Genomic DNA, 41,686 nt, shown 5'->3' on the forward strand with positions numbered 1-41,686 from the left:
CGACATTGCACATCCAATTAATTCAAGCACTCGGGGTAAAATCCAAGATGCTGTTTTAAATGAGTATCATCGCTTAGGCGAAGAGGAAGAGACAATTGAATATGAAGAAGCTGGAGCTTCTTAAAGATATGTGAACCTAAAAAGACAGCTTTAAGAGAAAATGAATGTTTTCTTTTAAATGCTGTCTTTTTTGCGTTTTTCCTCATGATTCTTCTAGGTTTCAACCATTAGAAAATTAATGTACTTCCTCTTGTATCCTTGAAATCAGTCCTTATTTAGGATATATTTTTCTATGGATAATAGGGATATTGGAGGCCAATCAATGGATAAGCGGTTCGCAGTGATTTTAGCAGCGGGAAAAGGAACAAGAATGAAGTCAAAGTTATACAAAGTACTTCATCCAGTTTGCGGAAAGCCAATGGTCGAGCATGTGGCAGATCAAGCGTTAAAGCTATCTTTAGCCAAGCTTGTGACGATTGTCGGTCATGGAGCAGAGGACGTCAAGAAGCAGCTTGGGGAAAGAAGTGAATATGCACTTCAAGAAGAACAGCTGGGAACAGCACATGCCGTCAAACAAGCTAAATCGTTCCTCGCGCAGGAAAAGGGAACAACCATTGTCATTTGTGGAGATACACCATTATTGACAGCGGAAACAATGGAAGCCATGTTAAGTGAGCATCAAAAACAACAAGCAAAAGTGACGATTTTGACAGCACACGCGGATGATCCAACAGGTTATGGACGTATTCTTCGTGATGAAACAGGTGCTGTAGTAAAAATCGTCGAGCATAAAGATGCAAATGATGCTGAACGTCAAGTGAATGAAATTAACACTGGAACCTATTGCTTTTCAAATGAAGATCTCTTCCGTGTGATTGAGCAAGTGTCAAATGAAAATGCACAAGGTGAATACTATTTGCCAGATGTCATTGAAATTCTAAAGAATGAAGGACAGACGGTTGCAGCGTATCAAACACCGCATTTTGAAGAAACACTTGGAGTCAATGATCGTATCGCTCTATCACAAGCAGAGCAATTCATGAAGCGAAGTATTAATCATCAGCATATGAAGAATGGTGTAACCTTGATTGATCCTGAGAACACGTATATCTCGCCAGATGCAGTCATCGGTGAAGATACAATGATTTATCCTGGGACGGTCATCAAAGGGAATGTAAAGATTGGTGCAGATGCCACAATCGGTCCGAACACTGAAATTGTTGATAGCGTAATTGGAGATCGGACAGTCATTAAGCAATCTGTTGTCTGCGATAGTGAAGTTGGGGTAGATGTGACAATTGGACCGTTTGCTCATATTCGCCCATTGTCGAAAATTGGCGATGAAGTGAAGATCGGAAATTTTGTCGAAATCAAGAAAACAGTTTTCGGTGACCGAAGCAAAGCGTCTCATCTCAGCTATATTGGAGATGCAGAGGTCGGAACGGATGTAAACCTTGGTTGTGGATCTATTACAGTTAATTATGATGGGAAGAACAAATTCTTAACGAAGATTGAAGATGGCGCATTTATTGGCTGTAATTCAAATCTCGTTGCACCAGTCACTGTCGGAAAAGGGGCATATGTTGCAGCCGGTTCAACGGTTACAGAAGATGTACCGCAGGATGCATTGTCTATTGCTAGAGCAAGACAAGTCAATAAAGAAGATTATGTGAAAAATATTCATAAAAAATAATCCAAATACCCGGAGGTTTACCATGTCTAATCGTTATGCTGATGCGAATTTAAAGATATTCTCTTTGAATTCAAACCCTGAACTTGCCAAAGAAATTGCCGATCGTATCGGAGTTGATGTAGGAAAGAGCTCTGTTAAACGTTTTAGTGACGGTGAAGTCCAAATCAATATTGAAGAAAGTATCCGCGGCTGTGATTGTTATGTTATTCAATCTACTAGTGCGCCAGTCAATGAGCACATTATGGAGCTACTCATTATGGTAGATGCACTAAAACGCGCTTCTGCGAAAACGGTCAATATTGTCATCCCTTATTACGGATATGCACGTCAAGATCGTAAGGCGAAACCTCGTGAGCCAATCACGGCGAAGCTTTTTGCGAACTTACTTGAAACAGCAGGTGCTACACGTGTCATTGCACTTGACCTTCATGCGCCGCAAATCCAAGGTTTCTTTGATATTCCAATCGATAACTTAATGGCTGTGCCAATCTTAACAAACTATTTTGAACAGAAAAATTTGAATGATATCGTTGTTGTGTCTCCTGACCACGGTGGTGTTACGCGTGCGCGCAAAATGGCGGACCGCCTGAAAGCACCAATCGCAATTATCGACAAACGTCGTCCGAAGCCGAACGTGGCTGAAGTGATGAACATCATTGGGAACATTGAAGGCAAAACGGCGATTCTCATCGATGATATCATTGATACAGCTGGTACGATTACACTTGCTGCAAATGCACTTGTGGAAAATGGAGCGGCTGAAGTCTATGCTTGTTGTACTCACCCAGTATTGTCTGGACCAGCAGTAGAACGTATTACAAACTCTAAAATTAAAGAATTAGTTGTGACAAACAGTATTCATTTAACAGATGACAAGAAAGTTGGAAAATTCATTCCGCTTTCAGTTGGGCCTTTGCTTGCAGAAGCCATCATCCGTGTACATGAAGAAGAATCTGTGAGCTACCTTTTCAGCTAATTTTCTGATTGGAAAAGGCCCTAGGCATCAGCTTGGGGTCTTTTTGCTGTGATAAATGAAAGGCAAACATGTTTAAAATGATTCAGTTATGGGTATTTATGAAAGTAGTGACAAAAAAGAAATAGGATGGTGCTGAATATGGCAACTTTAAAAGCAAATAAAAGAACTGATTTCAAACGTTCCACACTGCAAAAAATCCGTCATTCAGGACACGTTCCTGGTGTCATATACGGAAAAAATACAGACAACCTTGCTGTTTCATTAGACAGTATTGATTTATTAAAGACATTACGTGATGAAGGAAAAAACACAATCATCACATTAGACGTTGGCGGTGAAACAAAATCTGTGATGGTAACAGAACTGCAAACAGATCCGTTGAAAAATGAGCTTGTCCACGCTGATTTCCAAGTGGTCGACTTACAGCGAGAAATTGACGCAGATGTACCTGTACAACTCATTGGCGAATCCAAAGGTGTAAAGGATGGCGGTGTGCTTCAGCAGCCACTATTTGAGCTATCCATTACAGCAAAACCAAAGGATATCCCGCAAAATATTGAAGCTGATATTACGAACTTAGAAGTAAATGACGTACTAACAGTTGGTGATCTGTCTGTTCAGTCTACGTATCAGATTAATAATGATCCAGAAGAAGTTGTTGCTTCGATCTTACCGCCTCAGCAATCAGAGGTTCCAGAGCCAGATAGTGAAGAGGAAACGCAAGAGCCTGAGGCCATTAAAGAAAAAGATGACAGCGAAGAATAACTGGTCAATTAGAGACGTAACCCTCCCGCGGTTACGTCTTTTGTGCTAGAATGAAAAGAATTCATACGTTTTGCATGAGGCAATCACATTGGCTCATTTTTTAGGCGTGTGCATGTGCGACAAAGGAGGTTATTGGTTTCATGATTGCGTTCGTTGGATTGGGTAATCCAGGAAAAGAATATGAAAAAACAAGACATAACGTCGGGTTTATGACAATAGATGAACTATCAAAAAAATGGGACATCCCATTAAATCAATCAAAATTCCATGGACAATATGGAACTGGGTTTGTTTCGGGGCAAAAGGTTCTACTTGTGAAGCCTCTTACATATATGAACTTATCAGGGGAATGTGTGCGTCCGCTGATGGATTACTATGATATTCCCCTTGAACATTTGAAGGTCATCTATGATGATCTTGATTTGCCAACGGGCCGGATTCGTTTGCGTACTAAAGGAAGTGCAGGCGGACATAACGGAATCAAATCGTTGATTCAGCATTTAGGTTCACCAGAATTTGACCGATTCCGTATCGGCATCGGCCGTCCACAAAACGGCATGAAGGTCGTCGATTACGTACTAGGACGCTTCTCGGAGGAAGAACAGCCTGATATCTCATCTGCTATTCAAGCATCTGTTGAAGCTTGTGAAGCGGCTTTAACAAAGCCATTTTTAGAAGTGATGAATGATTTTAACAAGAAGGTATAAGAATGATAAGCAAAGCACATACTGATCATAAAATCTCAGCATGGGAGGATCACGTATGGCTTTGCACTATTACTGCCGGCACTGTGGTGTAAAGGTTGGCAGTCTAGATGAATCCGCTGTCCAAAGTGAAGCACTTGGATTTCATCACTTAACAAATGAGGAAAGAAACGATATGATTTCTTATAGGGAAAATGGTGATTTACATGTACAAACCATTTGTGAGGATTGCCAAGAGGCGCTCGAAAGAAATCCTGATTACCATCAGTATCATACCTTTATTCAATAAAAAGCTTTGGTGTAGATAATAGACCAAAGCGTTTTTCTGTTTTAAACAAGCAGGGAGGAGGAGCCAAATGAAAAATATACAATCATTTATCAAACAAAGTGATGATTTTCAGTCCATTTTTAATGGGCTAAAGGAAGGTTTAAAAGAACAACTGCTCGCCGGACTATCAGGCTCCGTCAGATCTTTATTTACAGCCGCCATATCAGACGAATTAAAGCGGCCGATGTTTATTGTGACACACAACTTATATCAAGCGCAGAAGGTCACAGATGATCTAGCAAGTGTGATGCCAGATCGCTCGGTTCTTCTTTATCCTGTCAATGAACTCATTGCATCTGAAATTGCTGTGGCAAGCCCGGAGCTTAGAGCGCAGCGTCTTGATGTATTGAATCGTCTCGCGAATGGAGAAAATCCGATTGTCGTGACCCCAGCAGCTGCAGTGCGTAGAATGCTTCCTCCTGTTGAGCTCTGGAAGGAGAGTCAGATCCATTTAAAGGTTGGTGAAGAAATTGATTTGGAGGCGTTTTCAAAACAACTCGTGCAAATCGGTTATGACCGGACGTCCATGGTCGCTGCGCCCGGAGACTTTAGTGTGCGCGGAGGAATCATTGACATTTATGCATTAACGGAAGACCACCCGATCCGTATTGAGCTGTTTGATACAGAAGTGGATTCTATTCGGTCCTTCCACTCTGACACGCAGCGTTCATTGGAAACACTTCAAGAAATCAAGATTGGCCCGGCGAAAGAGCTGATTGTAAGAGGGCCTGAACGAGTGAGAGCGATTGAACAGCTTGACGAAGGTCTTGCCAGTAGCTTAAAGAAATTCAACTCGGATAAACAAAAAGAACTGCTCCATCAGAATATTTCTGCTGATCGTGAGAAGCTGCTAGAAGGTATTGTGACACAAGAAATGACGAAGTATCTGTCCTATTTCTATGAAAAGCCTGCTAGTTTGCTAGATTATACATCGCAGGATACGATTATCATTCTAGATGAAATCAGCAGAATTCAGGAGATGGAAGAACAGCTTGAACAGGAAGAAGCAGATTGGACAATTAGTCTGCTGGAAGAAGGGAATATCCTGCATGATCTAGCCCTTTCCTTCCCATTTCAAGAGCTGTTCAATCAGCAATCGAGATCGATTCTGTACTATTCCTTATTTTTGAGACATGTTCAGCAGACCAATCCGCAAAATATCGTTAATGTATCTAGTAAGCAAATGCAGAATTTCCACGGGCAGATGAATGTGCTTGCAAGTGAAATTGAACGCTACAAAAAGCAGAATTATACGGTAGTCTTTTTAGGTGCGGATGAAGAGCGGACAGAGAAGCTGTCATCTGTCTTGCATGATTATGACATTGAAGCAGCTCTTGCTAAACCTGATGCTGAGCTTGTCAGCGGGCAAGTATATATTTTACAAGGTGAGCTGCAAACCGGTTTTGAACTGCCTTTATCCAAAATTGCTGTCATTACAGAGGGTGAACTTTTCAAGAAACGTGTGAAGAAGCAGGCACGTAAGCAAAAGCTGACGAACGCAGAGCGAATCAAAAGCTATTCAGAGCTGCAAGTGGGCGATTATGTGGTGCACATTAACCACGGGATCGGTAAGTATTTAGGAATTGAAACGCTTGAAATTGGCGGCATTCATAAAGATTATTTAAATATTCATTATCAAGGAAGCGACAAGCTTTATGTCCCTGTTGAACAAATTGATCAGGTGCAGAAGTATGTAGGGTCAGAAGGGAAAGAACCAAAGCTATACAAACTAGGCGGTAGCGACTGGAAGCGCGTGAAGAAAAAAGTAGAATCATCTGTGCAGGACATTGCAGATGATCTAATTAAGCTGTACGCAGAACGTGAAGCAAGCAAAGGGTATGCCTTCTCGCCTGACCATGAGATGCAGCGCCAGTTTGAATCTGCATTCCCTTACCAAGAAACAGACGATCAAATTCGCTCGATTCATGAAATCAAGCAAGACATGGAGCGGGAGCGCCCGATGGATCGTCTGCTTTGTGGAGATGTGGGCTATGGAAAAACAGAGGTGGCGATTCGAGCGGCCTTCAAAGCCATTGCTGACGGGAAGCAGGTGGCACTGCTTGTACCAACAACGATCTTAGCGCAGCAGCATTTTGACACGATTATGGACAGATTCCAAGACTATCCTGTTAAAATCGCTCAGCTTAGCCGCTTCCGTACACGAAAAGAAACAACAGAAACCTTAAAAGGGCTGAAAAACGGAACGATTGATATGGTCATTGGGACGCATCGTCTTCTTTCAAAAGACATTGTGTACAAGGATTTAGGACTGTTAATTATCGATGAAGAGCAGCGCTTCGGTGTGACGCACAAAGAGAAAATTAAACAAATGAAAGCCAATATTGATGTGCTGACGTTAACGGCAACGCCAATTCCTCGTACGCTTCATATGTCGATGCTTGGCGTACGTGACTTATCTGTTATTGAAACGCCACCTGAGAACCGTTTCCCAGTTCAAACCTATGTTGTCGAGTACAATGGTGCGTTAGTTAGAGAAGCCATTGAGCGAGAACTGGCAAGAGGCGGTCAAGTGTACTTCCTTTATAACCGAGTGGAGGATATTGAACGAAAAGCAGATGAAATCTCGATGCTTGTTCCAGACGCAAAAGTAAGCTACGCACACGGGAAAATGAGTGAGAACGAGCTGGAATCCGTGATGATTAATTTCCTAGAAGGTGAATCGGATGTACTCGTCAGTACAACCATTATCGAAACGGGCGTAGACATACCAAATGTGAACACGCTCATTGTTCACGATGCTGATAAAATGGGGCTTTCGCAGCTGTACCAGTTAAGAGGACGAGTTGGGCGCTCGAATCGTGTGGCCTATGCTTATTTCACTTATCGAAAAGATAAAGTGCTTTCTGAAGTAGCTGAGAAAAGACTTCAAGCTATTAAAGAATTCACCGAGCTTGGGTCAGGCTTTAAAATTGCGATGCGTGACTTAACGATTCGAGGAGCAGGGAACTTACTTGGTGCACAGCAACATGGATTTATTGATTCTGTTGGATTCGACCTTTACTCTCAAATGCTGAAAGAAGCCATTGAAGAAAGAAGAGGCGATACGACTGCTCAAGAAAAATTTGAGCCGGAAATTGATCTCCAAATTGATGCCTACATTCCAGATAGCTATATTTCTGATGGCAAACAAAAGATCGAGATGTATAAACAGTTTAGAGCGATTGGATCAATAGAAGAGCGGAAAGAGCTTCAAGATGAAATGATTGACCGATTCGGAGAATATCCGCAAGAAGTGGCTGATTTGTTCACGATTGCGACGATGAAGGTGTACGCTGTGCAGGAACGTGTCGAGTTGATCAAGATGGAGAAAGGCATTGTCAGACTTACTCTCGATGAAAAAGCTAGCAGCGACATCGATGGTCAAAAATTATTTGAGCTTGGCAGTCAATATGGACGTGATATCGGTCTTGGCATGGAAGGCAGCAAGCTGATTATTTCTGTCCAAACAAAAGGCAAGAAAACGGAGGAGTGGCTTGAAGTCGTTCTTCGTATGCTTCGAGGTCTTCAAGATGTGAAAAAAGAAACCATTCCATCTTCATAAAATTTTGTTGGTCTCTCGTGTATATTACGTTTGATGTGACAGATACTAATCTCAGGGTCAAGTGGTGAATGTTGCATAAAGTGGACGCTTTTGTTCCATTCACCCAACACATCATCAAACGAAAGAGAGGCAGCAGTGAATGAAAGCAACTGGAATTGTACGCCGCATCGATGATCTAGGTAGAGTGGTTATACCGAAGGAGATTCGCAGAACATTGCGCATCCGGGAAGGAGATCCACTTGAGATTTTTGTCGACCGCGATGGAGAAGTCATTTTGAAGAAGTATTCACCGATTAGTGAGCTAGGAGACTTTGCGAAGGAATATGCTGATGCTTTATTCGACAGTTTGGGTCATTCTATCCTCATCTGTGATCGTGATACGTATATTGCTGTATCCGGCAGTTCAAAAAAAGAGTACTTAAACAAATCCATTAGTGATTTACTTGAACGAACTATGGATCAGCGTAATTCTGTATTAGAGGACAGCAAGAAAGAAATTCAGCTTGTGGATGGTATTGATGATGATGTATCAGCTTATACCATTGCACCTATTGTTGCAAACGGAGATCCAATTGGCGCCGTCGTCTTATTTTCTAAAGAGCGTTCAATGGGAGAAGTGGAGCATAAAGCGGCAGAAACGGCAGCTGGCTTCTTAGCCCGTCAAATGGAACATTAGGTCTAATAATTCTATATCATTTTGATAAAACGAAAGAATGCCGATGAAATCATCTGATTTTGTCGGCGTTTTTTATATGGGATGAAACAAAACAATGAATGTATCGTCTACTCCTTAGATAGAAACGGCTTGCCAGTCACGTATGATATAATGAGTGCGTTTAAATGCAGGTATATTTTTTGATTGAACATAAAGGAGTCATCCATGAAAAATGCTGTGAATCAGCCGCATTGGCTTTTCCAAGGTGCGGTGATTTTAACCATCGCAGGCTTGTTATCAAAGGTACTGAGTGCCGTATATCGTGTCCCTTTTCAAAATATCGTAGGAGACACAGGTTTTTATATTTATCAGCAGGTCTATCCCTTTCTTGGCATTGCGATTATGCTCGGCACCACTGGTTTTCCTGTGATGGTGTCCAAGCTCCTGAGCGAGCATGGTGAGGAGAATCGCCGAATTATTACAAAGGTATCCTTGGTGTATATCACTTTGCTGAGCTTGGTCTTATTTCTTTGTTTATATATAGGAGCAGGCACAATTGCGAATCTCATGGCGGACAGTCAATTAATGCTTCTCATCCAGATGAGTTCGTTTGTGTTTTTATTTCTGCCACTTACCGTGATGCTGAGGGGTGTTTTTCAGAGTGATGGGCTGATGCTCCCCACTGCGGTCTCTCAATTGGCTGAGCAGCTCATCAGAGTAGGCGTCCTGCTTGTTTTATCTTTCTATTTTGTGAGACATGGCTATTCGCTTTATGAAACAGGAGCGGGTGCGGTGTTCTCTTCTATAGCTGGAAGTACTGCTTCACTCCTTTTGCTTTTTTTCCTTTGGCTGACCTATCGGAAGCGGTTGTCAGCGAGCAAGACATTAAAACAGGCTACACTGCGGAAAAAAGATGTGCTGAAGAGTTTGGTTCTGTATACATTGACGATTTGTGTGAGTGGATTGCTGATCCTATGGATGCAAATGATCGATGCTTTTCACTTGTATGCGCTACTGCGCAGTGAGGGACTGAGTGAAGCAGATGCAAAGGCGGCAAAAGGCGTGTATGACCGAGGTCAGCCGTTCTTGCAGCTCGGGACGGTGTTTGCAATTAGTATCGGGACGTCTCTTGTTCCGTTTTTGTCGTCGGCCTTAAGAAAAGGGCAGCATAAAGCAATTCGTGAAAAAGTACGTACATCGTTTAAGGCAACATCGGTGCTGGGGATTGGTTCAGCTGTCGGTCTTATATGTATTTTATCGTCTGTGAACATCATGCTTTTTCGTAATGACTTAGGGACAGATGCGCTGCAAATATTTTGCATATCCATTGCCTTTACATCAATGGCGATTACGCAAACCGCTTTGCTTCAGGGTCTGGGACATACCGTGTACCCGGCTGTTGTGGTCCTGATCAGTGTACTGGTGAAATGGGGGCTGACGCTGGCTCTTGTCCCGTTATTCGGCATTTATGGAGCTGCTTGGTCGACTGTTTGTGGGTTTCTCGCCGCCGCTGCGCTCAATGCGGTGTATTTGAAGCATAAAGGGTGGATTTCAATAAGAGAGCTATTCCCAGTGAAAATTCTTTTATCAGCAGCATTCATGGCCGTTGTTTTAATTGGATATCAGGCATTGTTTTCTTGGGTCATTCCCTTTGAGAAACGTCCGTTTTCTGTTTTAGAGAGCCTGACTTCAGTTTTTATTGGTGGTTTCGCCTTTTTATATAGTATTCTTAAGCTAGACGTATTTACGGAAGAGGAATGGAGACTCATTCCATTAGGAGAAAAGATTTTATATTTTAAACAGATGAGAGGGAATCGAAATGGCAGGTAAGATTACAGTCGTTGGTCTTGGGGCAGGCGACATGGATCAGCTGACGCTCGGTGTATATAAGCAGCTGAAGCAGGCGAAAGAAGTATACATGAGAACGCAGGATCATCCACTCACCGCAGAATTGATGCAGGAGGTCCCGTCTCTGACCTTTTTTGATGAGATATATGAAAAACATGATCAGTTTGATGCAGTGTATGAGGAAATCACAGACATTCTCTTCCGAGAGGCTGATGAGAAAGATATTGTTTATGCAGTACCAGGTCACCCGTTTGTAGCGGAAAAGACAGTGCAGCTTCTTGTTTCACAACAGAAGGAGCGCGGGGTTGAGGTGTACGTGGCTGGTGGACAAAGCTTTTTGGATGCGACGTTTAATTCCTTACAGATTGACCCAATTGAAGGGCTGCAATTCGTTGACGCAGGGGATATGAGAGCGGATGATCTAAAGTTGACCCAGCATGTGCTGATCTGTCAAGTATATGATCAGATGACAGCCTCGAATGTGAAGCTGACCCTCATGGAAAAGCTACCTGACGATTATGAAGTCTTTATCGTAACGGCAGCTGGAAGCAGTCAGGAACAGATTACAGGTGTTCCTTTATTTGAACTTGATCGAGATGTGTCGATAAATAACTTAACGAGTGTTTATGTGCCTCCAATCCAAGATGAAAAGCTACTCTATCAACAATTTGACACTTTCCGTGAAGTCATTCGTACATTAAGAGGTCCTGGCGGCTGTCCTTGGGATCAAAAACAAACGAATGAGTCGCTCAAACCATATTTAATTGAAGAATGTTATGAGCTGCTGGAAGCCATAGATGAAGACGATCCAGATCATATGGTTGAAGAACTCGGAGATGTCCTGCTTCAAGTTTTACTCCATGCCCAAATTGGTGAAGATGATGGTTATTTCTCAATGGATGACGTCATCCAGCATGTCACAGAAAAAATGATTCGACGACATCCGCATGTGTTTGGTGATACCGATGTGTCTGAAGCATCAGATGTCGTCGCCAACTGGGAAAAAATCAAGCAGCAGGAAAAACCGGAGCGTGCAGCATCTATTTTGCAATCCATTCCAACGACTCTTCCAGCTTTAACAAAAGCCTATAAGCTCCAAAAGAAAGCAGCAAAAGTGGGCTTCGATTGGACAGACGTGGAGGATATTTGGAACAAATACGAAGAGGAAAAGCAGGAATTCCTTGTGGAAGTGGCAGAGAAAACGGATGAAGGTGCAACAAAGCAGATGAAGGATGAATTTGGGGATCTTTTATTTGTTCTCGTCAACATCGGCAGATTTTATCATCTAGAGCCTGAAACCGCCCTCTCTTCTGCAAACACAAAATTCATGCGGCGCTTTCAGCATATTGAACAAAAAGCAAAGGACATAGGGCGTTCACTAGAGGACTTGACCCTAGAAGAAATGGACGAATTGTGGAACGATGCCAAACGCATAGAAAGAGGTGAACTTACATGAGACTAGATAAATTCTTAAAAGTGTCTCGTTTAATCAAAAGAAGAACATTGGCAAAAGAAGTAGCCGATCAAGGGAGAATTTCCATTAATGGCACGCAGGCGAAAGCCAGCTCTGACGTGAAAGAAGGGGACGAGCTTCAAATCCGCTTTGGCCAAAAGCTTGTGACTGTTCAAGTCAACGAGTTAAAAGACACAACGAAAAAAGAAGAAGCTGCTGGCATGTATACCGTGCTAAAAGAAGAAAAAACAGCAGAATAGGGCTTGTTCTAAATGTCCCGCCTGTCACATACAATGCAGTAACAATGCAAGTATGAGATATGGGGGATGTATAAATGAATCAATATTATAATCAACCTCAAGGCACGAAGTTGTCATCAGAAGCCGAGCATCATGTCACAATGCGCAACAGAAAGCATTTAGATATTACTGGGGTCAAACAAGTCGAGAGCTTTGATAATGAAGAATTTCTGCTTGAGACTGTCATGGGAGTCCTTGCCATTCGCGGAGAAAATTTGCAAATGAAAAACTTAGATGTAGAAAAGGGCGTTGTGTCCATTAAAGGGCGTGTCTTTGACTTAATCTATGTAGATGAGCAGCACGGGGAGAAAGCTAAAGGATTTTTTAGCAAGCTGTTTAAATGACACTGACGGTCCAGTTTTATACGATGCTTTCGATGGCGGCGATGGGCATCTGGCTGGGCGCATCGCTGGATACGTACAAGCTGTTTGTGAACCGGGAAAAAACAGCAAAATGGCTGCTGGTCATTCACGACCTCCTTTTTTGGGTGGTGCAGGGTCTGTTGTTCTTTTATGTCCTGCTGCTAACCAATGAGGGAGAATTCAGACTTTATATTTTTCTAGCTGTTGCTTTAGGTTTCTCGATGTACCAGGCATTGATGAAACAGCTGTATATGAACATCCTCAAGTTTGTGATGAGGTGTATTTATCAGACTGTTCTCTTCCTGAAAAGGCTGATCATGTCGATGGTTTTCCAGCCCATTCGCTGGATCGTCGGTTTGATCATAAGTGTTCTTCTGTTCTTGTTCCACTCGCTCTTACGCCTTGTTCGTTTTGCGTTTCGACTCGTGTGGAAGGTGCTGTATATTGTTTGTTATCCGCTTATTTGGTTACTCAATGTGACCATTATTCATCGAATTCCCGAAAAATGGCGAACATCAATGAGGTTGTTTTTCTCAAAAGGAGCAGGAATTTTACAAGGGATCAAGAAATTATCTCGTACCATGAAAACGAAATGGAAACAATTCTGGACAAAGTAAGAGAGGAGGCCTTCATCCTTGAACGAGAGAAAAAGAAATATCGCACAAATTCAAAATGATTATCAAAAACAAATGGAACAGCAAGCGCAGCGCCTAAAACGCAAACGCCGGGGACTCCTTAGAAGGCTTACCGTGTTTGGAGTCATTGTGCTCATGTTTGCTGTTTTGGTAACAAGTGCCCTCTGGTCGCAATCGTCTGCATTGAAAGAAAAAGAAGAGAAGAAGGTTGCGCTTGAAAAAGAATTGAAGCAATTACAAACAAAGCAGGAAGATATTTCTGATGAAATCAAAAAGCTGAAAAGCAAAGAATACGTACTCGAACTGGCACGACGGGACTATTATATGTCTAAAAAAGGCGAAAAAATCTTTGATGTGGGCAATAAGAGCGATTAGCCTTGTTGACACTTAAAATTCAGTTTATGTATAATTGAACAAATGAGATTTTTTTATAAGTCTAAGGAGGAGCACTTTTTTTATGTCGATTGAAGTTGGCAGCAAGTTACAAGGGAAAGTTACGGGCATTACAAATTTTGGAGCTTTTGTGGAGTTGCCAGGCGGTTCAACTGGTCTCGTTCATATCAGTGAGGTAGCCGATAACTATGTAAAAGATATTAATGAGCATTTAAAAGTCGGTGAACAAGTTGAAGTGAAAGTGATTAACGTTGAAAAAGACGGTAAAATCGGCTTGTCCATTAAAAAAGCAAAAGATCGTCCTCAACAACAACAATCAAGACCGAGCAGAAATGATTTCCGTCCGAAGGAATCGTTTGAGCAAAAAATGAACAAATTCTTAAAAGATAGCGAAGATCGCTTAACATCTTTAAAACGTAACACGGAATCAAAACGTGGGGGGCGCGGAGCAAGAAGAGGTTAACTTGTTGCTGCTTTCTATATATTTTTCACAACAAAGCATCTGCTGTTTAGCGGGTGCTTTTTTTAATACAAATTCAACGTTTTTTGTGCATTTGCCATTTAATTTAAAACTTTCTATTGACGGACAAGCGAATCCTTTGTATTATAGTTCTTGTGCTTCTTAGCGCATTTTACATTATGGCGGTGTAGCTCAGCTGGCTAGAGCGTACGGTTCATACCCGTGAGGTCGGGGGTTCGATCCCCTCCGCCGCTATCCTTTTAAAAAGAACAATAAGCAAGGCCCGTTGGTCAAGCGGTTAAGACACCGCCCTTTCACGGCGGTAACACGGGTTCGAATCCCGTACGGGTCATCTTCAAAACAGCTTTCTATAGGAAAGCTGTTTTTTGTGCTTTCGTAAAATTCTGATGAAAGACATCGACTTTCAAGAAAGTATGCCTTTTTGGCAAATAAAGCGTCGAACGTTTTATGGAAACGACAACTTCTTTTGACAAAATTTCTTTTTCACCTTCGCTATAATGACAAGCAACGAATATCAGGTGGGGGATGAAAAGATGGAAAAACTAGAAAGAAGAACTGATTTAACGGGAGCCGGGTTTGAAAGAATCAGTGCAGGGTTAAAAAAGATGAAAAACCTGTTTCTTCATCATACGCATTCTCTTTTTTTCTATAAAGGGTTTATTTATGTTGTTCTGGGCTTTTTATTGGGACGAGCCTTTATCTTATCTGAAATTATGCCGTTTGCATTGCCTTTCTTTGGGTCCATGCTGCTCATTAAAAGGGATAAAGCGATGCTTGCTTGTCTTGCTTTACTCGCTGGAGCGATGACGATATCACCTCAAAATGCATTATTCGTATTTGCGTCATTGATCGTGTTCCTCCTCATGTCAAAGGTCGTTTCATTTATCATCAAAGACCCGGTGAAAACATTACCGGTTGTGATTGTGCTCTCAATGCTGATGACCAGGGGAGCTTTTGTATACCTCGAGCAGGGTGCGGTTCAAAGCTATGACTATGTGATGGCAGGGGTTGAAGCTGGACTTGCCTTCATTTTGACACTGATTTTTCTTCAAAGTTTGCCGATTTTTACAGTCAGGAAAATCAAACACTCCTTAAAGGTTGAAGAAATTATTTGCTTTATGATATTAATCGCTTCAGTTTTAACAGGTCTGGCTGGGATCACATTTCAAGGAATGCAGGCAGAGCATATTTTGTCACGATATGTAGTGCTGAGCTTTGCCTTTATTGGAGGAGCGAGTATTGGTTGTACAGTGGGTGTTGTAACTGGATTAATTCTTGGTCTCGCCAACATCGGCAACCTTTATCAGATGAGTCTGCTTGCCTTTTCGGGCTTATTAGGCGGATTACTAAAAGAGGGGAAAAAAGCAGGAGCCGCCATAGGCTTGATTGTGGGTTCTTTACTAATCTCCCTCTACGGTGAAGGGTCAGCAGGGCTAATGACAACGCTATATGAATCACTCATCGCAGTTGCACTGTTTTTGCTCACGCCACAGTCAGTAACGTCCAAGGTGGCAAAATATATTCCTGGTACGGTAGAGCATGTACAGGAACAGCAGCAATATGCCAGAAAAGTACGAGACGTGACAGCAAAAAAGGTAGATCAATTCTCTAATGTATTTCATGCGCTGTCTGAGAGTTTTGCGACATTTTACGAATCCATTCCTGAGGAGAAGAAGCAGGAAGAGGATGTAGATCTTTTTTTAAGTACGATCACAGAACGTTCCTGTCAAACGTGCTATAAGAAAAATAAATGCTGGGTGCAGAACTTTGATACAACCTATGAACTCATGAAACAAGTTATGCATGAATCTGATGAAAAAACGTACGAGCATAACCGGAAGTTGAAAAAGAAATTCAGTCAGCACTGCTCAAAATCAAAGCATGTAGAAGAATTGATTGAAGAGGAGATAGCTTACTATAAAGCAAACCAGACCTTAAAGAAAAAGGTCCAAGACAGCAGGCGCCTTGTGGCTGAACAACTCATGGGTGTCTCACAAGTCATGGAGGATTTTTCCCGGGAAATAAAACGAGAAAGAGAGCAGCATTTTATTCAGGAAGAGCAGATGATAGAAGCACTTCAGAACTTTGGAATTGAAATTCAGCAAGTTGAAATTTATAGCTTAGAGCAGGGCAATGTTGATATAGAGATGAGAATTCCTTATTGCCAAGGTCATGGGGAATGTGAAAAAATCATCGCTCCAATGCTCTCTGATATTTTAGAAGAGCAGGTTTTAGTCAAAGCAGAGCAGTGTGCGGAGCATCCAACAGGTTATTGTCATGTTGTATTCGGTTCTGCAAAATCGTATCGAGTGTCTACAGGTGTAGCACATGCAGCGAAAGGCGGAGGATTAGTATCTGGAGACAGCTACAGCATGATGGAGCTGGGTGCAGGTAAATATGCCGCAGCTATTAGTGATGGGATGGGAAATGGAGCAAGAGCCCATTTTGAAAGCAATGAAACGATCAAGCTGTTAGAAAAAATCTTGGCGTCTGGTATTGATGAAAAAGTAGCGATTAAAACGATTAATAGCATTTTATCTTTACGGACAACAGATGAAGTCTATTCCACATTAGACTTATCCATCATTGATTTACAGGATGCGAGCTGTAAGTTCCTCAAGATTGGCTCCACCCCAAGTTTTATTAAACGTGGTGATCAAGTGATGAAGGTACAGGCCAGCAACTTGCCTATTGGCATTATTGATGAATTTGAAGTAGAAGTGGTGAGTGAACAGATGAAGGCAGGAGACCTCCTTATCATGATGAGCGACGGTATCTTTGAAGGACCAAAGCATATCGAAAATCATGATTTGTGGGTCAAACGAAAAATGAAGAGCTTTAAAACAGAAGATCCGCAAGAGATTGCTGATTTATTAATGGAGGAGGTCATTCGCACAAGAGCAGGTCAAATCGATGACGATATGACGGTTGTCGTCATTAGGCTCGACCACAATACACCAAAATGGGCATCCATTCCGACAGGTACATTCTATCTTCAAAAACAAGAGATTTCTTGAAATATCGTATAATATGAATTTCTTCTGGCGATGATGGGGATATAAGCATTCAGTTACAATCCCAGGAGGAATGAAGATGCGAAAAGGTCACGTAAACCAAATCTTACTGATTACAGATGGCTGCTCAAATCATGGGGAAGACCCACTTGCGATTGCCGCATTGGCAAAGGAGCAAGGGATCACAGTCAATGTCATTGGCATTATGGAAGAGAACAGACACGATCATGAAGCGATGAAAGAAGTAGAGGGGATTGCTCTAGCAGGCGGAGGCATTCATCAGGTTGTCTACGTTCAGCAATTGTCTCAAACCGTACAAATGGTTACAAAAAAGGCGATGACGCAAACGTTACAAGGTGTTGTGAATAAAGAATTGCAGCAAATTCTTGGCAAAGATACTGAAATTGAAGAACTCCCCCCAGATAAGCGTGGAGAAGTGATGGAAGTTGTGGACGAGCTCGGTGAGACGGTTCATCTTCAAGTGCTTGTGCTTGTGGATACGAGTGCAAGTATGAAACCGAAGCTGCCAACGGTCAAAGAAGCACTCATCGATCTCTCTATTAGTCTAAATTCGAGAATTGGTGAAAATCAGTTTGGGATGTGTGTATTTCCCGGGAAAAACTCAGATGCAGAAATTGTGTTGAACTGGACGCCTCGGTTCGATTCGTTATCATCAATTTTCCCGAAGCTGACAACAGGAGGAATTACACCGACAGGACCAGCAATTCGAGAAGCACTCCAGCATTTCAAATCAGTTCGTTCACGAAAAGGGCTGCTTGAAGCGAAGGAAAAACATGATGAATTCGGCTTCTAACATCCCATTAGGTACGATGATAAAGGGAAAGTGGCATCACCAACATTACCGCATTGTAAAAGAGCTGGGAAAAGGGGCGAACGGTGTGGTTTATCTGGCCGAATCGCCAAAGGGACAAGTGGCCCTTAAAGTGAGTGATGACAGTATGCTCATTGCATCTGAAGTCAATGTATTAAAATCCTTTTCAAAGGCTCCTGTGAAAACCATGGGGCCTTCTTTTTATGATATGGATGATGCTCTTTATCCTGGAATGTCAGAGAAACGGTCGTTTTATGTCATGGAGTATGTCAGAGGGCCATTGCTACTTGAATTTGTGAAACAAAAAGGCGATGAATGGATCGTCGTTCTCATGATTCAACTGTTGTCTAACCTTGCTCACTTACATAAGGAAGGCTGGATCTTCGGTGACTTGAAGCCTGATAATCTCATCGTTTCAGGCCCCCCAGCTACGATTCGATGTATTGATGTTGGAGGAACAACGAAGGCAGGAAGGGCGATTAAGGAATACACCGAGTTTTTTGACCGAGGCTACTGGGGCTTCGGTACAAGAAAAGCAGATTCTTCTTATGATCTATTTGCCTTAAGTATGGTCATGGTGAACTGTGCCTATAAAAAAGAATTTAAAAAAGGGGCAGAACCAGAAAAACAGCTTTATCGAGCGATTGAAGGACATCCTTTATTAAAGCGATATGAGAGGGTGTTAAAAGCGGCTCTCCAAGGCAAATATCAATCAGCGGCAGACATGAAAAGCGCGATGCTGAAAGAAGGACAATTGCTTGCTTCAAGAAAATCACGACAAAAGAAGCCATCACAGCAAAATAGGCAAAAGCCAGCTGTTCCCCAACATCAACAGGTCGCACCTTCACGATCAAGAGTTGCTGCTGCGAAAAGAACATCGGTACGCAAAAAATCAGGCGGTCTTTTTGAAACCATTCTCATCTTATGCAGTGTGCTCGCTCTTTACTGTGCCTATGTGGTTTTATTCCTATTATAGAGCTGTAAAAAAGCAGGCTTCTTCTTTGCTTGGAGCTAATGAAAGTGATAGGATATGTATATCTTTAAATTACCTGCTCTTTGTGAGGAGGAAGTTGTGAATAGAATTGAATCTTTTTTGAAAAAACATGATGTTTTCCTTGAAAATACGACAGTCATTGTCGGGGTATCTGGCGGACCAGATTCTATGCTCTTGCTGCATGAACTAAACAAACGTCGAAAAGGTTCCTTTCAGCTGATTGCAGCCCATGTAGATCACATGTTCAGAGGAGAAGAATCCTTTGCTGATTTGGCATTTGTTGAAGCGTACTGTAAAGAGCATGAGATCCTTTTTGAATCGGCTCGTATACAGGTCACCCAATATGCAAAAGAAAACCGCTTAAACAAACAGGCAGCTGCAAGAGAGTGCAGATATGCTTTCTTTCGTCAATTGATGGAACAGTACAACGCTCAATTTATAGCGCTTGCACATCATGGAGACGATCAAGTAGAAACAATGGTGATGAGGCTGACAAGGGGGACTGTTGGAATAGGACTTGCAGGTATGCAAGCAAAGCGCCCTTTTCATGAAGGGTGGCTGATTCGTCCGCTGATTGGATATTCTAAGGATGATGTACTCACTGCTTGCGAAAAAGAACAAGTTCCTTATGTCATTGATCAAAGCAATCACACCGATGACTACTTGAGAAACCGGATCAGAAGACACGTTCTTCCCGTGTTAAAAGAAGAGGCACCTCATGTGCATGAAAGCTTTCAGTTTGTAAGTGACATGCTGACTGAGGATGAGCAGTACTTGCAGGCATTAACAAAGGATCAAATGCATCAAGTCATTACGAATCAAACGCCTAAGCAAATTGAGATCAAAACGAAGCCTTTGCTTGACCTGCCTTTGCCTTTACAAAGAAGAGGCATTCAACTAATATTAAACTATCTTTATGAAAACACTCAATCAGCGTTTTCAAACCAGCATATTCTAGGGACTTTGGACTGGTTATCTCATACTGATCAACCGTCTGGATCATTAGATTTGCCAAAAGGTTTACAAGCTGTCAAATCTTATGATCACTGTATGTTTACCTTTGAACGATCGCTTGTCATAGATCAGTCATATACTCATCATTTACAAGGTGAGCTTGGCGAGGAACTTTTTCTCCCGAATGGACAGTCTATCTTGGTATCAAATCATGTTCCGAAGGATGCACGGAACGGAAACTATTTTTTCTTGCTTCAAAAAGATCATGTTCGTCTTCCTTTGATCATTCGCTCACGAAAAAACGGTGATCGAATCAAACTTAAAGGGATGAATGGATCAAAAAAGGTGAAAGATATATTTATTGATAAAAAAGTGCCTCTTGCAGAAAGAGACAGCTGGCCGATCGTCACTGACTCGGATCATCAAATCATCTGGATCCCAGGTCTGAAAAAATCCGTTTTTGAAGAAATTGATATGACAAACAGCGATCTCATTGTATTACAATATAGACAGCACGAAAATTTGTAGGGGGCAAGCAAAAGCATGAAACAAGATATTGAAAAGATTTTGATCTCAGAAGAAGAGATCCAGCTAAAAGTGAAGGAACTGGGTGCAACATTAACCAGCGATTATGATGGTAAATTTCCCCTGGCTATTGGTGTTTTGAAAGGGGCTCTTCCATTCATGGCAGACCTGATCAAACACATTGATACATATTTAGAGCTTGATTTTATGGATGTATCTAGCTACGGAAAGTCTACCGTATCTTCTGGAGAAGTGAAGATCATCAAAGATCTAGATACTTCTGTTGAAGGAAGAGATATTCTAATTATGGAAGATATCATCGACAGTGGGTTAACTTTGAGTTATCTGGTAGAGCTTTTCCGATACCGTAAAGCAAACTCCATTAAAATTGTGACATTGCTTGATAAACCAAGCGGCCGCAAAGCAGACATCAAAGCAGATTATGTTGGGTTTGAAGTACCAGATGCATTTGTTGTTGGCTATGGATTGGATTTTGCCGAACGTTACCGAAACCTCCCGTATATTGGAGTGTTAAAACCATCTGTTTACGAAGGCTAATGAGCACACGTTTACATGAGGTTATTGGTTGTGTTGGAATGATTTTCTATGATACTATTGAACATAGTTGTGCTTACTGTGGGAGGAGGTAAGGAATGAATCGGGTTTTTCGTAATACGATTTTTTATATACTTATTTTATTACTTGTGATAGGGGTTGTCAGTTGGTTAGGATCCCCTAATCAAAAGCCTGAGAACATGTCTTACAGCAAATTTTCGCAAAATTTAAGTGCGGGAAAAGTGGAGAGTATCTCCATCCAGCCTGTAAGAGGGGTTTATGAAATTCGTGGTCAATTAGATGGCGCGAAGAAAGATGAATACTTCATTACCCACGTTCCAGACGGTCAAGGAGTTGACCAAATTTACAGTGCACTGAAGAATACAGATGTAAAAGTAGAACCAGCACCTGAAACAAATGGATGGCTGCAAGTTCTGACAACCATCATTCCATTCATCATCATCTTTATCCTGTTCTTCTTCTTATTGAATCAAGCTCAAGGCGGTGGAAGCCGTGTCATGAACTTTGGTAAGAGTAAGGCGAAGCTTTACACAGAAGAGAAGAAACGTGTGAAATTTAAAGATGTTGCCGGTGCGGATGAAGAAAAACAAGAGCTCGTAGAAGTGGTTGAATTCTTAAAAGATCCACGTAAATTTGCGGAGCTTGGCGCAAGAATCCCTAAAGGGGTTTTACTAGTAGGACCTCCAGGTACAGGTAAAACATTGCTTGCGAGAGCATCTGCAGGAGAAGCAGGCGTTCCTTTCTTCAGCATCAGTGGTTCTGACTTCGTCGAGATGTTCGTCGGTGTCGGTGCATCACGTGTACGTGATTTGTTTGAAAATGCGAAAAAGAATGCACCTTGCTTAATCTTTATTGATGAGATTGATGCAGTGGGTCGTCAGCGTGGAGCAGGTCTTGGCGGTGGTCATGATGAGCGTGAACAAACGCTTAACCAGCTTCTTGTTGAAATGGATGGTTTTAGTGCCAACGAAGGGATTATTATCATTGCTGCAACGAACCGGGCAGATATCCTAGATCCTGCATTGCTGCGTCCGGGACGTTTTGACCGTCAAATTACGGTTGACCGCCCAGATGTCATTGGCCGTGAAGAAGTACTGAAGGTTCATGCGAAAAACAAACCGCTTGATGATACAGTCAACTTGAAAGCCATCGCAAGCAGAACACCAGGGTTCTCTGGGGCAGATCTTGAGAACTTACTAAACGAAGCAGCACTTGTTGCTGCCCGTCAAAACAAAAAGAAAATTGATATGCGTGATATCGACGAAGCAACTGACCGTGTCATTGCTGGACCGGCTAAGAAAAGCCGTGTCATTTCGAAGAAAGAACGCAATATCGTGGCGTACCATGAAGCAGGTCATACCGTCATTGGACTTGTCCTTGACGAAGCTGACATGGTGCATAAAGTAACGATCGTTCCTCGTGGTCAGGCAGGCGGTTATGCGGTCATGCTTCCAAGAGAAGACCGTTATTTCCAAACGAAGCCAGAGCTTCTTGATAAAATCGTCGGCTTGCTCGGCGGTCGTGTTGCAGAGGAAATTACGTTTGGTGAAGTAAGTACAGGCGCTCACAACGACTTCCAGCGTGCAACAGGCATTGCAAGAAGAATGGTCACAGAGTTCGGTATGTCTGATAAACTTGGTCCACTTCAATTCGGTCAATCACAAGGAGGTCAAGTATTCCTTGGCCGTGATTTCAACAATGAGCCGAATTATAGTGAAGCGATCGCTTACGAAATTGACCAAGAAGTTCAGCGCTTCATCAAAGAAAGCTACGAACGTGCGAAACAAATTCTCACTGAGAATAAAGATAAGCTAGAAATCATCGCACAAGCTCTTCTAGAAGTGGAAACATTAGATGCTGAACAAATCAAATCTCTTTACGAAACTGGAAAGCTTCCAGAGCGTGTATACGCAGATGACGAAGAGAAAAACGATGATGTGAAAGTGAACATCAAGAAAAAAGAAGAAGACGAGGAGATTTAATCTCCTTCTATAAAAAGCTGTCGGGCTCACCGGCAGCTTTTTTTATTTCGAATCATGAATGGATCGGTTTCGAATTGTTTACAAATGGAACTCAATTCGTGTATGGTATGATAGAAAGTCGAAAAATGCTCTTTTTGAGACACTATTCAAAGTGGTGATGAAGTTGTTACTCGTGATAGATGTAGGAAACACAAATACCGTTTTAGGTGTTTATCATAATGGCGATTTGAACTACCATTGGCGGATTGAAACAAGCCGTCATAAAACAGAAGATGAATTTGGTATGGCAATCCGATCCTTATTTGACTATGTAGGGCTGATGTTTGACCAGATAGAAGGGATTATCATTTCTTCTGTTGTCCCGCCAATGATGTTTGCTCTGGAAAGAATGTGCGAAAAGTATTTTCACATTACTCCTCAAATCGTTGGGCCTGGCATGAAGACTGGATTAAACATTATGTGTGATAATCCAAAGGAAGTCGGTGCTGATCGAATTGTAAACGCAGTGGCGGCCATTCACCTGTATGGGGCCCCTCTCATTGTGGTAGACTTTGGAACAGCCACAACCTACTGCTATATCAATGAACAAAAACAATACATGGGTGGCGCAATTGCACCGGGTATTACCATCTCAACAGAGGCTTTATATACAAGAGCGGCTAAGCTGCCAAGGATTGAAATTGTTCGTCCGGATCATATCGTAGGGAAAAACACGATTAGTGCGATGCAATCAGGTATCCTGTATGGATATGTTGGTCAAGTCGAGGGAATAGTGAAACGGATGAAGCAGCAAGCCAAACAAACACCGAAAGTCATTGCAACAGGCGGTTTGTCTACATTGATTGGAAATGAATCAGACTGTATTGATATTGTCGATCCGTTCCTCACATTAAAAGGACTCCAATTAATTTATGAACGCAATCGTGTCGGTGTATTATAGGAGGGTTTAATCAAAATGGATTATTTAGTTAAAGCGTTAGCATATGACGGGAAAGTCCGTGCGTATGCTGCGAACACAACAGATACAATCAACGAAGCGCAGAGAAGACACCATACGTGGCCAACTGCTTCAGCTGCAATCGGCAGAACAATGACAGCGACTGTCATGATGGGAGCCATGCTGAAAGGCGAGAATAAATTAACTGTCAAAATTGAAGGCGGTGGGCCGATCGGAGCCATCATTGCAGATGGAAACGCAAAAGGTCAGGTGCGCGGATATGTCTCAAACCCACAAGTTCACTTTGATTTAAATGAACATGGGAAGCTGGACGTTAGACGTGCTGTTGGAACATCGGGAACGTTAAGTGTTGTCAAAGATATCGGACTGAAAGACCACTTTACAGGGCAAACGGAAATTGTCTCAGGTGAAATTGGAGATGACTTTACTTATTACCTGGTCTCCTCTGAACAAGTGCCATCCTCTGTAGGTGTGGGTGTTCTTGTCAATCCAGACAACTCGATCCTTGCAGCAGGCGGTTTCATCATTCAATTGCTGCCTGGAACTGAAGATGCAGTCATCGAAAGACTCGAAAAGAGATTATCAACCATTGAACCGATCTCTAAACTGATTGAAAAAGGGATGACTCCTGAAGAAATTTTAGAAGAAGTGCTCGGTGAAAAACCTCAAATCTTAGAAACTGTACCTGTCGAATTTTCTTGTAACTGCTCAAAAGAACGGTTTGCCAACGGTATTATCAGCCTAGGGAAAGCCGAAATTGAGGATATGATTGAACAAGACGGACAAGCAGAAGCTCAATGCCATTTTTGTAACGAAACGTATGTATTTACAAAAGAAGAGCTAGAAGAGCTACGTGAAGAAATAACCCGCTAAGCTCTAAGCAGCGGGTTTTCTTTTTAGAATGGAAAGGAGACGAAAGATGAGACTGAAAGCAAGAGTGGTGTGGACATTTATCCTCGTTCTGCTCATGATTAATGCCGTTGTCATTGCATATGTATTAACAAAGTCACAAATGTCGCAGGCTTCTTCAAATGGGAAGAGCGGTGAAGAAATTGCTTCTATTGGGAAAGAGAAAGTCACACGTCAAGAATGGTTAAAGAAAATGGAAGACCGCTACGGAAAGGCAACACTTGAACAAATGATCAATCAGAAGGTAGTCAATCAGCTTGCGAAAGAAAACAAGCTGGAGGTATCTTCAAAAGAGATCAATCGTGAGCTGCTGATGCTGAAAGCGGTATCTAATAATTTCTATGAAGACGGTCATACAAGTGAAAAGGAATGGAAAGAGCAGATTCGTTATCAAATTTTATTAGAACAGCTTCTAACGAGAGATGCGGTCGTTTCTGAAAAAGAAGCCAAATCCTTTTATGAAAAAAACAAAGACTTGTATCAATATGATGACTCATACCGAATTCGCCACATTGTTGTGAAAACAAAAGACGAGGCACAAAGTGTATTAAAAGATTTAAAGGGCGGATCTAGTTTCGAAGCTGTAGCAGCTGAACGATCCACCGATCGATATACCTCTCCTTACGGCGGAGATCTTGGATTTGTCACAGAAGAGCAAGAAAGCATTCCAGCCCTATACATACAAGAAGCCCAAAAGCTTAAGCCAGATGAATGGACGAAAGAGCCGATCGAGATCAAAAATGGTTATGCCATCATACAATTAAAAGAAAAATTAAATGGCCGCTCCTTCTCTTATGAAGAAGTCAAAGATCAGATCAAAAGGCAGATCGCCATGGAAGATCTGGGTGAAAAGGCGAATGTCAAAACCCTGTGGAAAGAAGCAAAAGTCACATGGTTTTACGATGGAGAGCAGGACTAAAAGCATTGACAAAATTTTTCGAAATTGATAATTTAATATTAATACAATAAAATTACTCGGAGATAGAGGTGTTAGTGATGGCTCGTATTGCAAATTCAGTTTTTGAACTAATAGGAAATACACCAGTCGTTAAATTAAACCGTTTAGTAGATGAAGACAGTGCGGATGTCTACTTGAAACTTGAATATATGAACCCAGGCAGCAGTGTAAAAGATCGTATTGCGTTAGCGATGATCGAAGATGCTGAAGCAAAAGGTACATTAAAAGCTGGTGACACACTCATTGAGCCAACAAGTGGAAACACAGGAATCGGTCTTGCGATGGTCGCGGCTGCAAAAGGAATCAATGCGATTTTAGTTATGCCGGATACAATGAGTCAGGAGCGCCGCAACCTTTTACGCGCTTACGGTGCAGAGCTTGTATTAACACCGGGTGCAGAAGGAATGAAAGGTGCCATCAAAAAAGCAGAAGAATTAGCAGAAGAGCACGGATACTTCATGCCTCAGCAGTTCAGCAATGAAGCCAATGCTGAGATTCACCGCCGCACAACAGGGAAAGAGATTCTTGAACAGTTTGACGGCGACCTTGATGCATTTATTGCAGGAGTTGGTACGGGCGGTACGATTACAGGTGCTGGTGAAGTCCTGAAAGAAGCCATCCCATCTATTCAGCTTTATGCGGTAGAACCAACAGATTCTCCTGTACTATCAGGCGGGAAACCAGGTCCGCATAAAATTCAAGGCATCGGAGCAGGGTTTGTTCCGTCTATCTTAAACACAGAAGTATATGACGGCATTATCCAAGTGAAAAACGAAGATGCATTTGAACTTGCAAGAAAGGCAGCGAAAGAAGAAGGAATCCTTGGTGGTATATCTTCAGGAGCAGCCATTTATGCAGCGCTTCAAACAGCGAAGAAGCTTGGTAAAGGGAAAAAGGTTCTAGCGATTATTCCAAGTAATGGTGAACGTTACCTTAGTACGCCGCTTTATCAATTTGATTAAACAATACACCCCAGCATTTGCTGGGGTTTTTTCATGAATTCTGAAGATGGAAAGCAAATACTATTTTCTAATTAAAATGGATTGCATTACAATAAGATTAATGAAAATAAAAAAGGATGATTACATGACACAACGTAGGCCGATGGGCATCAAAATTCCTTTTACGAAAGATGCATTCTTGAAACGATACGAACAATTAACGGCTCATGAATCACATCACGTCCTTCTTGAAAGTGCACGTGGCGGAGAATACAGTATTGCCGGCATTCATCCGATCGCTAAAGCGAAAGGGAAGGACGGGATGACCACCATCCATTATCAGAATGAGGTGTTGTTCAAAGAGGGAGATCCTTTCAGGGCATTTGCTGATTGGTTTCAAACCCTACAAACCGAAACGAACGACGAATATCCTGACTTCCAAGGTGGAGCGATTGGATTTTTAAGCTATGATTACGCAAGATATATCGAGCATTTCAAAATGCTGTCCATCGATGATTTGAAGACGCCTGATTTGTATTTCCTCGTATTCAATGATGTCGCTGTCTTTGATCATAAAGAAGACGCCCTCTGGCTGATCACTCATACAGAAGGAGATGAACCTGTCAGTGAAGTTCATCAAAGACTCGAAGAATTAAAGCAAAGCTGGACAAGCACATCAGAAGAATCAGCACATTCACCTGTCAACGTGTCTTCTTCGGAATGTGTACCTGCTGCACCTTTTACTGAAGAAGCTTTCGGGGTAGCTGTAGAAACGATTAAACAATATATCGCGAACGGTGATGTGTTCCAAGTGAACCTATCCATTAGACAAGATGAACAGCTTCATACCCACCCATATCATTTATACAAAACATTACGTCACGTGAATCCATCTCCATATATGTCATATCTGCACACGCCAGATTTCCAAATTGTCTGTGGATCTCCAGAGCTGCTTATTAAGAAAAAAGGCATTCAGCTCGAAACAAGACCGATCGCTGGCACAAGATCAAGAGGCAAGGATGATGCGGAAGATCAAGCGCTGGCAAAAGAACTCATTGAAGATGAAAAAGAACGCGCAGAACATGTGATGCTCGTTGATCTTGAGCGGAATGATCTTGGACGAGTGTCTACTTATGGCTCAGTCAAGGTGAACGAGTTTATGGCCATTGAGAAATATTCACACGTGATGCACATTGTATCAAATGTCCAAGGGGAGCTGCGTGATGATTGTGATGCGGTAGATGTCATGAGAGCTGTATTCCCAGGCGGCACGATTACAGGTGCGCCAAAAGTGAGAACAATGGAAATCATAGAAGAACTTGAGCCAACAAGGCGTGGGCTTTATACTGGATCTATAGGCTGGTTTGGATTCAATCAAGATATGCATTTTAATATCGTCATTCGTACGGCTTATTGTACAGGGGGCAGAGCCTTCATGCAGTCAGGTGCAGGCATTGTCATCGATTCTGTACCAAAGCACGAATACAAAGAATCGATTAAAAAAGCCTATGCAGTGAAAAAAGCATTACAGTTGAGCAAAGAAGAGACTATTTTGAGTTAGAGGTGAGCAGAGTATGATATTAATGATTGATAATTACGATTCATTTACGTACAACCTGGTCCAGTATTTAGGTGAGCTTGGGGAAGAACTGATTGTAAAACGAAACGATCAAGTCACTATTCAAGAAATCGAAGAGCTCAAGCCTGACTTTCTGATGATTTCTCCAGGACCTTGCAGTCCGGATGAAGCAGGAATTAGTATGGAAGCGATCAAACATTTTGCTGGGAAGATTCCGATCTTCGGTGTCTGTTTAGGTCATCAATCCATTGCACAAGTATTTGGTGGAGATGTCATTCGTGCGGAGCGGTTAATGCATGGGAAAACATCAGAGATTGAACATGACGGCAAAGGTGTCTTCACGGGACTCCAAAATCCGCTCGTCGCAACGAGATATCATTCATTAATTGTTAAAGACGAGACGCTACCGGAGTGCTTTGTCAGAACAGCGAGAACAAAGGAAGGCGAACTCATGGCCATTCGCCATAAAGAACTTCCGATTGAAAGTGTTCAATTCCATCCAGAATCGATTATGACGTCCTTCGGTAAAGAAATGCTCAGAAATTTCATTGAAACCTATCGTAAAAAGGGGAATGAAGTAAACGCATGATCATTTACCTGAACGGTCAGTATATAGAGGAGAAAGACGCGACTCTTTCTCCTTTTGATCATGGTTTTCTATATGGCATCGGTGTATTCGAAACATTTACCTCTCTAGCAGGACAAGTCTTCTTGTTAGACTGGCATCTTGAAAGGCTCAATCAATCATTGCGTGACCTTTGCATCGAATCCACAATAGAGAAACCATTTGTACTCGACATCATTCATACATTATTCAATCAAAACCAAATAACGGACGGTTATGCGAGGATCCGCTTCAACGTTTCTGCGGGCAGAGGCAATGGATTTTCTGCAGACCCTTATGAGGAGCCTGTTGTTTTTGTGATGATCTCCCCATTCCGGCCAGAATCAATAGTAGATGAAAAACAGGGAATCATTCTTGATACAAGAAGAAACACACCGGAAGGTCCAAGACGGCTCAAGTCGCATCATTACATGAACAACCTGCTGGCGAAAAGAGAAGTAGGGAACGATCCGTCTGTAGAAGGGATCTTTTTAACAAAAGAAGACGATGTGGCAGAAGGAATTACGTCAAATCTATTTTGGCGAAAAAAAGATGTGATCTATACACCTTCACTTGATACCGGCATTTTAAACGGGGTTACCCGTCGATATTGTATCGAAACGCTGCGAGCTTCGGGGATCTCACTAATAGAAGGAAGATATCCACTTTCACACTTGCTCTCAGCTGATGAGGCGTGGATGACCAATTCGGTTCAGGGAATTGTGCCTTTTAAAAATATCGGAGACACCGTCCTGCAAAACCACAACCGAACGATTTCGACCAAGCTGAGAACAGAATATACAAAAGCACGTCTAGACTATAAAGAGTAGGTGGACACAATGACACAACAATTGATAAAACAGCCTAAAATCATACAAGCCAAGCACCATACCCTTAGTTATGAAGAAAAGACATTGGTCATGGGCATTTTAAATGTCACACCGGACTCTTTTTCAGATGGAGGAAAATTCAATCAAATGGATAAAGCGCTGGTTCATGCAGCGCAGCTCATAGAAGATGGGGCGCATATTATTGATATTGGCGGTGAATCGACTCGGCCGGGAGCGGCACTTGTCTCAGAGCAAGAGGAGCTTTCAAGGGTCATTCCTGTCATTGAGAAGATCACAAAAGAATTGGACATACCTATTTCTATTGATACGTATAAAGCCCATGTCGCAGATGAGGCAGTGAAAGCAGGAGCCTCAATCATTAATGATGTATGGGGGGCGAAAGCTGATCCTCAAATGGCGCATGTGGCAGCGAAGCACAACGTGCCAATCATCTTAATGCACAATCGACCAGAGCGGAATTACACCCATCTGATTTCAGATATGATTGCAGATCTGAAAGAAAGTGTTCAAATTGTGAAACAAGCGGGTGTCCGTGATGACATGATTATATTAGACCCTGGTGTAGGATTTGCGAAAAATAAAACTGACAACCTCATGGTCATGAATGAACTTGAACATTTTTGTCACCTTGGGTATCCGCTGCTGCTAGCAACATCCCGCAAACGATTCATCGGTGCAGTTTTAGACCTGCCGCCTGAAGAACGTACTGAAGGAACGGGTGCAACGGTCTGTCTTGGGATTCAAAAGGGCAGCGCAATGGTCCGAGTGCACGATGTAAAAGAAATCGCAAGAATGGCAAAAATGATGGATGCCATGCTGAATAAAGGAGGCGCTTATCATCGATAAAGTATATGTAAACGGAATGGAATTTTACGGCTATCACGGTGTATTTGCAGAAGAGAATAAACTAGGCCAGCGCTTTCGTGTGGACCTAACAGCTTCACTTGATTTAAGTAAGGCAGGACAAACGGATGACCTAAATGAGACCATCAACTATGCTGAGCTCTACAACATCTGCAAAAATATTGTAGAAGGAGTCCCAGTGAACCTCGTTGAAACGCTGACGGAAAGAATTGCAAATCAAGTGTTAAAGGACTTTTCGACAGTTCAAGAATGTACAGTAAAAGTAATCAAACCAGATCCGCCAATTCCAGGACACTATCAGTCCGTTGCCATTGAAATGACGAGATCACGCGCATGAACAATACAGCATATATCGCTTTAGGCTCAAACATAGGAAAAAAGGAAACATACTTAAAAGAAGCTGTCAAAAAACTTCACGAACATCCAGGTGTTCAAGTTGAATCCATTTCATCTATATATGAGACAACACCTGTAGGCTACGAGAATCAGGATGACTTCTTGAACATGGCTGTGAAGATTTCCACCTCGCTTCGTCCTGAAGAACTTCTATCACTGACTCAGAACATTGAGCAGGAGTTAGGCAGAACAAGAGAAGTGAGGTGGGGTCCACGGACAGCTGACCTTGACATTTTACTTTATAATCGTGAAAATATTGAAACAGAACAACTTGTAGTGCCGCATCCTAGAATGTACGAACGTTTATTCGTTCTTGTTCCGATGAGTGAGATTTGCCCAGAAATCGGCGAAGCCCAGATAAACGCCGTAACAGACCAAGAAGGTGTAAGCATATGGAAAAAGACATGTGGGGTAGAAGAATTCGTGCATACCGAAAGCTAAAAGGGTATACTCAGGAAGGGTTCGCCAAAAGACTGGGCATCTCTGTCTCTGTCTTAGGGGAAATTGAGCGAGGCAATCGATTACCAACAAACCAAATGGTTGGTCAAATAGCAGATGCTTTAAATATAACGGTGGAAGAACTTTCACCAATTCTTGAAGAAGAAAGGAGGGGACATGATGTTTAAAATCGGAGATATCGAAATTAAAAACAAAGTAGTGCTCGCACCAATGGCTGGTGTGTGTAACTCTGCTTTCAGACTCACGGTGAAAGAGTTTGGAGCGGGCTTAGTCTGCGCTGAAATGGTCAGTGACAAAGCGATCTTGATTAATAATGCCAGAACGATGGGCATGCTGTACATTGATGAACGTGAAAAACCGTTGAGCCTTCAGATATTTGGGGGAGAAAAGGACACGCTCGTAGAAGCGGCCAAGTTTGTAGACCAGAATACAACGGCGGACATTATTGATATTAATATGGGATGTCCTGTACCAAAGATCACGAAATGTGATGCAGGAGCGAAATGGCTGCTTGATCCAAACAAGATTTATGAAATGGTCTCTGCTGTTGTAGATGCTGTAGATAAACCTGTTACGGTGAAAATGAGAATGGGCTGGGACGAAGACCATATCTTCGCTATCGACAATGCCCGTGCTGTTGAACGAGCAGGTGGACAAGCGGTTGCGCTTCACGGACGGACACGTGTGCAGATGTACGAAGGAACAGCGAATTGGGATATTATAAAAGAGGTCAAACAATCTGTTTCCATTCCAGTCATCGGCAATGGAGATGTCAAAACCCCTCAGGATGCAAAACGTATGCTTGATGAAACGGGTGCAGATGCTGTCATGATCGGAAGAGCCGCACTAGGAAACCCGTGGATGATTTACCGGACGGTTCATTATTTAGAAACGGGTGAACTAAAAGAAGAGCCTAATGTGCGTGAGAAAATGTCTGTGTGCAAACTTCACTTAGACAGACTCATAGACCTGAAAGGCGAGCATGTGGCTGTCAGAGAAATGAGAAAACATGCAGCATGGTACTTAAAAGGTGTCCGAGGCAATGCAGATGTAAGAAACCAAATCAATCAAAGTGAAACGAGAGCGGAGCTTGTAAAAGTTCTAGATGACTTTACGATCGAAGCCGAGGCAAAAGAGCTTCAAAGAATAAAAGTAGGATAAGACTATCTTTCTTTTTGTAGCTCACTGCTAGTGCACGTACTGGCAGTTTTTCTGCTTTTCTCTGCAAAATACATTATTGGAGTGATATAAATGAGTAATGAAGGGCTTAATAACGAAGAATTAAATGATCAATTCCAAGTAAGACGTGACAAAATGAATAAAATGAGAGAAGAGGGTATCGATCCATTCGGTGAACGATATGACCGTTCTCATCAATCTGCACAAATTATTGCTGAATATGACGAGTTTTCAAAAGAAGACTTAGAAGAAAAAGCAGCTCAAGTAACAATTGCTGGCCGTATGATGACAAAGCGTGGAAAAGGGAAAGCTGGCTTTGCACACATTCAAGACTTAGAAGGACAAATTCAAATCTATGTACGTAAAGATAGTGTAGGAGAAGAAGCTTACGAATTATTCAAAAGCTCGGACCTAGGCGATATTATCGGTGTGACGGGAACCGTATTTAAAACGAATGTAGGAGAACTTTCAATTAAAGCGACTAGCTTTGAGGTTCTGACAAAAGCACTTCGCCCGCTCCCTGATAAATATCACGGACTAAAAGATGTAGAACAACGCTATCGTCAGCGTTACCTTGACTTGATTGTCAATCCAGAAAGTAAGCAGACGTTCATCATGCGAAGCAAAATCATTCAATCAATGAGAAGATACTTAGATTCAAAAGGATACCTAGAAGTTGAAACACCAACAATGCATAGCATCCCTGGTGGTGCATCAGCGCGTCCTTTCATTACTCATCACAATGCACTTGATATGCCGCTTTATATGCGTATTGCGATCGAGCTGCATTTAAAACGTCTGATTGTCGGTGGTCTAGAGAAAGTATATGAGATTGGCCGTGTATTCCGTAATGAAGGTGTATCGACTCGTCACAACCCAGAATTCACTATGATCGAGCTGTATGAAGCATACGCAGACTACAAAGACATCATGAATCTGACAGAAAACCTGATTGCTCATATTGCCCAAGAGGTGCTAGGGACAACAACCATTCAATATGGAGAAGATGAAATTGATCTCAAACCTGAATGGAAGAGACTTCATATGGTTGAAGCGGTCAAAGAAGCAACAGGTGTAGACTTCTGGCAGGAGATGTCTGTTGAAGAAGCAAAACAGCATGCGGCTGATCATGGTGTTGAAATCACGAAAAATATGACAGTAGGTCATATTATCAATGAGTTCTTCGAGCAAAAAGTAGAAGAAACATTGGTTCAGCCTACATTCATTTACGGACACCCAGTGGAGATTTCTCCATTAGCTAAGAAAAATCCTGAAGACCCGCGCTTTACTGATCGCTTTGAGCTGTTTATCGTACGCCGCGAGCATGCAAATGCATTCACAGAGCTAAACGATCCGATCGATCAAAGAGAACGCTTTGAAGCTCAATTAAAAGAACGTGAAGAAGGAAACGACGAAGCACATCTAATGGATGACGATTTTGTTGAAGCGTTAGAATACGGTATGCCTCCAACAGGTGGTCTAGGAATCGGAATCGACCGATTAATCATGCTTTTAACAAATTCTCCATCAATCAGAGATGTACTGCTTTTCCCACAAATGAGAAACCGCTAATACATCAACCAAAGCGCCATTTTATTTATGGCGCTTTCTATTTTTCATAAAATGAAACTTTTTTTAAAAAAACTATTGCAAGGAAAGAATCCAGATGGTATATTATTATTCGTTGCCGCAAAACAGCAACGAGGTTGAAAAAAGAAAATGAAAAAAGTTCTTGACTTCAACCGAAGCGAAATGTTAAGATATTAAAGTCGCTTACGAGCGATAAAGAAAATGATCTTTGAAAACTAAACAAGACAAAACGTACCTGTTAATTCGAGTTTTTATAAAAAAATCCTATGATATTTCATAGGTAGTCAGTCAAACTGGCGAAAAACAAAACTTCGGTTTTGAACTTTTTCGGAGAGTTTGATCCTGGCTCAGGACGAACGCTGGCGGCGTGCCTAATACATGCAAGTCGAGCGGACAGAAGGGAGCTTGCTCCCGGATGTTAGCGGCGGACGGGTGAGTAACACGTGGGTAACCTGCCTGTAAGACTGGGATAACTCCGGGAAACCGGAGCTAATACCGGATAGTTCCTTGAACCGCATGGTTCAAGGATGAAAGACGGTTTCGGCTGTCACTTACAGATGGACCCGCGGCGCATTAGCTAGTTGGTGAGGTAACGGCTCACCAAGGCGACGATGCGTAGCCGACCTGAGAGGGTGATCGGCCACACTGGGACTGAGACACGGCCCAGACTCCTACGGGAGGCAGCAGTAGGGAATCTTCCGCAATGGACGAAAGTCTGACGGAGCAACGCCGCGTGAGTGATGAAGGTTTTCGGATCGTAAAGCTCTGTTGTTAGGGAAGAACAAGTGCAAGAGTAACTGCTTGCACCTTGACGGTACCTAACCAGAAAGCCACGGCTAACTACGTGCCAGCAGCCGCGGTAATACGTAGGTGGCAAGCGTTGTCCGGAATTATTGGGCGTAAAGGGCTCGCAGGCGGTTTCTTAAGTCTGATGTGAAAGCCCCCGGCTCAACCGGGGAGGGTCATTGGAAACTGGGAAACTTGAGTGCAGAAGAGGAGAGTGGAATTCCACGTGTAGCGGTGAAATGCGTAGAGATGTGGAGGAACACCAGTGGCGAAGGCGACTCTCTGGTCTGTAACTGACGCTGAGGAGCGAAAGCGTGGGGAGCGAACAGGATTAGATACCCTGGTAGTCCACGCCGTAAACGATGAGTGCTAAGTGTTAGGGGGTTTCCGCCCCTTAGTGCTGCAGCTAACGCATTAAGCACTCCGCCTGGGGAGTACGGTCGCAAGACTGAAACTCAAAGGAATTGACGGGGGCCCGCACAAGCGGTGGAGCATGTGGTTTAATTCGAAGCAACGCGAAGAACCTTACCAGGTCTTGACATCCTCTGACAACCCTAGAGATAGGGCTTTCCCTTCGGGGACAGAGTGACAGGTGGTGCATGGTTGTCGTCAGCTCGTGTCGTGAGATGTTGGGTTAAGTCCCGCAACGAGCGCAACCCTTGATCTTAGTTGCCAGCATTTAGTTGGGCACTCTAAGGTGACTGCCGGTGACAAACCGGAGGAAGGTGGGGATGACGTCAAATCATCATGCCCCTTATGACCTGGGCTACACACGTGCTACAATGGACAGAACAAAGGGCTGCGAGACCGCAAGGTTTAGCCAATCCCATAAATCTGTTCTCAGTTCGGATCGCAGTCTGCAACTCGACTGCGTGAAGCTGGAATCGCTAGTAATCGCGGATCAGCATGCCGCGGTGAATACGTTCCCGGGCCTTGTACACACCGCCCGTCACACCACGAGAGTTTGCAACACCCGAAGTCGGTGAGGTAACCTTTATGGAGCCAGCCGCCGAAGGTGGGGCAGATGATTGGGGTGAAGTCGTAACAAGGTAGCCGTATCGGAAGGTGCGGCTGGATCACCTCCTTTCTAAGGATATATGGAGCAGCGTGCGTTTTCGTCTTGTTTAGTTTTGAAGGATCATTCCTTCAAACATGTCTCTAGCGAGACAGGATTGTTCTTTGAAAACTAGATAACAATAAGTAATACATTCACATTGAATGCAATGCAAAGTTCATCACACATAGTGATTCTTTCTAAAGTAAGAAATGGTTAAGTTAGAAAGGGCGCACGGTGGATGCCTTGGCACTAGGAGCCGATGAAGGACGGGACGAACACCGATATGCTTCGGGGAGCTGTAAGCAAGCTTTGATCCGGAGATTTCCGAATGGGGAAACCCACTGCTCGTAATGGAGTAGTATCCATACTTGAATACATAGAGTATGAGAAGGCATACCCGGGGAACTGAAACATCTAAGTACCCGGAGGAAGAGAAAGCAAATGCGATTCCCTGAGTAGCGGCGAGCGAAACGGGAACAGCCCAAACCAAGAGGCTTGCCTCTTGGGGTTGTAGGACACTCTATACGGAGTTACAAAGGAACGATATAAGCGAAGAGGTCTGGAAAGGCCCGCCAAAGAAGGTAACAGCCCTGTAACTGAAATGTTGTTCTCTCCAGAGTGGATCCTGAGTACGGCGGAACACGTGAAATTCCGTCGGAATCCGGGAGGACCATCTCCCAAGGCTAAATACTCCCTAGTGACCGATAGTGAACCAGTACCGTGAGGGAAAGGTGAAAAGCACCCCGGAAGGGGAGTGAAATAGATCCTGAAACCGTGTGCCTACAAGTAGTCAGAGCCCGTTAACGGGTGATGGCGTGCCTTTTGTAGAATGAACCGGCGAGTTACGATCCCGTGCAAGGTTAAGCAGAAGATGCGGAGCCGCAGCGAAAGCGAGTCTGAATAGGGCGCATGAGTACGTGGTCGTAGACCCGAAACCAGGTGATCTACCCATGTCCAGGGTGAAGTTCAGGTAACACTGAATGGAGGCCCGAACCCACGCACGTTGAAAAGTGCGGGGATGAGGTGTGGGTAGGGGTGAAATGCCAATCGAACCTGGAGATAGCTGGTTCTCTCCGAAATAGCTTTAGGGCTAGCCTCAAGGTAAGAGTCTCGGAGGTAGAGCACTGATTGGACTAGGGGCCCCTACCGGGTTACCGAATTCAGTCAAACTCCGAATGCCGATGACTTATCCTTGGGAGTCAGACTGCGAGTGATAAGATCCGTAGTCGAAAGGGAAACAGCCCAGACCGCCAGCTAAGGTCCCAAAGTATACGTTAAGTGGAAAAGGATGTGGAGTTGCTTAGACAACCAGGATGTTGGCTTAGAAGCAGCCACCATTTAAAGAGTGCGTAATAGCTCACTGGTCGAGTGACTCTGCGCCGAAAATGTACCGGGGCTAAACGTATCACCGAAGCTGCGGACTGTTCTTACGAACAGTGGTAGGAGAGCGTTCTAAGTGCAGTGAAGTCAGACCGGAAGGACTGGTGGAGCGCTTAGAAGTGAGAATGCCGGTATGAGTAGCGAAAGACGGGTGAGAATCCCGTCCACCGAATGCCTAAGGTTTCCTGAGGAAGGCTCGTCCGCTCAGGGTTAGTCGGGACCTAAGCCGAGGCCGAAAGGCGTAGGCGATGGACAACAGGTTGATATTCCTGTACCACCTCCTCACCATTTGAGCAATGGGGGGACGCAGGAGGATAGGGTAAGCGCGGTATTGGATATCCGCGTCCAAGCAGTTAGGCTGGGAAATAGGCAAATCCGTTTCCCGTGAAGGCTGAGCTGTGATGGCGAGCGAAATTTAGTAGCGAAGTTCCTGATTCCACACTGCCAAGAAAAGCCTCTAGCGAGGTGAGAGGTGCCCGTACCGCAAACCGACACAGGTAGGCGAGGAGAGAATCCTAAGGTGATCGAGAGAACTCTCGTTAAGGAACTCGGCAAAATGACCCCGTAACTTCGGGAGAAGGGGTGCTTCTTAGGGTGTTAAAGCCCCGAGAAGCCGCAGTGAATAGGCCCAGGCGACTGTTTAGCAAAAACACAGGTCTCTGCGAAGCCGTAAGGCGAAGTATAGGGGCTGACGCCTGCCCGGTGCTGGAAGGTTAAGAGGAGCGCTTAGCGTAAGCGAAGGTGCGAATTGAAGCCCCAGTAAACGGCGGCCGTAACTATAACGGTCCTAAGGTAGCGAAATTCCTTGTCGGGTAAGTTCCGACCCGCACGAAAGGCGCAACGATCTGGGCACTGTCTCAACGAGAGACTCGGTGAAATTATAGTACCTGTGAAGATGCAGGTTACCCGCGACAGGACGGAAAGACCCCGTGGAGCTTTACTGCAGCCTGATATTGAATGTTGGTACAGCTTGTACAGGATAGGTAGGAGCCTTGGAAACCGGAGCGCTAGCTTCGGTGGAGGCATCGGTGGGATACTACCCTGGCTGTATTGACCTTCTAACCCGCTGCCCTTATCGGGCAGGGAGACAGTGTCAGGTGGGCAGTTTGACTGGGGCGGTCGCCTCCTAAAATGTAACGGAGGCGCCCAAAGGTTCCCTCAGAATGGTTGGAAATCATTCGCAGAGTGTAAAGGCACAAGGGAGCTTGACTGCGAGACCTACAAGTCGAGCAGGGACGAAAGTCGGGCTTAGTGATCCGGTGGTTCCGCATGGAAGGGCCATCGCTCAACGGATAAAAGCTACCCCGGGGATAACAGGCTTATCTCCCCCAAGAGTCCACATCGACGGGGAGGTTTGGCACCTCGATGTCGGCTCATCGCATCCTGGGGCTGTAGTCGGTCCCAAGGGTTGGGCTGTTCGCCCATTAAAGCGGTACGCGAGCTGGGTTCAGAACGTCGTGAGACAGTTCGGTCCCTATCCGTCGCGGGCGCAGGAAATTTGAGAGGAGCTGTCCTTAGTACGAGAGGACCGGGATGGACGCACCGCTGGTGTACCAGTTGTTCTGCCAAGGGCATCGCTGGGTAGCTATGTGCGGACGGGATAAGTGCTGAAAGCATCTAAGCATGAAGCCCCCCTCAAGATGAGATTTCCCATTCCGCAAGGAAGTAAGATCCCTGAAAGATGATCAGGTTGATAGGTCTGAGGTGGAAGCGTGGTGACACGTGGAGCTGACAGATACTAATAGATCGAGGACTTAACCTATATTCTAATGTGAAAAATGAACGTTGTTATCTAGTTTTGAGAGAACATTCTCTCCATCAGGTTTGGTGGCGATAGCGAAGAGGTCACACCCGTTCCCATACCGAACACGGAAGTTAAGCTCTTCAGCGCCGATGGTAGTTGGGGGTTTCCCCCTGTGAGAGTAGGACGCCGCCAAGCTTTTCAAAGGATCAGTTCCAGTCGGAACTGGTCTTTTTTGTGTTTTAATAAATGATATATCTATTTATATTGAAAATAGTGGTCTTTCACTACATTCTCAATAACTCATTGATTTCATCCCCTTCACTGGAATTCTAGACATTCTATAAAATTCTTATCATTCAATCTCGTCGCTCGCTCATCTTGCTAAGAGTCAACATCAAAAGAGTAAACATGTCTAAAAAGGATCTTCTCCTCTGGCAACCATATGTAGCGAACTGCGCTTGCTGCTAGATCATTGAAACCTACATAAGAGAGCAAAGGGCATCTTGGTTTTCTAATGAGAGAGAGGAAGAAGATTTGAGTTAAGCAACAAAATAATTGATGATGCAAGGGAACATTATCAATTGAATATAAAGCAAATATACAAAATGGTTTCTCGGAAAAATAAAATAATAAAAAAATTCGTTTCTATATGCACGTTATCTGAGGATTTAAGGAATAAAACAAACATTTTTCAGCTTTAAAAGAGCTGTTTTTACTTTGAGAAAGCGCTATTAATACCCTTTTTAACAAAAAAACATAAAAAAATGAAAAAAAGGCTTTTAAAATGAAGAGACAAGTGGTAAACTTCTTTAGGTGCCTTAACGAAAAGATGTGAAAAAACAGCTTTAAAATAAATTCAAAAATTATTTTAAAAAAGTCTTTACAAACAATATCTTATCGTTATATAATACTATTTGTCAGATCGAGAGACATTCGAAACGACACAATATGGAGGATTAGCTCAGCTGGGAGAGCATCTGCCTTACAAGCAGAGGGTCGGCGGTTCGAGCCCGTCATCCTCCACCATATTTATTCTTACATAATGTTAGGATAGATAAAGCCGGTGTAGCTCAACTGGTAGAGCAACTGACTTGTAATCAGTAGGTTGGGGGTTCAAGTCCTCTTGCCGGCACCACTTTCATATGGTAAGATAGACAAGTCGCTTTAAAAGCGAGCCATTAGCTCAGTTGGTAGAGCATCTGACTTTTAATCAGAGGGTCGAAGGTTCGAGTCCTTCATGGCTCACCATTTTCATGCGGGTGTGGCGGAATTGGCAGACGCGCTAGACTTAGGATCTAGTGTCTTTATGACGTGGGGGTTCAAGTCCCTTCACCCGCATTGCCAAACAACATAAAGAAATCCTGTAATGCGGAAGTAGTTCAGTGGTAGAACACCACCTTGCCAAGGTGGGGGTCGCGGGTTCGAATCCCGTCTTCCGCTTATACCATCCACGCCGGGGTGGTGGAATTGGCAGACACACAGGACTTAAAATCCTGCGGTAGGTGACTACCGTGCCGGTTCAAGTCCGGCCCTCGGCATTATAAAATAAGCGCCCGTAGCTCAATTGGATAGAGCGTTTGACTACGGATCAAAAGGTTAGGGGTTCGACTCCTCTCGGGCGCGCCATTAAGATCGGGAAGTAGCTCAGCTTGGTAGAGCACTTGGTTTGGGACCAAGGGGTCGCAGGTTCGAATCCTGTCTTCCCGACCATCTTTTATGGGGCCTTAGCTCAGCTGGGAGAGCGCCTGCCTTGCACGCAGGAGGTCAGCGGTTCGATCCCGCTAGGCTCCACCAATATGATCTTTGAAAACTAAACAAGACAAAACGTACCTGTTAATTCGAGTTTTTATAAAAAAATCCTATGATACATCATAGGTAGTCAGTCAAACGCTGACGAAAAACAAAACTTCGGTTTTGTACTTTTTCGGAGAGTTTGATCCTGGCTCAGGACGAACGCTGGCGGCGTGCCTAATACATGCAAGTCGAGCGGACAGAAGGGAGCTTGCTCCCGGATGTTAGCGGCGGACGGGTGAGTAACACGTGGGTAACCTGCCTGTAAGACTGGGATAACTCCGGGAAACCGGAGCTAATACCGGATAGTTCCTTGAACCGCATGGTTCAAGGATGAAAGACGGTTTCGGCTGTCACTTACAGATGGACCCGCGGCGCATTAGCTAGTTGGTGAGGTAACGGCTCACCAAGGCGACGATGCGTAGCCGACCTGAGAGGGTGATCGGCCACACTGGGACTGAGACACGGCCCAGACTCCTACGGGAGGCAGCAGTAGGGAATCTTCCGCAATGGACGAAAGTCTGACGGAGCAACGCCGCGTGAGTGATGAAGGTTTTCGGATCGTAAAGCTCTGTTGTTAGGGAAGAACAAGTGCAAGAGTAACTG

At 43.5% G+C, this 41,686-nt stretch carries 33 protein-coding genes, 11 tRNA genes, 4 rRNA genes and 1 pseudogene (1 of these 49 only partly in view); all 49 read left to right on the top strand.

The window, feature by feature from the left end; genetic code table 11:
* Nucleotides 1–124: the 3' end of a septation regulator SpoVG gene (gene spoVG, locus LCD32_RS18940; RefSeq protein WP_008357439.1), read on the top strand. It extends 173 nt beyond the left edge of the window; only the last 124 of its 297 coding nucleotides appear in the window; its start codon lies off the left edge, out of view; its stop codon occupies nucleotides 122–124.
* Nucleotides 125–322: 198 nt separating this feature from the next.
* Nucleotides 323–1,693, top strand: coding sequence for a bifunctional UDP-N-acetylglucosamine diphosphorylase/glucosamine-1-phosphate N-acetyltransferase GlmU (gene glmU, locus LCD32_RS18945; protein WP_060780668.1), 1,371 nt, complete (start codon nucleotides 323–325; stop codon nucleotides 1,691–1,693).
* Between the two features lie 22 nt (nucleotides 1,694–1,715).
* Nucleotides 1,716–2,669, top strand: coding sequence for a ribose-phosphate diphosphokinase (locus tag LCD32_RS18950; protein WP_003217907.1), 954 nt, complete (start codon nucleotides 1,716–1,718; stop codon nucleotides 2,667–2,669).
* 138 nt (nucleotides 2,670–2,807) lie between these two features.
* Nucleotides 2,808–3,434 carry a 50S ribosomal protein L25/general stress protein Ctc gene (locus tag LCD32_RS18955; protein ID WP_008341853.1) on the top strand — a complete coding sequence of 209 codons (627 nt, stop codon included), beginning with the start codon at nucleotides 2,808–2,810 and terminating at the stop codon, nucleotides 3,432–3,434.
* Between the two features lie 140 nt (nucleotides 3,435–3,574).
* A complete protein-coding gene (gene pth, locus LCD32_RS18960; protein ID WP_007496201.1) occupies nucleotides 3,575–4,141 on the top strand; it encodes an aminoacyl-tRNA hydrolase in 567 nt (188 codons plus the stop codon).
* Between the two features lie 55 nt (nucleotides 4,142–4,196).
* Nucleotides 4,197–4,427: an anti-sigma-F factor Fin family protein gene (locus tag LCD32_RS18965; protein WP_003217967.1), complete on the top strand. Its 231-nt coding sequence runs from the start codon at nucleotides 4,197–4,199 to the stop codon at nucleotides 4,425–4,427.
* Nucleotides 4,428–4,494: 67 nt separating this feature from the next.
* Nucleotides 4,495–8,028: a transcription-repair coupling factor gene (gene mfd, locus LCD32_RS18970; protein WP_019743557.1), complete on the top strand. Its 3,534-nt coding sequence runs from the start codon at nucleotides 4,495–4,497 to the stop codon at nucleotides 8,026–8,028.
* Nucleotides 8,029–8,167: 139 nt separating this feature from the next.
* On the top strand, nucleotides 8,168–8,704 hold the full coding sequence (gene spoVT / locus LCD32_RS18975; protein WP_007496196.1) for a stage V sporulation protein T: 537 nt from the start codon (nucleotides 8,168–8,170) through the stop codon (nucleotides 8,702–8,704).
* A 204-nt stretch (nucleotides 8,705–8,908) separates the two neighbouring features.
* Complete coding sequence (locus LCD32_RS18980; RefSeq protein ID WP_060780670.1) at nucleotides 8,909–10,513, top strand: polysaccharide biosynthesis protein; 1,605 nt, start codon at nucleotides 8,909–8,911, stop codon at nucleotides 10,511–10,513.
* Nucleotides 10,503–11,987, top strand: a complete 1,485-nt coding sequence (gene mazG / locus LCD32_RS18985) for a nucleoside triphosphate pyrophosphohydrolase (protein WP_060780671.1) — start codon at nucleotides 10,503–10,505, stop codon at nucleotides 11,985–11,987. The genes LCD32_RS18980 and mazG overlap by 11 nt, the downstream gene beginning before the upstream one ends.
* Nucleotides 11,984–12,244, top strand: coding sequence for an RNA-binding S4 domain-containing protein (locus tag LCD32_RS18990; RefSeq protein ID WP_008341839.1), 261 nt, complete (start codon nucleotides 11,984–11,986; stop codon nucleotides 12,242–12,244). Before mazG ends, LCD32_RS18990 begins: the two co-directional genes overlap by 4 nt.
* Nucleotides 12,245–12,318: 74 nt before the next feature.
* A complete protein-coding gene (yabP, locus tag LCD32_RS18995; protein WP_007496190.1) occupies nucleotides 12,319–12,627 on the top strand; it encodes a sporulation protein YabP in 309 nt (102 codons plus the stop codon).
* The gene (gene yabQ / locus LCD32_RS19000) at nucleotides 12,624–13,262 is read left to right on the top strand and encodes a spore cortex biosynthesis protein YabQ (RefSeq protein WP_060780672.1); all 639 of its coding nucleotides are present in this window, start codon (nucleotides 12,624–12,626) and stop codon (nucleotides 13,260–13,262) included. The genes yabP and yabQ overlap by 4 nt, the downstream gene beginning before the upstream one ends.
* A gap of 18 nt (nucleotides 13,263–13,280) precedes the next feature.
* The gene (locus tag LCD32_RS19005; RefSeq protein ID WP_007496186.1) at nucleotides 13,281–13,655 is read left to right on the top strand and encodes an FtsB family cell division protein; all 375 of its coding nucleotides are present in this window, start codon (nucleotides 13,281–13,283) and stop codon (nucleotides 13,653–13,655) included.
* Between the two features lie 82 nt (nucleotides 13,656–13,737).
* Entirely contained in the window at nucleotides 13,738–14,136 is a 399-nt protein-coding gene (locus LCD32_RS19010; protein WP_003217901.1) for a S1 domain-containing RNA-binding protein, read from the top strand.
* A 178-nt stretch (nucleotides 14,137–14,314) separates the two neighbouring features.
* Nucleotides 14,315–14,388 (top strand) — tRNA-Met (locus tag LCD32_RS19015).
* A gap of 25 nt (nucleotides 14,389–14,413) precedes the next feature.
* Nucleotides 14,414–14,485, top strand: a tRNA-Glu gene (locus LCD32_RS19020).
* A 202-nt stretch (nucleotides 14,486–14,687) separates the two neighbouring features.
* Nucleotides 14,688–17,171, top strand: a complete 2,484-nt coding sequence (spoIIE, locus tag LCD32_RS19025) for a stage II sporulation protein E (protein ID WP_024719363.1) — start codon at nucleotides 14,688–14,690, stop codon at nucleotides 17,169–17,171.
* 76 nt (nucleotides 17,172–17,247) lie between these two features.
* The gene (locus tag LCD32_RS19030; protein WP_057078742.1) at nucleotides 17,248–17,982 is read left to right on the top strand and encodes a vWA domain-containing protein; all 735 of its coding nucleotides are present in this window, start codon (nucleotides 17,248–17,250) and stop codon (nucleotides 17,980–17,982) included.
* Nucleotides 17,966–18,976: a protein kinase domain-containing protein gene (locus LCD32_RS19035; protein ID WP_081038929.1), complete on the top strand. Its 1,011-nt coding sequence runs from the start codon at nucleotides 17,966–17,968 to the stop codon at nucleotides 18,974–18,976. Before LCD32_RS19030 ends, LCD32_RS19035 begins: the two co-directional genes overlap by 17 nt.
* A gap of 96 nt (nucleotides 18,977–19,072) precedes the next feature.
* Nucleotides 19,073–20,495, top strand: a pseudogene (gene tilS, locus LCD32_RS19040) (tRNA lysidine(34) synthetase TilS).
* A complete protein-coding gene (gene hpt / locus LCD32_RS19045; RefSeq protein WP_007496175.1) occupies nucleotides 20,492–21,031 on the top strand; it encodes a hypoxanthine phosphoribosyltransferase in 540 nt (179 codons plus the stop codon). The pseudogene tilS and the gene hpt overlap by 4 nt, the downstream one beginning before the upstream one ends.
* A gap of 95 nt (nucleotides 21,032–21,126) precedes the next feature.
* A complete protein-coding gene (ftsH, locus tag LCD32_RS19050) occupies nucleotides 21,127–23,031 on the top strand; it encodes an ATP-dependent zinc metalloprotease FtsH (protein ID WP_035704054.1) in 1,905 nt (634 codons plus the stop codon).
* Between the two features lie 163 nt (nucleotides 23,032–23,194).
* Nucleotides 23,195–23,971 (top strand): type III pantothenate kinase, encoded by a 777-nt coding sequence (locus LCD32_RS19055; protein WP_008341820.1) that lies wholly within the window; start codon nucleotides 23,195–23,197, stop codon nucleotides 23,969–23,971.
* A 15-nt stretch (nucleotides 23,972–23,986) separates the two neighbouring features.
* Entirely contained in the window at nucleotides 23,987–24,862 is an 876-nt protein-coding gene (hslO, locus tag LCD32_RS19060; RefSeq protein ID WP_007496169.1) for an Hsp33 family molecular chaperone HslO, read from the top strand.
* Between the two features lie 46 nt (nucleotides 24,863–24,908).
* Complete coding sequence (locus LCD32_RS19065; RefSeq protein WP_035391546.1) at nucleotides 24,909–25,817, top strand: peptidyl-prolyl cis-trans isomerase; 909 nt, start codon at nucleotides 24,909–24,911, stop codon at nucleotides 25,815–25,817.
* Nucleotides 25,818–25,894: 77 nt separating this feature from the next.
* Nucleotides 25,895–26,818: a cysteine synthase A gene (cysK, locus tag LCD32_RS19070; RefSeq protein WP_008341814.1), complete on the top strand. Its 924-nt coding sequence runs from the start codon at nucleotides 25,895–25,897 to the stop codon at nucleotides 26,816–26,818.
* Between the two features lie 124 nt (nucleotides 26,819–26,942).
* The gene (locus tag LCD32_RS19075; RefSeq protein WP_017366445.1) at nucleotides 26,943–28,361 is read left to right on the top strand and encodes an anthranilate synthase component I family protein; all 1,419 of its coding nucleotides are present in this window, start codon (nucleotides 26,943–26,945) and stop codon (nucleotides 28,359–28,361) included.
* A gap of 13 nt (nucleotides 28,362–28,374) precedes the next feature.
* Nucleotides 28,375–28,968, top strand: a complete 594-nt coding sequence (pabA, locus tag LCD32_RS19080; RefSeq protein WP_007496162.1) for an aminodeoxychorismate/anthranilate synthase component II — start codon at nucleotides 28,375–28,377, stop codon at nucleotides 28,966–28,968.
* Entirely contained in the window at nucleotides 28,965–29,813 is an 849-nt protein-coding gene (gene pabC / locus LCD32_RS19085) for an aminodeoxychorismate lyase (protein WP_060780673.1), read from the top strand. The genes pabA and pabC overlap by 4 nt, the downstream gene beginning before the upstream one ends.
* 9 nt (nucleotides 29,814–29,822) lie before the next feature.
* The gene (folP, locus tag LCD32_RS19090; RefSeq protein WP_224564526.1) at nucleotides 29,823–30,680 is read left to right on the top strand and encodes a dihydropteroate synthase; all 858 of its coding nucleotides are present in this window, start codon (nucleotides 29,823–29,825) and stop codon (nucleotides 30,678–30,680) included.
* Nucleotides 30,673–31,035: a dihydroneopterin aldolase gene (gene folB / locus LCD32_RS19095; RefSeq protein ID WP_082181626.1), complete on the top strand. Its 363-nt coding sequence runs from the start codon at nucleotides 30,673–30,675 to the stop codon at nucleotides 31,033–31,035. Before folP ends, folB begins: the two co-directional genes overlap by 8 nt.
* Nucleotides 31,032–31,535, top strand: a complete 504-nt coding sequence (gene folK / locus LCD32_RS19100; protein ID WP_007496156.1) for a 2-amino-4-hydroxy-6-hydroxymethyldihydropteridine diphosphokinase — start codon at nucleotides 31,032–31,034, stop codon at nucleotides 31,533–31,535. The genes folB and folK overlap by 4 nt, the downstream gene beginning before the upstream one ends.
* Complete coding sequence (locus LCD32_RS19105) at nucleotides 31,487–31,720, top strand: helix-turn-helix domain-containing protein (RefSeq protein WP_008341798.1); 234 nt, start codon at nucleotides 31,487–31,489, stop codon at nucleotides 31,718–31,720. The genes folK and LCD32_RS19105 overlap by 49 nt, the downstream gene beginning before the upstream one ends.
* Nucleotides 31,713–32,714, top strand: coding sequence for a tRNA dihydrouridine synthase DusB (gene dusB / locus LCD32_RS19110; RefSeq protein ID WP_035391540.1), 1,002 nt, complete (start codon nucleotides 31,713–31,715; stop codon nucleotides 32,712–32,714). Before LCD32_RS19105 ends, dusB begins: the two co-directional genes overlap by 8 nt.
* 90 nt (nucleotides 32,715–32,804) lie before the next feature.
* Nucleotides 32,805–34,304 carry a lysine--tRNA ligase gene (lysS, locus tag LCD32_RS19115; protein ID WP_025206611.1) on the top strand — a complete coding sequence of 500 codons (1,500 nt, stop codon included), beginning with the start codon at nucleotides 32,805–32,807 and terminating at the stop codon, nucleotides 34,302–34,304.
* Between the two features lie 342 nt (nucleotides 34,305–34,646).
* Nucleotides 34,647–36,195 (top strand): 16S ribosomal RNA (locus LCD32_RS19120).
* Between the two features lie 181 nt (nucleotides 36,196–36,376).
* Nucleotides 36,377–39,307, top strand: a 23S ribosomal RNA gene (locus LCD32_RS19125).
* A 61-nt stretch (nucleotides 39,308–39,368) separates the two neighbouring features.
* Nucleotides 39,369–39,484, top strand: a 5S ribosomal RNA gene (rrf, locus tag LCD32_RS19130).
* A gap of 755 nt (nucleotides 39,485–40,239) precedes the next feature.
* Nucleotides 40,240–40,315, top strand: a tRNA-Val gene (locus LCD32_RS19135).
* Between the two features lie 33 nt (nucleotides 40,316–40,348).
* Nucleotides 40,349–40,424, top strand: a tRNA-Thr gene (locus tag LCD32_RS19140).
* Nucleotides 40,425–40,461: 37 nt separating this feature from the next.
* Nucleotides 40,462–40,537, top strand: a tRNA-Lys gene (locus tag LCD32_RS19145).
* A gap of 7 nt (nucleotides 40,538–40,544) precedes the next feature.
* A tRNA-Leu gene (locus tag LCD32_RS19150) sits at nucleotides 40,545–40,627 on the top strand.
* Nucleotides 40,628–40,657: 30 nt separating this feature from the next.
* Nucleotides 40,658–40,729: transfer RNA gene (locus LCD32_RS19155), tRNA-Gly, on the top strand.
* A gap of 12 nt (nucleotides 40,730–40,741) precedes the next feature.
* Nucleotides 40,742–40,827 (top strand) — tRNA-Leu (locus tag LCD32_RS19160).
* An 11-nt stretch (nucleotides 40,828–40,838) separates the two neighbouring features.
* Nucleotides 40,839–40,915 (top strand) — tRNA-Arg (locus LCD32_RS19165).
* A gap of 7 nt (nucleotides 40,916–40,922) precedes the next feature.
* Nucleotides 40,923–40,999: transfer RNA gene (locus LCD32_RS19170), tRNA-Pro, on the top strand.
* An 8-nt stretch (nucleotides 41,000–41,007) separates the two neighbouring features.
* A tRNA-Ala gene (locus LCD32_RS19175) sits at nucleotides 41,008–41,083 on the top strand.
* Nucleotides 41,084–41,210: 127 nt separating this feature from the next.
* A 16S ribosomal RNA gene (locus tag LCD32_RS19180) occupies nucleotides 41,211–41,686 on the top strand; the annotation flags it as partial.

Source organism: Bacillus sp. RSS_NA_20 (genome assembly GCF_020165915.1).
GTDB lineage: Bacteria > Bacillota > Bacilli > Bacillales > Bacillaceae > Bacillus > Bacillus altitudinis.

Bases quoted from the DNA above. Each gene is read 5' to 3' on its own strand.
- hslO (WP_007496169.1), top strand. From the start codon at position 23,987: ATGGATTATTTAGTTAAAGCGTTAGCATATGACGGGAAAGTCCGTGCG.
- ftsH (WP_035704054.1), top strand. From the start codon at position 21,127: ATGAATCGGGTTTTTCGTAATACGATTTTTTATATACTTATTTTATTA.
- glmU (WP_060780668.1), top strand. From the start codon at position 323: ATGGATAAGCGGTTCGCAGTGATTTTAGCAGCGGGAAAAGGAACAAGA.
- LCD32_RS18955 (WP_008341853.1), top strand. From the start codon at position 2,808: ATGGCAACTTTAAAAGCAAATAAAAGAACTGATTTCAAACGTTCCACA.
- folP (WP_224564526.1), top strand. From the start codon at position 29,823: ATGACACAACAATTGATAAAACAGCCTAAAATCATACAAGCCAAGCAC.
- mazG (WP_060780671.1), top strand. From the start codon at position 10,503: ATGGCAGGTAAGATTACAGTCGTTGGTCTTGGGGCAGGCGACATGGAT.
- LCD32_RS19030 (WP_057078742.1), top strand. From the start codon at position 17,248: ATGCGAAAAGGTCACGTAAACCAAATCTTACTGATTACAGATGGCTGC.
- lysS (WP_025206611.1), top strand. From the start codon at position 32,805: ATGAGTAATGAAGGGCTTAATAACGAAGAATTAAATGATCAATTCCAA.
- hpt (WP_007496175.1), top strand. From the start codon at position 20,492: ATGAAACAAGATATTGAAAAGATTTTGATCTCAGAAGAAGAGATCCAG.
- LCD32_RS18965 (WP_003217967.1), top strand. From the start codon at position 4,197: ATGGCTTTGCACTATTACTGCCGGCACTGTGGTGTAAAGGTTGGCAGT.
- LCD32_RS19010 (WP_003217901.1), top strand. From the start codon at position 13,738: ATGTCGATTGAAGTTGGCAGCAAGTTACAAGGGAAAGTTACGGGCATT.
- yabQ (WP_060780672.1), top strand. From the start codon at position 12,624: ATGACACTGACGGTCCAGTTTTATACGATGCTTTCGATGGCGGCGATG.
- LCD32_RS19065 (WP_035391546.1), top strand. From the start codon at position 24,909: ATGAGACTGAAAGCAAGAGTGGTGTGGACATTTATCCTCGTTCTGCTC.
- yabP (WP_007496190.1), top strand. From the start codon at position 12,319: ATGAATCAATATTATAATCAACCTCAAGGCACGAAGTTGTCATCAGAA.
- pabA (WP_007496162.1), top strand. From the start codon at position 28,375: ATGATATTAATGATTGATAATTACGATTCATTTACGTACAACCTGGTC.
- LCD32_RS19075 (WP_017366445.1), top strand. From the start codon at position 26,943: ATGACACAACGTAGGCCGATGGGCATCAAAATTCCTTTTACGAAAGAT.
- pabC (WP_060780673.1), top strand. From the start codon at position 28,965: ATGATCATTTACCTGAACGGTCAGTATATAGAGGAGAAAGACGCGACT.
- mfd (WP_019743557.1), top strand. From the start codon at position 4,495: ATGAAAAATATACAATCATTTATCAAACAAAGTGATGATTTTCAGTCC.
- cysK (WP_008341814.1), top strand. From the start codon at position 25,895: ATGGCTCGTATTGCAAATTCAGTTTTTGAACTAATAGGAAATACACCA.
- pth (WP_007496201.1), top strand. From the start codon at position 3,575: ATGATTGCGTTCGTTGGATTGGGTAATCCAGGAAAAGAATATGAAAAA.
- LCD32_RS18950 (WP_003217907.1), top strand. From the start codon at position 1,716: ATGTCTAATCGTTATGCTGATGCGAATTTAAAGATATTCTCTTTGAAT.
- spoVT (WP_007496196.1), top strand. From the start codon at position 8,168: ATGAAAGCAACTGGAATTGTACGCCGCATCGATGATCTAGGTAGAGTG.
- LCD32_RS18990 (WP_008341839.1), top strand. From the start codon at position 11,984: ATGAGACTAGATAAATTCTTAAAAGTGTCTCGTTTAATCAAAAGAAGA.
- LCD32_RS19105 (WP_008341798.1), top strand. From the start codon at position 31,487: ATGGAAAAAGACATGTGGGGTAGAAGAATTCGTGCATACCGAAAGCTA.
- spoIIE (WP_024719363.1), top strand. From the start codon at position 14,688: ATGGAAAAACTAGAAAGAAGAACTGATTTAACGGGAGCCGGGTTTGAA.
- LCD32_RS19035 (WP_081038929.1), top strand. From the start codon at position 17,966: ATGAATTCGGCTTCTAACATCCCATTAGGTACGATGATAAAGGGAAAG.
- folK (WP_007496156.1), top strand. From the start codon at position 31,032: ATGAACAATACAGCATATATCGCTTTAGGCTCAAACATAGGAAAAAAG.
- LCD32_RS18980 (WP_060780670.1), top strand. From the start codon at position 8,909: ATGAAAAATGCTGTGAATCAGCCGCATTGGCTTTTCCAAGGTGCGGTG.
- dusB (WP_035391540.1), top strand. From the start codon at position 31,713: ATGTTTAAAATCGGAGATATCGAAATTAAAAACAAAGTAGTGCTCGCA.